We start from the raw sequence: 41,596 nt of genomic DNA, 5'->3' as shown, positions 1-41,596 counted from the left end.
ATATCAGATTTTAAAATATACAAGTCTTGAAATTTTAAACGAAAGCTTTTATTGATATTAACTTGTAAAATATTACTTTTAAAGAAATTGAATATTTCTCCTTGAGGTCCTCTTTTCCAAAAATAATTTACGTGTTCAAATTTATTATTATAATTATTAAATATATAATAATTATTTGTATAAAAGTTTTTAATTTCAGCTTCTACTTTGATTTTATCTAGTACCATTGGGAGTGAATGTGGCTGCTCCTTCTTAGAATTAAAAAATTTAGTAATTATTTGTGGTGACAATCCTGTCCTTTTAATAAAATCTTTTTTATCCGCCTCAGAAACTTCATTTTCAAAGCTATCTATTAATATATCTTCGAGATTTTTTTCAAAGAAATATGAAGTTACTGATGAATAAAATTCCGTTTGCCCAGTCTCAGCCTCTTTCTTTTCAGCCTCTTTCTTTAAATATTTTTCAACTTCTTCATAATCCTGCTTTAACTCATCATTGAATTGGTATTCATGCATATTTACAGGTTGTCCACAAACAGCAATCATCATCGGCGCATCCAGCTTGGGATAATCTAAATTATTCAGATTCAGGTTACTAAAAGTAAATCCTACTCCATAGTCTTGAAAAAGAACTGGTTTAATTAAACTTAATTGATTTAAAAACCTGTATTCGAATGGTGTCTCTTTTTTGAAAAGATTCAAACTAGAAATACTAATTTTAGGTAAGGTATAACTACTATCTTTGGGAGATTTTTTATTTTTAATATGCCTTAAATATATATCAATAGGAGCCATTCTCTTGATATATATATCCATCTTCTCTCTAGAAGCTCTATTACCTACTTTAAAATATAGGGGTATATTTAAGTCTTCAATACTTTGTATTATTTCACTTTCTTTATTTGAATCATCTACTAGTTCTATAACTTTAATAAACTCATTTACCTGACGTAAATTACTATCCATAATAATCTCTCTATTCTATTTTTTTTCAACCATATATTACTAACTTGAAATAACCAAGCAGCCTACATAGCTGCTTTTTTCTATTGTTATATCAAGGAGTTTTATATGTCAATTCAATGCCCGAATTGTAACTCACACAATGTCATTGAGCGTCAGATCGGTAAAACCGTTGGCGCACGTATTGGAGCTGTCAGTGGAGGAGTTTTGGGGGTTTCAGGAGCTTGGACTGGTGCAGAAAATGGTGCTGTGGTAGGCGCAGCATTCGGGCCAGTTGGCTTAATAACTGGCTCGATTGCTGGAGCTTTGTTTGGTGGTTTGGTAGGTTCAGTTTCAGGCAGTATTGCTGGTAGCAAGGTTGGGGAACAGTTAGATGGTTCTGTTTTAGACCTTTATCGCTGCTTAGACTGTGACACAGAATTCAATTAAGGGGGCATCATGGCTCATGATATTCAGACAATGGCCTATACAGGCAAAGCACCGTGGCACAACTTAGGCAATCATTTGCCTGAGAAACAACCTATCGAAGTATGGGCAAAGGCTGCAGGGATGGATTGGAGAATCCAGGAATCAACAGTCCGCTATGATGTTGAGATGCCTGAGTTGGGTCACCAGTCCCTAATTATGCCTTTTGAGGATCACAAGGTTCTGTTTCGTTCTGATAACAAGCAACCCTTGTCTGTGGTAAGCAAACGTTATCAGGTAGTGCAACCACAGGAGGTTTTAGAGTTCTATCGTGATTTAACCGAGCAGGCAGGCTATGAGTTGGAAACGGCAGGTGTCTTAAAATCAGGACGCAAGTTTTGGGCTCTAGCACGAACAGGTAAGGAAGCTGTTTTAAAAGGCAATGATGTGGTTAAAGGCTATCTTCTCTTGGCTACGTCATGTGATGGTACTTTGGCTACAACCGCCACACCGACAACTATCCGTGTAGTTTGTGCCAATACGCTTGCGGTTGCTTTAAATGGTACTTCTACCTCGATTAAAGTACCACATAGTACAAACTTTGATGCTGAAGATGTTAAACGCAGATTAGGCATGGCAATAACTGGCTGGGATTCGTTTATGTACCGCATGAAAATGCTGTCAGAACGTAAAATCAAAAACCATGAAGCCATGCATTTCTTTATGCGGGTACTCTGTAACTCTGACAATCTCAAAACAGGTGCAGGCTTAACTAATGAACGCGCTCTAGCTAAGGTTCAAGACCTGTACAACGGTCATGGTCGAGGGATGCAAGTCAGCGCTACCAAAGATACCGCGTGGGGTTTGTTATGTGCTATGACTGAGTATGTAGACCATGAACGACGTGCTCGCTCTAACGAATATCGTTTAGATAGTGCATGGTTTGGTCAAGGTGCCGCTCTTAAACAACGCGCTTTAGACCATGCTCTTGAACTGGTCGCATAAGTCGTCTGTTGTTCAGTTGGCCTCTCTTTTACCTTAAATCAAACTAATAAAGCCCTTGTATCCCAAAGGATACAGGGGCTTTATTTTTGTATAGAAAGGAATTTTTAAATGAATACTTTAGTAGCTCAAACCAAAGCTTCTCATCATGCTAAACCCCTCCGTCTGGTAGAAACCAAACAGATGGAACGTGATAAATGGCTTGCTGTTCGTCAATCGGGTATTGGCGGTTCTGATGCAGCAGCTGCAATTGGGTTGAATCCCTACAAATCCCCTTTGGCACTGTGGATGGAAAAAACAGGCCGAGGGGAAATGTTGCCACAGATTGATATTGAGGATGATACCCAGCCTGTTTATTGGGGGACTATCCTAGAACCGATTGTTGCTAAACATTACAGTAAACGTACTGGCAATAAGGTACGTCGGGTTAATGCCGTACTTCAGCATCCGACCATTCCCTTTATGCTGGCTAATCTTGACCGTGAAATTGTCGGAAACACTGACGTACAAATCTTGGAGTGTAAAACTGCAGGAATGAATGGAGCAAAACTATGGAAGGACGGTATACCTGACTATGTCCAAGTTCAGGTTATGCATCAATTGGCGGTAACCGGCAAACAGACTGCTGATGTGGCTGTTCTGATTTGTGGCCAAGATTTGCAGATTCATCGTATTGAACGTGATGAAACTATGATTGAAAACCTGATTAAGCTGGAGCGTCAATTTTGGTATTACGTTGAAAACGATATCGCTCCACCAGCTGATGGCTCTATGTCAGCAGAGCAGGCTCTCCGTTGTCTATTTCCAAATGATGACGGTGAGGTTGTTGATTTAACTGCTGATGCAGATTTGAATCATGTGTTTGATGACTTGCAAGAAACCCGGCAACTACTGAAGTCTATCCATGCAGACGAAGCCAAAATGCAGCAACGGTTGATTCAGGCAATGGGTACAGCTGCTCACGCAAAGTTTCGAAATGGCTCGATCAGCTATAAACGTAGCAAGGACAGCATGGTTTTAGATAGTAAACGTATGGCTGCTGAAAACCCTGATTTGGCTCTTCAATACCAAATCCTGAAAGCTGGCAATCGTCGCTTCTTACTCAGTAATAAAACCGCATAAACCAACAGACGGCCTGACGGTCGTCTGTTTTTATTCAAAAAGGAATCACTATGTTAAAAGGACTCGCATTAACACCGCCTGTCATTGGTCGTATCAGCATTGGTAAAGTCGAAGAGAAGAACGGTAAAAATGTACCCGTTAAAGATGATGAGTTTACCATTACTACCCAAGTACAAAAGCATGGCAAATGGATACCACATCCGATTAATGAACAACTGCGTAAAGCCAATGAAAAGCTCCGTTCCATCCCGGTAATGCTGCTTTTTGATGACCCCGATTTAAATTTACGTGCCCAATACAGTTTGTTTGACCGACAAACAGGTCGCCCGATCTGTGTTGGTAATGGCGAATCCTGTAAGCGTACCACTCCTGAAGGGGTTAAATCAGAATACTGCCCTAGTCCCAATTCCTGCCCGATAGGTGCAAATGGTCAATGCAAACCTTATGGTCGTCTGAATGTACGAATCGGTGAGGATGATGAAGTGGGTAGTTTTATCTTCAGAACCACAGGGTTTAACAGCATTCGTACATTGGCATCTCGACTGCATTATTTCTCTGCTTTATCAGGCAAGAAACTGTCCACTCTGCCTCTAGAGCTCAAGCTACGTAGCAAATCAACCACGATGTCTTTTCGTACACCAATTTACTATGTGGATTTGGTCATCCGGGAGGGAATGACTCTGAATCAAGCCATCAATGAAGCTCATAAAACCTACGAAGAGCGTATTCAAGCTGGTTTTAAGCAGGAAGCTTTAGATGAAGCCGCTCGAAACGGTTTTGCTGCGGGAGCATTTGAAGAAAATGAGGAAGACGGCGTAGCGATTGTTGAAGAGTTCTACCCTGAAAAAACCGCCATTTCGGTACGGGAAGGTTCTCAATCTGCCATTACTTTGGCTGAAAAGATTGCGGAGAAAGCAGCTAATACCTAATTTAAGAAAGCACTATGCACAATTGCATGGTGCTTTTTTAAAACAAATAGATTCAATTTTTTTTGTTTAGGTAAAGGATATGAATAGAAATAACTGTGTACCTCCACGATATTTCCGATTCAGCAACTATATCGACCTTTTCCGTTTTTTAAACCACGAAAAATCAATGAGTTTCCATCATCTGATTTTAGGTTTTTAAATGTTATTGAATTATTAATATTAATAACAGTAAAGCGATAGCTCAGGTTGATACCTACTTAACCTAAATCACGAAGGACAAACCAATATGCATAATACAAGACCCATTCTTCCTAAAATTCAGTCGGAACACCTCAAATTGAATCAACCACATCCTGATTTCTTCAGTAAGGATTATGTATTTAACAAAGACCATGAAATTGCAATCAACTCATTGATTAGTAATTTATTCTCTTCATACTCCAAGATTCTACCTATCAGAGTAGATTTCTATGTCAAAAAAGAGTTTACCGATAAGCATGGTTATTTTGACCTAAGATTTTGGCTAACTAAGTTTCGTAACAATATCCGTAAGAACAAGCTGTTTGAACATTACATTACCTATATCAGCAAAATAGAGTATGCACCTTTGACAGGTTGGCATTGTCATATGGTCTTATTCTTTAATGGACAGAGGGTACAAAATGACATCATTTATGCAAATAGTATCTGTCGTTATTGGGAAAATGTGATTACAAAAGGTATAGGACGAGCATACAGTTCTAATTTGGCTCGTATGAATGAAAACACATGGCAATCTGAAGATATAGAGAATGAACGGTATATCTTGGGTCTGGTCATTGGATATTCGGATCATGATAATATCAATAAACTCAGACAGATTTGCTATTACCTTGCTAAGGAAACACAGTCGGATTTGCAACAACAGAAATATTTACCTAAACACATGCGGGCCTTTAATACAGGTCATGTTCCTTTAGGTAATGCAGACCGAACTATCCCAAGAGGACGAAAGAGAACGCATCTTTATACCCAGAATCCAGAAAGAAGCCGTGCTTTGGAAGAAATGAGAAGAAAAGGGACTATCAGCTATAAAAATCGATATTAAATTCTAAATAAAACTCGGTTAGATGATAATAATATCAGTTGGTGTAGTTCAGAATTTAGTATCATCCTATCTTATAGTGATGAATGGACAAATAGAATGGAACAAATAAAGGGAAGAAGGTTATTTTTCACCCCTTTAATGAACCTACAGGAAAGCACCTTGGATACATTTCACTAATCGGATAAGCTCAATAAAATCTTACTTTACACCATGATCAAAACAAGCTATCTTGAAATCTGTAACTTTAATCAAGATAGCTTTTTTATGAGTAAAAATCTAGGAACACATGGTGGAGCCAGGAAAGGTGCAGGACGTAAGAAGACTGGAATAGAAACAATAGTCAAAAGAATCCCTGTCATTATTGAGGCACGCGTAAATGAGATGATTGAAGCATTGTCTGATGAGATACCTCGTAGCACATGCTTACCACTAGATGCAATGCCAATAGACGCTTCTCATTCTGATATTTCAATCCCGCTAGGTGTAGAAAGAATTCCAGCCGGCTTCCCTTCCCCTGCTCAAAGTTATATTGAGGATACACTCAATTTTAATGAATACCTGATTAGTAATCCCTCTGCAACGTTTGCAGTACGAAGCGGTGGACTATCCATGCTTGATGCCGGGATAAATAAAGATGATATTCTAGTTATAGACCGTTCTGTTCCATTCAAACATGGTGATATTGTCATGGCTGATTTGGGTAATGAATTCACGATTAAAAGGTTGGTTAAAACTAAAGCAGGTTTTGAGCTTCATTCTGAAAATGCTTCAGGAGAATATCCTAATTTCATTCCCAAAGAGGGAGACAACTGGAGCATTGTAGGTGTCGTAACGTTTGTTTTAAAAGATGTTAGGACAGGCAAGTAATGTATGCCCTTATTGATGGAAACAGCTTTTATTGTTCATGTGAAAGGGTTTTCCGGCCTGATTTAAAAAATGTGCCAATTGTGGTGTTATCCAATAATGATGGCTGTGTGGTGGCACGCTCACGTGAGGCAAAAGCACTAGGCATCAAAATGGGAGTACCTTATTTTCAGATAAAGCATTTGGTCCGACAAGGATATTTGAAAGCATATTCGTCAAATTACGAGCTATATGCTGATTTATCGCGAAGAATGATGAATACAATTGCCTCACTTGTACCAGAAATCGAAGTTTATTCGATAGATGAATGCTTTGCTGATATGCGAGGATTGAATCGGCTTGCACAGAGTGGATTAGAAATTAAAGAGCGTGTCTTGCAATGGGTCGGCATACCTACATGTGTTGGTATTGCCCCCACAAAGACATTAGCCAAATTTTCAAATCATCTCGCAAAACGCTATCCTAGACATTTCAATGGTGTAGTAGTCTGGGATGATTGGTCCGCAGAAATTCAAACCCGTGCCTTACGCAGTGAACCGGTATCTGAAATCTGGGGAATTGGGAGAAAATTATCAGCTCATTTAGCCCAACAGAATATTCAGACGGCCTATGATTTCGTTAAGGCTGATACACAGACACTGAGAGCAAGATACGGCGTTACTGTTGAACGAATACAGAGGGAAATGCAAGGTATTCCATGTGTGGAATTTGAACCCATCCCCCCTGTTAAAAAACAACTCATTCGTAGCCGTAGCTTTGGAAAGCCCGTTCAAGATATAGATACTCTCAGCTCAGCACTTACACATCATGTTTCATCAGCAGCAGAGGCATTACGCAAGGAACATACCGTAGCAAATACAATTGCCGTGTTCATCCACACAAACCGATTTAAAGAAGAGCCACAATATTCCAATTACCGTATCATGGCTCTCGTAAAAGGCAGCTCTGATACGATGGAATTAAACAGACTTGCTCAACATCTTTTAAAACACATATACCGTGCAGGCTATAACTACAAAAAGTGTGGTGTAGAATTGTCTGGTATAGAGAATGAGACCGTTGAGCAACTGGACTTTTGGCATTCAGAAAACACCACAAGAAGCAAAGCCATGATGATGTGTTGGGATGATTTAACCCAACGCTTTGGCAGAGGAAGCCTTAAGTTAGGTAGTGAGCTATATAGTGAAGACTGGAAAATGACACGAGATAATCTTAGCCCATGTTTTACGACTAGAATAGAGGATTTGATAGTCGTATAGAAAAAGCATTTTATTATCAACTATAATATTTGAAATTTTACCGTACGGGAAACCAATTATGTCAGCATTAAGCACCTTACTAGAGCAGTTTGAAAAAGCCACGCTGAGCCAACGTGATAAAGGCACTTCTTTTGAGAATCTCATTATTAAATTCTTTCAGTTTGAACCTTATTACAAAAGCCAATATTCAAACGTACAGACTTACGCTCAATGGATTGAGGAGCATGGTGCTTCACTTGGTTTAGAAAACAAAACAGATGCAGGTATTGATTTAGTCTTAACGAGCAATACAGGCGAATTTCACGCTGTACAATGCAAAAATTATTCTGCTGACTACAGCATTCAAAAGAATGATATCGACAGCTTCTTTACTGCTTCAGGTAAGCAATGGTTTACCCATCGCTATATTGTAACTACTACAAATAAATGGTCAAAAAATGCAAGAGAGGCTTTAACCAATCAACAAATCCCTGTTTCAGTTATCAATTTGGAAGATCTAGAAAACAGCCAAATTGATTGGTCGCAATTTCAAATCAAAGATAAACCTGTATTAAAAGCAAAAAAAGGCTTACGCCCACATCAACAAAGTGCCTTAAAAAGTGTTGAAACCCGATTTAATGGAGGAGAAACACGCGGTAAGCTGATTATGGCTTGTGGTACGGGTAAAACGTTTACTGCGCTGAAAATCGCTGAAAAAATGGCTGGTAAAGGCAAGCGGGTACTCTTCCTAGTACCAAGCTTATCATTATTGAGCCAAACCTTACGCGAATGGAATCAAGACACAGAAACACCATTGATTAACTTTGCTGTTTGTTCAGATAGCGATGTAGGCAAAAAACACAATGAAGATAGCGTCCTAGCCAATCTTAGCGATTTACAATTTCCAGCAACAACTAATGCCAAAAGCCTTGCAAACGCCGTACACGTAGTAGAGCAAAAAAATAAACAGCAAACCATGACTGTTGTTTATTCCACTTATCATTCCATTGATGTGATTCACCAAGCTCAATCACTGCATAATCTGCCTGAGTTTGATTTAATCATTTGCGATGAAGCACACCGCACTACCGGCGCAACATTTGATGGAGAAGACGAATCCGCTTTTGTCCGCATACACGATGCCGACTACATCAAAGGCGCAAAACGGTTGTATATGACTGCTACTCCGCGTATCTATGGAGAAGCCGCTAAAACAACCGAAGGCGTGGTTTTGTATTCTATGGATGACGAAACCCATTACGGCAAAGAGTTTTTCGTTCTAACATTCTCCCAAGCCGTTTCAGACGGCCTATTGGTCGATTATAAAGTTATTGTCTTAGCCATTGAAGAAAGTCATATCCAACGCCGCATCCAAAACCTACTCACTGACGGCAACAACGAACTCAAAGTCGATGATGCTGCCAAAATTGTGGGCTGCTGGAAAGCACTTTCCAAATACGGACTAAGCGGCGAAGAAGGTGCACTGTACAATCCAATGCGACGTGCCGTTGCCTTCTGCCAAGTCATTGAAAAAGAATACAAAGGCAGCAAACACAAAGTCAGTTCAAAACTAATTGCAGAAATGTTCCAAACCGTGATTGAGGAATACCAGCAGGCAGAACGTACTGCCTTGCTCAAACAAAATCCCGATTTGAAACTGCCACCGCAACTGGCCATGACCTGTCAAGCCGAACATGTGGACGGCGGTATGAACGCAGGTGAAAAAGAAAGCAAGCTGCAATGGCTAAAAGCACCCGAAGGGCTACCCGAAAATACCTGCCGCATCCTCTCCAATGTCCGCTGCCTGTCTGAAGGCGTGGACGTACCTGCACTAGATGCCGTGTTATTCCTTACTCCTCGCAACTCCCAAGTTGATGTCGTGCAGTCGGTCGGCCGCGTCATGCGCCGTGCCGAAGGCAAACAACAGGGCTACGTTATCCTTCCTGTCGTTATCCCTGCAGGTGTAGAAGCCGAAGACGCATTAGACAAAAATGAAAACTACCGAGTTGTCTGGCAGGTACTCAACGCTCTACGTGCACACGATGACCGCTTCGATGCCATGATTAACAAATTGGAGTTCAACGGTAAAGATACCCAGAAAATGGAAGTTATCGCCATTGCCGACAAAGTTTCTCCCAAAATCAAACGAAGCAGCAAAAAAGACCAAACCTTACGCGAAACCAAGGCTAGCTACGGCATAGGCAGCCCCACCACACCCGCGCCAGTACAAGAAAGCTTCCAATTCGAAATCGGCGAAATCGAACGCGCCCTCTACGCCAAAATTGTCAAAAAATGTGGCAACCGCCACCATTGGGAAGACTGGGCAGACGACATTGCCAAAATTGCTCGTACCCATATCGACAGCATCAACGCCATTCTGGAAAACCCTGCCAACGAAACAGAGCGCACAGCCTTCGAGGCCTTTGCTGCCGAACTGCGCGACGACCTCAACAACGCCGTCAGCGACGAAGAAATCGTCGAAATGCTGGCTCAACACATGATTACCAAACCTGTGTTCGACGCACTGTTTTCCGATTACAGCTTTGCCGAACACAATCCCATGAGCCGTGCCATGCAGAAAGTGCTGGATTTATTGCAGCAGAAAAACCTGCACAAAGAGCGCAATACCCTGCAATCCTTCTACGACTCCGTCCACCTGCGTGCCAGCGGCATCGAAACCGCCGAAGGCAAACAAAAAATCGTCGTGGAACTCTACGACAAATTCTTCCGTAACGCCTTCCCGCGTATGACCGAACGGCTCGGCATCGTTTACACGCCCGTCGAAGTCGTCGATTTCATCATCAAAAGCGTGGAAGACGTCTTACAGCACGAATTCAAAAGCAGCCTGCAAGACAAAGACGTGCATATCCTTGATCCCTTTACCGGCACAGGTACCTTCATCACCCGCCTGCTGCAAAGCGGCATCATCCCTCGCGACAGACTTCCTGAAAAATACAAAAGCGAAATCCACGCCAACGAAATCGTCCTGCTCGCCTACTACATCGCCGCCATCAACATCGAATCTGCCTACCACGGCATACTGGCAGGCAACATTGACGGCAATGTTTCAGACGACGTCCCCTACGTTCCCTTTGAAGGCATCTGCCTGACCGATACCTTCCAAATGTACGAGAAAGGCGACATGCTGGACGAAATGCTGGTGGATAACAGCGCACGCCGCAAACGGCAGAAAGCCTTGGACATCCGTGTCATTATCGGCAATCCGCCCTATTCCGCAGGGAGAAAAAAAGGCAACGATGATACAGCTCGCATCCCATATCCCCTTTTAGATGAGAGAATTCGAGAAACCTATGCGGCTAACACAGATGCTACCAACAAAAATGCTCTATATAACAGCTACATCCGCGCCTTACGCTGGGCTTCTGACCGTTTATCGGGTCAAGGTGTAATTGCTTTTATTTCTGGTAACGGGTTTATCGACAAACCTGTAATGAGCGGATTGCGAAAATGTTGGCAAGAAGAATTTAGTAATATTTACATTTTTAACCTGCGTGGAGATGTGAAGAAAAATATATTAAGCAAGGGAAGAACCAAAGAAGGAGAAAATATTTTTGATGACGCCAGTACATCAGGTATCGCCATCTCAATTCTTGTTAAAAAATCTAATCAAAAAGAAAAAGGTAAGATTTACTATTATGATATTGGAGATAATTTATCGGTAAAAGATAAAAAAGCCAAGCTGATTAAAATAGATAGCATGAAAAATGTTCCTTGGGAACAAATTGAACCAAATGAATTTTCTGACTGGGTAAATCAAAGAGATTCTAACTTTAATGACTATATTTTAATTGGAGATAAAAAAGATAAAACAGAAAATTTAATTTTTTCTACATACTCTATGGGCATTAAAACAAATCGCGACACTTGGGTTTATGGGTTTTCAAAAAATAAGATTGAACAAAATTTGACTGGATTGCTTAATTTTTATAATAGTGAAGTAAAAAGGTATGAAGATGCTAAAAATTTGCTGCCCGCCAAACAGGACTTGATTGTAGAAGATTTTATTAGCCTGGATGCAACAAAAATTAGCTGGTCTCGTGCTTTAAGAAGTGATATTAAGAAAGGAAAAATACATACATTGAAATCTTCTTCAATCATGGTTGGGTTGTATCGACCATTTACCAAACAATATTTATATTTTGATCGTAGTTTGGTAAATGATATGGCGTTAATGCCAAAATTATTCCCTAGTCAGTCAAGTAACAATAAAGTAATTATTACTAACGGCAAAGGTTCAAGAAATGGGTTATCAACATTAATAGCGGAAGCACCTCCTGATTTAAATATTCTTGAAGCGGGAGCACAATGTTTTCCATTGGATTATTTTGAAGAAACGGATAGCCCGAACGAACGAACGAACGAACGAACGAACGAACGAACGAACGAACGAACGAACGAACGAACGAACGAAATTATACTCGAACAAACAGCCAATCTAGTTATTTGTATAACAGGGATTGGGGCTCGGAGCGGATTTTCAGTGTTAATGACAGACAAGGTGCCAGACCTACATACATTGGACACGAGTCAATGCTTCCCCATGTTCCTCTACAAAACGGAGGAAGTGTAATGGAAAATCAAGACCTGTTCGCCGCAGAAACGTCGTCTGAAAAGCAGCCTGCGCAGAAAAAGCTCGTCCGTCGCTCTGCCATCACCGACGATGCGCTGGCACATTTCCGTGAGCCATATTCCGCCGCCGATGCAGCCCAAATCAGCAAAGAAGATATCTTCTATTACATTTACGGCCTGCTGCACAGCGAAGAATACCGCGAGCGCTACGCCGACAATTTAAGTAAACAGCTCCCGCGCATCCCGCGCATGAAAACTTACGCTGATTTTGCTGCATTCAGTCAGGCAGGGCGCGATTTGGCAGCTTTGCACCTGAACTACGAAACCGTACCGATGTATCAAGACGTAAAATTTTCAGGTAGCCTGAAAGGCCTGAAACTTACCCCGCAGCAAGTCATCGGCGGCACAGATGAAGATTTCCGCGTGATCAAAATGAAATTTCCTAAAATTAAAAAATTAACGGATAAAAGCAAAGTTATTTACAATGACAAAATCATAATTGAGAAAATTCCTGAAGCTGCCTACGACTATATCGTAAACGGCAAATCAGCATTAGAATGGGTTATAGAAACCCAAGCAGTGAAGACCGACAAAAAGTCAGGTATTACTAACGACGCTAATGATTGGGCATCTGATACCATGAATAACCCGCGCTACCCTCTCGAACTACTCCTGCGTGTCATTACAGTAAGCTTGGAGACACAGAAAATCGTTAACAACCTACCAGCTCTAGATATTGTTGGTACTTGATTGCTGATACAGGCATAACAAACCCTGCTATCCCATTGTGGGTAGCAGGGTTTTATGTTGTCCATACAGTCATTTGATTGGGCAAAAATAAGCCATCATACGTGAAAATTATTACAACTTTAAAGGATACGATCGTTGTTTAGGAGAGAAATCATGGGGTAAATTTCGTATTCTTCTAATGAATTGAATTTTTTGAATAGCCCATGAGCTAGTTATTAATGGATTTTTTATAATATATTAATCTTATTTATCTTTCTGCCATTTTTCACAAAACTCGAGATTCATTTGAACAAATTTTTCCCAAGAAATATCATGAATTAGATATTTTTTATAATAGTCTTCTACACGACATACTTCAGGTCGATTTTCGTATATCGTACACAAGTTGGTTTTCTCATCCAAATATTGGCAAATGCCATCACCTCGATCAAGGAATATGGTTTGTTCACTTAGCTTTACGCGACGACAACATTGGCCACAAGCAGAACAGGGAAAAGGTGAAAGTTGATGCGGCATAGTTAAAAACTCATACAAACTAGGCTGCCTCAATTGAAAGCAGCCTAGTTTTTGCTATTTATGCTTCTACTTGTTTTGGAAAAGCACTTTGAATCTGATTATGCAGCTCCAGTAAGTTACTATCTGCATCACCTAACAAATTACCTTGCTCGTCCAAGATCGGAGTATCCAAAACTACTTTTATTAACTGAATTAATTTTACATTCTTCATTACAATCAGTTTTGCATCATCTGAATATTGGGAGTAATCAACACCTTGCTCATCAATGATACTTTGCAAGCGTTTTAAGTTACGACGAGAATGAGTACGTAATGTAGATAAAATAGAAATAGCGCGTTTTGCAACTTCGTTAATACCATCAGTCAAAGCAATTGCCGCATCTGTATCCGCAAGGAATTTTCTTGCCTCTTCAAGATTGCTATAAGCATCATTTAAATTACTTTCCGCTTTTGAACCCATGTACCATCCTGCAATGAGTAGTGCTGGTCCGGTTGTTAATGCCCCCAATGCCATCATACCTCCAGCAATGCCCATACCACCTGAAGCAAGTGTTCCTCCGCCTAACCACGCCAAAGTTGCATTAGTGGCAGCAGCTCCACTCAGTGTACTAATCGTTGCTCCTGTTCCTGCGGTAGCAAATGCCATCGTACCACTGTACGCGCCAAATGCAGCTAATGCTCCGCCAGCTAAGCCTGTACCTGCTCCCACTCCAGCACTTGCAACGAAAGAGACCTGTTTTTGCATGTTTTTCAATACAACAGTACTGAAGTCATTTAAGTTTAAATTTCCTAAATTACCATCATGTTGAAAATCGACATTTTTGATTTGGCTAAATATAGCAAGAAAATTTTGAACACTTGTAGTCAAGGTATCAATTTTTTTCTGGCCCAATTCTTGTAAGGATTTTTCACAATTAATGCGTGAATTTTCCAAGGCTTTTTGTGCTTTATTAACAACCTCCTTAGCATTGTCATTTACACTATTAGCTTCATTGTTATCTACAATAGCTTTACCACCTTTATATAAACCTGTAGCAGCCAGACCGACACCAATAATTAAAGGAATTGCCATTATTTTCTCCTTATTCATTAATTAATTCAGCTAATTCTTTATTAACTTTGAAAAGAGTTGACATTACCGTGTCAAATTCTTCTATATATTCACTATCAAAAGAACAAACCTGGCAAATCGTATTAATCAGTTGTTTCTCTTCTGTCTCAAATGCACCGCTGCTATATGCGGCTCCAATTAATTCACATAGGATAATTTTCTTTTCTCGTTCGGATAAGGTCAATCCAATTGCTACTTTACGCGCAAACACTGTTTGAACTGCTTTTTGTAGGATCTCCTGTTTAATTTGCGGCAATGATGCCATGCTTGCTCTAATCTTTGTCGGTGTTAGAGTCAGAATATCTTCTCCTTTTGAAATAAGATATTGCATGACTTCTTGTTTAATATCAGCATCATTGGCATATTTGCCTAAAATATCATCAATTGCATTATCTAGAACCCACCAAAATGTGGGAAATTTTTTTTCAGAATCACGGGATATATTTAAATGATCCAACAATTGGCTAACGCTAGCATCTTTTCCCTCAGAATCATCACCAAATAAGGAAAAAACGGATGCGCGGGAGAAGGAAAAAGTGGGTTTGACTTTGACGGTCATTAAGCCAATAGCTTCATTTCTCTCAGAATCATCACCTGCATACGATTCATCAGGTTCCGGATTATAGAAAGATGATGTATTTAAACTGGAATCAAAAGCTCTATATTGCTGATTTAAAGAAAGTTCTATAAAGTCGCTATTAAAATCGATATCATTCTTATCTGATTTAAAGAGCTCATTTTGATACTCTTGCAACATTTCTGCTTCTTTTGAACTGATACTAGCTAGAAATTTTTTTAAAACTTCATCTGATGTAAATTCAGATATTTGTTCTGAGGCATCATTATCGTGTGAAGCCATCATCACAAGCATTGCCAATTCTAAAAACAATGCTTTATGTAACCGGGTCGGAAGTTGATTTAAAAACATATCTATCTCCTAAATGACTAAGACGTTTTGAGAAAGCATGACGGAATCCAGTTCTGTCATCGAGTTGATGCTAATTTTTTTCCCAAGTAAATCAGCAAATTTATTCATACCTTTACATAATTCATCGGCTGAAACATCATCTTTTTCTAATAGTTGAAATAGGTCATTACTCTCTTGATCTAATTGTGCAACCTTTGATGCAAATAATTCTTTTAAACCGATTTCATACTGTCGTGCTATTGCAGAAGCGGCAGCGCATTGAATTTCGATTAACCTTCGTCGTTCTGCTGATTCTTCTGCCTCTTTTAAGGCATTAAAAAATCCATAATACAAGGAATTAGTAATTGCATAACCTACCATGCTACCAATCAAGCCACCTAATACAGGAATAGGAATTGCTATTTGTCCAAGCATAGTGCATGCGCTCGTCGAGAGCATACCTGCGGCAGTTGCCCCCATTTCCTTTGCTAGTTCAGTACCAGTTATTTCATTTTTTGCAAAACGAGTCGCGGATTTACCGACTGCTAAACAGACGGAGACAATAGTTCCAGGTAATCCAGTTGCAGAAAGTTGGCGTAATACAGTACGTTCTGATTGCTGCATATAGCTTTTAATCGCAGATCCTGCAAATGCTGAACCATAACCAACTCCTGCTGAAATTAAAGTACTCTTTGCCGTATCAACTACTGCAGCACCTAATTTTTTATCTCCGGTCCATACGGCAATTACGTTACTTACAGCCGAAATAGAGCCTCCAAGCGCAGCACCCAATTTTGCCCCTTCTAGACCTGCTTGATGACTTACCTTAGCTATGTCTTTTATTGTCTCAAAGTTTGGATTAAGGCGATATCTTACAGCTTCTTCGGTTGTTAAACCTGAGTCTGCAATTTTATGTTCTAGCTGTCTGTAATTTTCAGCCTGTTTTTCAAATTTATCTGCTAATGGTAAGTTACCTTTCTCACGTAATGCTTGAGCTTGCTCTTTTAGATTATTCGCTTGTTCGCGGCAGGTAGCTTTCATCATTTCTACTTGCTCAGTAGGAACTTCTACCCGGTCTACAGCCAAATATCGTGAATAATCGTTTTTCCCTCCACCTTCTCCTCGAGCAATTTTTTTCAATAATTCATCAGGATGACTAACAAACTTCATTTGAGCAGTTGATAGTTCTTTGCCATCAAGTAGCTCTACAATATCCACTGTTGTATTGTTTTTGCCGTATTTTGCTAAATCTTCACTACGTACAAAGCGGTTTGCTTTGCCATCAATGATTGCTTGTGCATTTCTTTTTGAGACACTACTAATTTCTGCCGAAAAACCAGCTTGTTGTTTAATATTCCTTTCAACATCATTTGGATTTATTTTGTAATTGTTAATATCCAATAAACTTCGGTCAAATTTTTGACCAGTTTGCGCATCAATACCGCGTAAACCTTTTAGGAATTCTGCTCCTGCATCTCCATAACGACTTACAGTTTCAAATATGCCACCAGAAATGGCTGTATTGGTAATATCTAACGTACTTTTGGTCATTAATTTTCCCTCGACCAGGAATTGAATCAGCCTAAAAAAGCTGGGAATATTTTAAATTTTTCATTCTTTGTTTTTAAATTTGAGAAGCATGTTCTCTACATGACTAGTAAATATAACATACAATTACATGGATTGGGGATAGCTTCTTGTTTATTCTGAAAGGAATAATTAGGCAGAGCTAACTCGTTGTAAAATAAAGGCAGAGCATCTCTATTTTATCGTTAGTATAATTTCTGCATTAAGTCATTAATTGCTTTACCGCTTAAGATATGTACTGACGCAAACATAAAAAAACCTGCTACCCATATGAGTAGCAGGGCCTTATATATCATTATTCAAAAAGAATAAAAACTAACCGAGCTCACTAATCAAATTAGGATGCTTATCTAAAAGTTTCAGTAAAGCTCCTGCTGCCCCACTTGGTTTACGCGTACCTTGTTCCCAAGATTTAAGGGTACTAGAAGAAATGCCCAACGCTGCAGCAAATTTTTCTTGAGATAAACCAGTTTTTTGACGTGTCTGAACTGTAGAAAGAGCTTCTACTGATGTACACCGGGCAAACTTACCTTGCCTTAATTCATTTAAAGATTGCTTCAAGCTATCTTGAATTTGAACTGCATCTGGATCATCATCAATAACGGCCTGTACGATTTCAGAAATATTCCAATTTTCAGGAGTCATGTCTCTGTCCTTTCAAACTTTTCAATTCAGACGGCTTTAAATTCTCTTTGTCATTCTTTGCATAAATATCCAAACAGACAATCAACCCATCTACCAAGATGTTGAAGTAAATGACCCGATAGCCACCACTTTTCCCACTACCTTGTCGAGCTACACGAATTTTCCGTAAACCACCGCCATTAGGAATAACATCTCCTGCATACGGATTTTGAGAAAGCTGGGCAAAGAAAAATAGACGTTCGTCTTCTTTTAAAAGTTTAGCAGCTTTGTTTTTAAATGTTTCAGTTTCAGCGATGGTATACATCATTTTTCTCTATACTAGAAATGTAACACATAGTATTACCTTAAAACAACTGATTAGCTAGTTATTAAATATAAAAATACTTAATCCAACAATAATTTATCGTATTTCCTGCACTAATCACTAACCCTTTCTATCAAATTGTCTTATCCAGTTACTGTACCATTCCATCATTTCATGGCGTTGATCCAAGTATTCTGTACGATGATATGCCCGACGTATCTTATTGGCTTCAACGTGAGCCAATTGTCGTTCAACTATATCAGCATCAAATCCATTTTCATTTAATACATCTGTTGCAAGAGATCGAAATCCATGGGGAACTGCTTTTCCCTTATAGCCCATCCGAGCCATAATATAGCTGATAGTATTTTCGCTAATTGGCTTCATACTGTCCCATGCTCCGAAAAATAAATAAGGACTTCTTCCGGTAATCTCCTTCAATTCTAAAAGTAATTCGATTGCCCAATTAGACAGAGGCACAATATGAGGTCTACGCATTTTCATCTTTTCGGCTGGAATGTGCCATTCTCGCCTATCAAAATTGATTTCTTCCCATTTTGCAAAACGTAATTCATTAGGGCGCACAAACCAGATAATCTGTAATTTCATTGCAATACGTAGATATTCAGCTATCTGCATTTCTCCTAGCTTCTGAAAGAATCCAGGTAACTCACTTTGAGGTAACGCTAACCTGTGAACCTCTTTTTTTCTACGAATTACGCCTGTAAGAGGTAGAGCAGGATTAATCTTGATCAAACCTGTTTGTATAGCATAGTTGAAAACACATTTAATTCTCTGTAATACACGAATGGCCGTATCATTGACATCTCGTGCTTCAACGGCTTTAATAACTAACAACAATCTAGGCGTTTCAATCAAAGTAATGTCTTCATTGCCAATTTCAGGCAGTACATCAACCTCTAAAGAGTGCCAAACTGTTCTAGCATGTTTAGGTGTCCATCTCGTTGCTTCAGCTTCCCACCACTCCTTAGCCGCTTGAAAAAAGGTGGTGCGTTTTTCCATATCCTCCTCAGCTTGATTTTTAAGAGCAGGGTCTTGTCCCTCTCTCAAACTCTTGCGCAGTAATTCACGTTCTGCACGAGCTTCTTTCAGAGAAATATCAGGATATTTCCCAATAGCCAAAGTTTTCTGCTTTTTATTGAAGCGATAGTTAAATCGCCAGTATTTGCTGCCGTTTGGATGCAGCAAAAGTACTAGGCCTTGACCATCTGATAGTTTTTTAATGGTGGTTGGAGTTTCAGCGTGTCGAATTCTCGCTTCTGAAAGTGCGTTCATTTCTATACCTTTCTGATTTCGTGTTGGTACAAAAATGGTAGCAAAGGAAATGTACCAACAAATGTACCAACAGCAGTTTTGGACTCTAGCAGACACTGCTAGACAAAATTGAATGGTGGAAATAATCGCAAAAATACAACAGATTGAAATTAATGGGCTTTTTGGACTTTATTGGACAATATAGACATGAAAAAAGACCGCTATACAAGCGGTCTTTTTAGTATGTGGTTGCGGGAGCAGGATTCGAACCTACGACCTTCGGGTTATGAGCCCGACGAGCTACCATGCTGCTCCATCCCGCGTCAGAAGTTGTAACTATACGGAAAGACGGAATCGCTGTCAAGCGTTTTTGACAGAAAATGCGAAAAACGCCGCTTTACAAAAAACCGTCCGCATGGTTTAATTTTTCGTTAATAAAGAAACAGGGGTGCTGCTTTCAAACCGAGCGGCTGAGAAATACCCTTTACACCCGAACAGGATAATACCTGCGTGGGGAGTTTCGGCAAATGTGTTTTTAGACGGTTGATTGAAGATATCCACAAGGCCGTCTGAAAAAAAGCAATGCTCCTGTTTCCATTTCATAACCGAAAAACAGGAGCAATTTTTTATGACTACCGCTAAAAAAACCGGCGATGAGGCGCGCCGTCTTTCCGACTTGAGCGAAGACATCGGCATCCGCTTCCAATATCCCAATTCCAACCGCGTCTATATCCCGGGCAGCCGCGCCGACATCCGCGTGCCTTTACGCGAAATCCGTCAAGACGACACCTACACAGCACAAGGTACGGAAACCAATCCACCGATTCCGGTGTACGACACCAGCGGCGCATACGGCGATCCGGCGGCACACATCGACTTGAAACAAGGTTTGCCGCACGTCCGCACTGCATGGCTGGACGAACGCGGCGATACCGAAATCCTGCCCAAGCTTTCCAGCGAATACGGCACTGAACGCGCGCACGATCCGAAAACCGCCCATCTGCGTTTCAACCAAATTACCCACCCGCGCCGCGCCAAAGCAGGCCGCAACGTAACCCAGCTTCACTACGCCCGCCAAGGCATCATTACGCCGGAAATGGAGTTTGTCGCCATACGCGAACGCATGAAGCTGGACGAGCTTTTCAGACGGCCTGAATACGCCAAGCTCTTGAAACAACACGCAGGGCAAAGTTTCGGCGCGAATATCCCGACCCATCCCGACCAAATCACGCCCGAATTCGTGTGTCAAGAAATCGCCGCCGGACGCGCGATCATCCCTGCCAACATCAACCATCCCGAACTCGAACCGATGATTATCGGCCGCAACTTCCGCGTCAAAATCAACGGCAACTTGGGCAACTCCGCCGTAACCTCCAGCCTGACCGAAGAAGTCGAAAAAATGGTGTGGTCGCTGCGTTGGGGCGCGGACACGATTATGGATTTGTCTACCGGCGCACATATCCACGAAACACGCGAATGGATTATCCGCAACGCGCCCGTCCCCATCGGTACTGTGCCTATTTACCAAGCTTTGGAAAAAACCGGCGGCATCGCCGAAGACCTGACTTGGGATTTGGTGCGCGACACCTTAATCGAGCAGGCAGAACAAGGCGTGGACTATTTCACCCTGCACGCAGGCGTATTGCTACGCTATGTGCCAATGACGGCCGATCGCCTCACAGGCATCGTATCGCGCGGCGGCTCTATCATGGCGAAATGGTGCCTCGCCCATCATCAGGAAAACTTCCTCTACACACATTTCGACGAAATCTGCGAAATCATGAAAGCCTACGACGTATCATTCAGCCTCGGCGACGGTCTGCGCCCCGGCTGCATTGCCGATGCCAACGACGAATCCCAATTCGCCGAGCTGCACACTTTGGGCGAATTGACTGCCAAAGCGTGGAAACACGACGTACAAGTCATGATCGAAGGCCCGGGCCATGTACCGTTGCAACGCGTGAAAGAAAACATGACCGAAGAGTTGCAACACTGCTTTGAAGCGCCTTTCTACACACTCGGCCCACTCGTTACCGACATCGCCCCCGGCTACGACCACATCACCTCGGGCATAGGCGCGACCAATATCGGCTGGTACGGCACAGCCATGCTCTGCTACGTTACCCCGAAAGAGCATCTCGGCCTGCCCGACAAAGAAGACGTGCGCACCGGCATCATCACCTACAAGCTCGCCGCCCATGCCGCCGACCTCGCCAAAGGCTGGCCGGGCGCACAGTTGCGCGACAACGCCTTAAGCAAAGCGCGTTTCGAGTTCCGCTGGCGCGACCAATTCCGCCTCAGCCTCGACCCCGAACGCGCCGAGAGCTTCCACGACGAAACCCTGCCTGCCGAAGGCGCGAAAATCGCCCACTTCTGCTCAATGTGCGGTCCCAAATTCTGCTCGATGAAAATCACGCAGGAAGTGCGCGACTACGCCGACAAGCAAAAAGCCCAACGGCAGGGCATGGAAGAAAAAGCGATTGAGTTCGTCAAAAAAGGAGCGAAGCTTTACAGTTAAAACGTAAAGCAAGAAAAGGCCGTCTGAAAATGTTTCAGACGGCCTTTTTAGTGAATAGCCTTTAAGCCAAAGCAATACGCACTACGGCCGCTTATTTTTCCACCCTGCGGAAATGGTGCGGACGGAAGCCGAGCGCGACGAGGGAAACGAAGTAGAGGCCGCCGCCCAAGGCAATCAGGACGCAGAGTTGGCCTGCTTTTTTAAAGCCGCCGACGTGTACCCATTCAAACGGCAGATAATATTGCGCCAGCCACAAACCGCCGCCCATGACGACCAAAGAGATGACCATTTTAACCAAAAACGCTGCCCAACATTTACCGGGGCGGTAGATGCCGTGTTTGCGCAAAAGGAAAAACAGCAAACCTGCATTCAGACACGCGCCCAAACCGATAGCAAGGGACAGACCGACGTGTTTGAGCGGCGAAATGAAAGCGAGGTTCATCAACTGTGTGCAAATCAGCGTGAAAATAGCGACCTTAACGGGGGTTTTGATGTTTTGGCGCGCGTAGAAGCCGGGTGCCAATACTTTAATCATAATCAGCCCGATCAAGCCAAAGGAATAAGCAATGAGCGCGTGTTGGGTCATTTGCGCGTCGTGCAGCGTAAATTCACGGTACATGAACAAGGTCGTAACCAACGGGAAAGACAACACGGCAAGGCCGACGGCGGCAGGTAGGGTCAGCAGCATGCACAGGCGCAAACCCCAGTCGAGCAGACCGGAAAATTGCTCGGTATCCTGACTGGCAGCGTGTTTGGACAAGGTAGGCAATAAGATTGTACCGAGTGCCACGCCCAAAACACCGGTTGGCAATTCCATCAGTCGGTCGGCGTAATACATCCATGACACGCTGCCGGACTGCAAAAACGAGGCAAAAATGGTGTTGATAACCAAGGAAATCTGCGCCACGCTCACGCCCAAAATAGCCGGCGCCATCTGTTTCATTACGCGGTTGACCGCTGCGTCTTTAAAGCTGAGTTTGGGCATTTTCAAGAAACCCAGTTTCGCCAACCAAGGCAGTTGGAACACCAGCTGCAACACGCCGCCGACAAATACCGCCCACGCCAAAGCCATAACAGGCGGATCAAAATACGGCACGAAGAACAGGGAAAAGACGATAAAGGAGATGTTCAAAAAAGTCGGCGTAAAGGCGGGAATGCCGAATTTATGATAGGAATTGAGTATTGAGCCGACAAAAGACGACAAAGAAATCAAAAAAATATAAGGAAACGTCACCCGCAGCAAGTCGATGGAGAGCTGAAACTTATCGGCTTCTTTGGCAAAACCGGGCGCAGAAACATAAATCACCCACGGCGCGGCAAGTATGCCCAGCGCAGTAACGATGACCAGCACAAACGACAGCATGCCGGCCACATGACGCACAAACGCCTGCGTGGCTTCGGGCGAGCGGGTTTCTTTGTATTCCGCCAAAATCGGTACGAAGGCTTGGGCAAATGCGCCCTCTGCAAACACTCGCCGCAGCAGGTTGGGCAGTTTAAACGCGACAAAAAACGCATCCGTCGCCATGCCTGCACCAAACGCACGGGCGATAATCGTATCGCGCACAAAGCCTAAAATGCGCGACACCATCGTCAGGCTGCCAACCTTGGCCAATGCTCCCAATAAATTCATGTATTTTCCTTACTTGTCTTTCAGGCCGTCTGAAAATCCGGCTTCTTCCAATACTGCCGCCGCAGCCAATGCCGCCGTATCTTTTTTCAACAGCAGATGCAAGGCGTGAAAATCCTGTTCCAACGCGGCCACGGCTTCAGGGCGGTCATACCAGTCTGCCACGGCCTGTGCCAGTTTTTCAGGGACGGCATCGTGTTGCAGCAGCTCGGGAACGGCGGCTTTACCCAACAGAATATTGGGCAAACCGACATGCGGCACTTTGATTTTGTTTTTCACATACGCATAAGTTAGCGGCGAAATTTTGTAGCTGATAACCATAGGCCGCTTGCACAAGGCCACTTCCAAAGTCGCCGTACCACTGGTGACCAATACCACGTCGGCAGCGGCGCAAACCGTATCCGACTGCTTGTCGGTCAGCGTGATGGGAAGGGCTGCGAACTCAGGCTGCGCCAAAATTTCACTAATGCGTTTGCGCGTTGCGGCCGTCGCCACAGGCAGCAAAAACTGTGCCTTCGGATAACGTTTCAGCAGCAATAAGGCCGTCTGAAAAAACACCGCCGCCATGTAATCGATTTCGCTCACGCGGCTGCCGGGCAAGATGGCAAACACGGGCACGTCCGCAGGTACGCCCAGCTTCTGCCGTGCCGCCGCCCTATCCGCTTCCACCGGCATGGTTTGCGCCATCGGATGGCCGACAAACTCAGCCTTGCCGCCGGCATCGATATATAGCTGCGGTTCCATCGGAAATAGGCACAACACGCGGTTGACCTGATGTACGATTTTATTGACCCGTTCGCGCCGCCACGCCCAAACCGACGGGCTGACATAATGAATGGTATGAATGCCTGCCTGCTTGAGTTTTTCGGCCACGCCGAGATTAAAGTCCGGCGCATCGATGCCGATAAACACATCCGGCTTGAGGCGGAGCAAATCGTTCACCAGCCCTTTGCGGATTTTCAAAATCTGCGGCAGGCGTTTGATGACCTCAACAAAACCGCGCACCGCCAGCTTTTCCTGATCGTACAAACTCTCAAAACCCTCCGCCTTCATGCGCTCGCCGCCGATGCCGGTAAACCACGCATTCGGGCAACGCGCCTTAATGGCACGGATTAAATGTGCGCCGAGCAAGTCGCCGGAAGCTTCGCCGACGCTGATGGCGATAAGGGGGGAAGGATTGGAGTTCATATTGTTGAGGTTCGGAAGCTAAAAGATTTTGGGGCGGTCATTTGCCCAACCGTTTTCAGACGGCATCGACAGCAAACGGGCAGAAACCTGCCCTACTACGCGGATTTTTGCAATCCAAAGGCCGTCTGAAAAAGTTTCAGACGGCCTTCAATCCATCAATCAACGGATAATGCCGCGTGTGGATTGTGCAAAAAAGTCTTTAAATACCGCCAATTCGCTTTGGGTTTCGGCGCGTTTCAGAATCTCTGTCTTAGCTTCTTCAAACGGAATGCCGCGATGGTAAATGGTTTTATACGCATCTTTGACGGAGGCAATCTGTTCGGCAGTGAAACCGTTGCGGCGCATACCTTCGCTGTTGAGGCCGGCCGGTTCGGCGCGGTAGCCTGCAGCCATAAAGTACGGCGGTACGTCTTTGTGTACGCCGGCGGCAAACGCGGTCATGGCGTAGTCACCGATTTGGCAGAATTGGAACACCAGCGTGTAGCCGCCCAAGACGACGTAGTCGCCGATGGTAACGTGACCTGCAAGTGAGGCGTTGTTGGCGAAGATGGTATGGTTGCCGACCACGCAGTCATGGGCGAGGTGGCAGTAGGCCATAATCCAGTTGTCGTCGCCGATACGGGTTTCGCCGATGCCGGTAACCGTACCGAGGTTGAACGTCGTAAATTCGCGGATGGTGTTGCCGTTGCCGATAATCAGCTTGGTCGGCTCGTCGCGGTATTTTTTGTCCTGCGGAATTTCGCCGAGGCTGGCAAATTGGAAAATGCGGTTGTTTTCACCGATGGTCGTATGACCGTTGATGACGACGTGCGGGCCGATTTCGGTATTCGCGCCGATTTGCACATTGGGGCCGATGATGCTGTATGGGCCGACTTTGACGCTGGAGTCAAGTTCGGCTTTAGGGTCGATGACGGCGGTCGGATGGATAAGGGTCATGCTGTCTCCTTGCTGTCTGATACAGGTATTGCCTGCAAGATGCCGTCTGAACTTTCAGACGGCCTGTCCCATTCTTACACCACGCGTTTGGCGCACATAATCACGGCTTCAACGGCAACTTGGCCGTCGACTTTGGCAACGGCGTTAAATTTGCCGATACCGCGTTTGTTGGTCAGCAGCTCGACTTCAAAAACCAGTTGGTCGCCGGGGATGACTTGGCGTTTGAAACGGGCGTCGTCAATACCGGCGAAGAAGAAGAATTCGTTTTCTTTGCGGCCGCCTTCGCTGAGGATGGCGAGTGTGCCGCACGCTTGCGCCATGGCTTCGATAATCAGCACGCCGGGCATCACGGGCAGGTCGGGAAAGTGGCCTTGGAACTGCGGCTCGTTCATGGTGACGTTTTTAATCGCAGTCAGGGTTTTCATCGGTTCGAACGCAGTAATGCGGTCGAGTTGCAAAAACGGATAACGGTGTGGGATAAGTTTTTGAATGTCTTTGGCTTCAATCGGGAGTTGTACGTCCATGATGTTCGTCTTTCCTTGTTTGTATTGGGTTTAAACGTATTCGGATGCGGGGGCGCGGACTGTTTGCGCCGCCTTTAGGCTTCGTCGCTGTCGGCAAGCTGTTTCTCCAGCGTTTTGAGGCGTTTGTTCATTTCGCTCAAACGGTGGATATAAACGGCATTGCGCGCCCAGTCTTTGTAGCCCGACATCGGGAAAATACCGGCCAGATGCTGGCCGCTTTCGGTAATGCTGTGGGTAACGGATGTACCGCCGCCGATGGTGGTTTTATCGGCGATTTCGATGTGTCCGACCGTGCCGACGCCGCCGCCGATAATACAATAATTGCCGATGGTGACGCTGCCGGAAATACCGGTCTTGGCGGCGATAACGGTGTGCGAACCGATTTTGCAGTTGTGGCCGATTTGGACTTGGTTGTCGATTTTGGTGCCGTTGCCGACGGTCGTATCGCTCATTGCGCCGCGGTCGATATTGGTGTTCGAACCGATTTCCACATCATCGCCCAGCGTGACTGCGCCGGTTTGCGGGATTTTAAACCATGAATCTCCGGCGAAGGCCAAGCCGAAACCGTCCGCACCGATGACTGCGCCGCTGTGGATTTCGACACGGTTGCCCAAAGTACAGCCGTAATAGATGACGGAGTTGGGATGCAACACGACTTCATCGCCCAACGTGCAATCGTGTTGGACAACGGCATTGGCCAAAATACGGCAGCCCTCGCCCAATACGGCATTCGCTCCGATATAGGCATTCGCGCCGATTTCGCAGCTTGCCGGTACTTTGGCACTTGCCTCGACAACGGCGGTCGGATGTACGCCGCCCTGTGCTTTGACAATCGGCGAGAACAATCGTGCCACTTTGGCAAAATAAAGATAAGGGTCGGCAGCCACAATCAGGTTGCGGCCTGCAAATTCGTCTGCGGCTTTCGGCGACACAATCACTGCGCCTGCTTGGCTGTCGTGTACTTCGGCTTTGTATTTCGGATTGGCCAAAAAGCTGATGTGTTCCGTCTGCGCCTGATCCAACGGGCGGACGGCGGTAATGGCGATGTCTTCGCCTTTCCATTCGCCGCCGAGCTGGGAAACGATTTGGGACAGGGTGTATGCTTGTGAAGTCATGATAATCTGCCGTCAAGATGTCAGGCCGTCTGAAAGTTGCCGATTTGGGTTTCAGACGGCCTTAGGTTTGTCTGTATGGTCACATTCGCTGCCGAGCAGGGTCAGTGAGCGTTTAGGGCTTTGATAACGCTGTCGGTAATGTCGTAACGGCCGTTGACGTAAATCACGTCCTGCAAGATGAAGTCGTAACCTTCGCGCTTGGCCAAATCGACGATGACGCGGTTGGCATTTTGCTGGAGCGCGGCGAATTCTTCATTGCGGCGCAGGTTGTAGTCTTCTGCCAACTCAGCCTGCTGCTTGCGGAATTTCTGTACCAGATTACGCCACTTTTGGGTTTCCGCTTCCCTTTGGCTGTCGCTGAGCTTGTCGCCGCTCAGTTTTCGCTCCAAAGCCTCGCCTTCCTGTTGCAACTTTTGCAAGGCGGTTTGACGGCTTTTGAACTCTTTTTCCAAAGTCATCTGAATGCTTTGCGCCTGCTTGGATTCCTGATAAACGCGCTCGGTATTGATAAAACCGATTTTCTGCACTCCATCCGCCGCCGCTTGCGGCAACAGCACGAAACCCGGCAGGGCTACGGTGAGGACACGGAGGGTGTCGGCTATTTTACTCATGATAAAAATCCTTGCTTGAAAACAAACGGGCGGTTTGCAATAAGCTTGCCGCCAATCTGCCATGAGGCCGTCTGAAACGGACAAACCCGGTTTCAGACGGCCTAAACATCATCAGAATGTCGTACCGAGTTGGAATTGGAAGCGTTGGATTTCGTCGCCTTCTTTTTTCTTAATCGGATAAGCATAACTGAACTTCATCGGACCCAGCGGAGAGAGCCAAGTCACGGCAGCACCGGCAGAGTAACGCAATTCGTTTTTGAATGTCGATTTGTGCGTTGTGCCTACGCCATACACGTTTTGGAGCGCGCCGTTGGTGTAATAAGAATTGCTGCTGCTGTCGTTGTAAGTTTTGTCATCCCACACGCTGCCCGCATCGGCAAACAGGCTCAGACGGACGGTACGCGAATCTTTAATGCCCGGCATTGGGAAGAGCAACTCTGCGGAAACGTTGGCTTTTTTGTTACCGCCGTAGCTGATTTTCTCGCCGTATTCGTCATAGACTTTCGGGCCCAGCGTACCGCTTTCAAAACCGCGGACGGAGCCTAAGCCGCCGCCGTAGAAGTTTTCAAAGAACGGCATGGTTTTGGTTTTGCCGTAGCCGTTGCCATAACCGACTTCGCCACCCAGCATCAGCGTGAAATCTTTGCTCAATGGGAAGAACCAAGTTTGGTTGTGGGTCAAGGTGTAGTATTGCAGGTCGCTGCCCGGCAAGGCGATTTCGCCGTTTACGCCGGTCAGGTAACCGCGGGTCGGCCACAAGGCATTGTCGGTTTTGTTGCGGCCCCAGCCGATGGTACCTTTGTACAACCAGCCTTTGAAGTTACCCACGCCGCTGCCGTCGCCTTTACCGTATTGGTTGATAAAGTCAGCATAGCGTTTAGGCGCGCCTTTGTAGGTATTCACGGTCAGACGCTCTGCGGCCAAACCGAAGTTTACACGGTCATATTCGGTAACCGGAATACCGATACGCAAACCGCCGCCGAAAGTTGTAGTTTTATATTGTTTCGCGCTGGAAGAAGCTTTACGCGGGTCGTAAGACTTGCCGTAAAGGTCGTAGCCCAAGCTTACGCCGTCAGGTGTGAAGTATGGGTCGGTAAACGACAACGAGCCGTTTACTGTGGTTTTACTGCGGGAAGCGCGCAGGGCAACGGATTTACCCGTACCGAACAGGTTGTCTTGAGCCACGCCGGCAGACATCACCAAACCGGTATCCTGAACCCAACCTGCGCTCAAGTCGAGCGAGCCGGTAGAACGTTCGGTCAGGCTCATGTTCAGGTCAACTTGGTCAGGGGTATTGGCCACAGGAACCGCATCAAATTGAACGTTGTCGAAGTAGCCCAACAACTCAACGCGCTCTTTAGAACGTTGCAGTTTGGCAGAGTCGTAAGGCGCCGATTCCATTTGGCGCAACTCGCGGCGAATGACTTCGTCACGGGTTTTGTTGTTGCCGGTAATGTTGATTTCGTTCACATAGATTTTGCGGCCCGGCTGAACGGTCAGCACAAAATCAACGGTATGCGTTTCGGCATTGGGAATCGGTTGGACATTGATTTCGCTGAATGCGTAACCTGCCTGACCCATGCGGTTTTGGATGGCTTCGAGCGAATTGGACATTTGCGCGCGCTCGTACCATTTGCCCGGCTTCATGGTCAGCAGTTTTTCCAAATCTTCTTTCGGCACTTCCAGCGTATCGCCTTCGATGCGTACATTGCCCCAACGGAAGCGGTCGCCTTCGCTGACGGTTACTTTAATGGTTTGCTTAGTTTTGTCTTCGTTGGTTTGGATGTCGGTATCCAAAATGCGGAAGTTGAAGTAGCCGTTGTTTTGGTAGTAATTGGTGATTTTTTCCATGTCCTGAGCAAATTTTTGCTCATTGAACTGATTGCTCTTAGTGATCCAAGTCCACATACCACCTTCGCTCAGGGACATTTGTTTCAGCAGGCGGCGGTCGGAATAAACTTCGTTGCCTTCAAAGGAAATATCGGTAATCTTGGTAGATTTGCCCTCTTCGATGGCAATATCGATAGATACGCGGTTACGGGCGAGTTTGGTTACAGTCGGAGTGATTTGGACAGACTGTTTGCCACGGCTCAAATACTCTTCTTTCAAACCGGCAACGGCTTGGTTCAGCGTTGCTTGGTTGAAGTATTGGGATTGCGCCAAACCGAAGGCTTCAAGGTTTTTCTTGATGGCATCGTTTTGCAGCATTTTCGCGCCGGTAATATTGAGCGAGCTGATGGTTGGACGCTCAATCACGGTCAGCAGGACTTGATTGTCCATGGTTTCGACGCGTACGTCGTCAAAGAAACCGGTTGCGTAGAGTTTTTTGATGATTTCTTCACTGCGCGCATCATTGAAATTATCACCGACTTTAACGGGCAGGTAGTTGAAGACGGTACTCGGCTCGGTGCGCTGCAGGCCTTCGACGCGGATGTCCTGAATGGTAAAGTCAGCCAATGCCAGTGGAGACAGGCTCAATACCATTAAAGCGGAAGCAATCTGGTTCAGTTTCATAAATTATCCAAACAAACGGTTGATGTCATTAAAGAAAGCCACAGCCATCATCAAAAGCATGGCTGCCAGTCCGAAGCGCAGGCCGACTGCCTGTATGCGCTCGCTCAAAGGCTTTCCGCGTATCCATTCGGCGGTATAAAAAACCAAATGTCCGCCGTCTAAAACGGGGATGGGCAAAAGGTTCAACACGCCTAAGCTGATGCTGACCAAGGCCAGAAATTCGAGGTAGCTCTGCAATCCGAGTTTGGCGGATTGTCCGGCGACATCGGCAATGGTCAGGGGGCCGGAAATATGGTTCAAAGAGGCATTGCCCGTAACCAGTTTTCCGAAAAATTTGAGGGTCGTCCACGAATAGTTGACGGTTTTGTTCCAACCCAATTCAAAGGCTTGGGCAACGGAAGGTGTATAACGGTAGCGGATGGTCTTATCCCACTCTTTATCCGCCTGGGCAGCAAGCCCGGCTCTACCCACCAGCACGCCTGCTGACTGCTCGACGCTGTCCGGCCGGATAGCGGTCGCCAGTATTTTACCGTCACGCTCGTAAGTCAGCTCGATTCGTTTGCCGGGGCTGGCGCGGAAGAGTTCCGTCCATGCTTGCCAGCTTTCGATGGGCTTCCCATCAGCAGTCAGCAGTTTGTCGTTTTCCTTCAAACCTGCTTTTTCGGCGGGACTTTTGGCCAAGACTTTACCGATGCGGTTAGTAATTCTAAAAGGCAAAAGGCCGATGTTGCCTTGGTTTTTCGCAACTTTACCTGCTTCAGGCGTGCCGGCGGCATCAATTATGCGGATGGCTTGGGTATTTGAGGCCGTCTGAACAGCAACTTTTACAGGACCGGCTTCAAGGTTCAACACCATCTCGGTTTGTGCATCGCTCCAGTCTTTAACGGCGATTCCGTTGACCGATACAATCTTATCACCCGCCTGAAAACCTGCTTTGGCGGCAATACTGGCAGGTTCGACCATGCCGACATAGGGGCGCAACTCGGTCACGCCGAAGGAAAAGCTCAAACCGTAAAGCAAAACGGCCAAAATCAAATTAGTCAAAGGACCGGCAGCGACAATGGCGATGCGCCTGGCCGGATGCTGCTTGTCAAAGGCGTAGGGCAAATCTGCTTCTGCCACCTCGCCTTCGCGCGTATCGACCATTTTAACGTAACCGCCCAGCGGAATCGGGGCAAGACACCACTCGGTATCGCCGCGTTTTCGGGTGAAAAAGGGCTTACCGAAGCCGACGGAAAAGCGCACGACTTTAACGCCGCACCAGCGGGCAACAATATAGTGTCCGAACTCATGCAGGCTGACCAAAATCAGAATGGCGACGATAAAGGCTAAAAAGGTTTGCAAAAAAATCCCCTGTATGGAATGTGATGATCAACGGATAAGGCCGTCTGAAAACCGATTATAAAGGCAGTTGTTCCATTTTGTCTGCCTAAATGCCAAGCGGTTGACGTTTCAGACGGCCTGTCATTGAAACTTTATTGTTTGCCGATAAAGGCTTCTGCCTGTCTGCGTGTTTGCGCGTCTTGCGCCAGCAGGCCTTCGATATCGTAACGGCCGTCTGAAAAATCTTGTGCAAGGCAGTGGGCAACGACTTTGGCAATATCGGTAAACTTGATGCGTTTATCTAAAAAAGCGGCCACGGCAACTTCGTTGGCGGCGTTCAACACACAAGGCGCGGCGCCGCCTGCATTCATTGCCTGATAGGCAAGTTTCAGACATGGGAAACGGTCAAAGTCAGGCTTTTGGAAGGTCAATGCGGACAATGCGCCGAAATCCAGCTCGCCCACGCCGGAGTCGATACGTTCGGGCAGGCCCAAACAATAAGCAATCGGCGTACGCATATCGGGATTACCCAACTGCGCCAATACCGAACCATCGCGATAACGCACCATGCTGTGTATCACGGATTGCGGATGAATGACGACTTCCAGTTTTTCCGTCGGACAGTTAAACAGCCAATGCGCCTCAATCAACTCCAAGCCCTTATTCATCATTGACGCGGAATCGACGGAAATTTTGCGACCCATGCTCCAATTCGGATGTTTGACCGCCTGCTCGGGCGTAATGCTGTCAAATGTACTTAAATCGGTGTTAAGGAAGGGGCCGCCTGATGCGGTCAGAATAATCGAATTGATACCGTGCTCATTCAGACGGCCTGTGTAATCCCTTGGCAATACTTGGAAGATGGCGTTGTGTTCGCTGTCAATCGGCAAGACGGTGGCGCCGTTTTGACGGGCGGTTTCCATAAACAATGCGCCGGAAACCACCAGTGTTTCTTTGTTTGCCAGATAAATGGTTTTGCCTTTTTGAGCGGCAGCCAAAGCCGACGGCAAGCCAGCCGCGCCGACAATGGCACACATCACGCCGCTGACTTCATCGGCAGAGGCGACATCAATCAAGGCTTGAGAACCATATAAAACCTGCGTATTGATGCCTTCTTGTTTGAGTTTCTTTTCCAACTCGGCCGCATGGTCAGCATCGCCGACAACGGCATATTCCGGGCGGAACTGTTTGCATTGTGCCACCAGCTTGTCCACCTGCCTATGCCCTGCCAGCGCGAACACGCGGAATTTTTCGGGATGGCGGGAAACAACGTCTAAAGTGCTTTCGCCTATGCTGCCGGTGCTGCCTAATATGGTCAGAACTTGTTGTGTCATGGTGTGTTCTTTGTGTGCTGTGCAAACGGTATTCATTGTGTTTGAAATAAATTTCTTTGCCGTTTCCAATTTTCAGACGGCCTTTTGCCTCCCAGCTGAAAAGGCCGTCTGAAAGAATTACTCAATGCCGTATTCGATGGTAACAACCAGTCGGACTTGTTTGCCGACGGTGCTTTTATCGTAAGAACCGCCGTACTCGTCGTCCTCGCTGCTGCCGGTGTCGGCATAGATGTTGAACGAGCCTTGCGAAGCAGAACGCATGGCACCCACTTTGCCGCCGCCGGTTTTGGCAAATTCGGCCGCGCGTTTCTGCGCATCCTCAGTCGCCTGCGTAATCAAATCGCGTTTGATGGTTTCCAAATTGCCCAACAAATATTGCGGATTGTCGAAGCGGATAAATTCGTTTTGCGCACGGAAATTCAAAATGGCACGCTGGGCGGCTTGGATTTTGTCCAATTTTTTGGTGTTGACCACAATATTGAGGTCGCCATCGTAGCCGTTGGGCGTGCGGGTTACGTTGCCTAATTCGTCGCGGGTTTCATTGAAGACGCGCGACACTTCAGGCAGACCCACTTTCATTTCAGCCGCCGTAAAGCCTTGCTCACCCAAAAACTTAGACAGCTTCTTGCGTCTTGCCGTCAGTAAATCCAAAACTTCCTGATAGCTCTCGCCGTGCGCGTTCACGCCCGTATTCCACGTTGCGCTGTCGGATTGGAAGTTTTTCTCCGCCAAACCTTTTACGGTAATCGTCCCCGGCTGACGCAGATTCTTAAACTGCACGCCCAAAATAAACGCTGCAGCCATCAATCCGAGTGCCAACAATACGCCCAAGATCGATAAAGATGAAATCTGTTTTTGTTCGGACATAATCAGCTCCCCCAACCATATGAGACAGGCGGTTTAAAACAAATATACAAAGGTGGCATAAATGCTGATAACGGCAATCAGGCTGTCCACACGGTCGAACACGCCGCCGTGTCCCGGCAGCAGATTACTGCTGTCTTTGATACCGGTCGCACGTTTGAGCCAGCTTTCCAGCAAATCGCCGCACACGCTGACAACGGTCAGAATCAAGCCGATCAAAATCGTTTTGAACCAACCGGCTTCAAAAGCCAGCCAACCGGCTTTCCATACGATGGTCATGTACACGGCAACGCATAATGCGCCGCCGATCGCACCCTCCCAGCTTTTACCCGGACTGATGGTCGGCGCAATTTTGCGCTTGCCAAACGATTTGCCGCAGAAATATGCACCAATATCGGCCACCCACACCAAACCCATAATCGCCAATAAAGACAGCGCGTCTTCAGGCTGAGGGCGCAGGTAAACCAGTGCGAACCAAAACGGCATCACCAACAACCAACCGACTGTGTAAGCCTGCCAGCCGCCGTTTAACTTCCATTTTGCTTTCAGCCACCAAGGCATGACAATCAGCCAAAACGCCAATACGACATACCAAACCAAATCAGGCAACTGCCAACCGCCGGCATAGGCAATCACGCCGAACACCAGCGTTGAAGCCAAATAATGGTTGATTTTCAGCTTGTCCAAGCCACTCATGCGGGCATATTCCCACAAAGTCAGCATGGCAATCAGGCCGCAAAACGCAGCCCACAGCCACATAGGTGCATAAAACAGCATACCCAGCATCAGCGGCAAAAGCCACAGCGCCGTTAAAATTCGTTGTTTCAACATAGTTCTCAACCCCGTTGCTGCTCAACCGGCAGCTGTTCGGAAGTCCGCCCGAAGCGGCGCTCCCGTTTTTGGAACGAAACAATCGCCTCGTTCAACGATTTCTCATTAAAATCAGGCCACAGCGTATCCGTAAAATACAATTCCGCATACGCCATCTGCCACAGCAGGAAATTACTGATGCGCGTCTCGCCACCGGTTCGGATAAACAAATCCGGCTCGGGTGCATCGCCCAACATCAAATAACGCGACAACGCCTCTTCCGTAATCTCAGTTGCACCCTCGGCAATCAACTGATTTGCCGCATGCAAAATATCCCAGCGGCCGCCATAATCGGCGGCAATGCTCAAAGTCAAACCGGTATTGTTTGCCGTCAACGCTTCTGCCGCCTCAATCCCCTTCAGGATTTCAGCATTAAACCGCTCACGGCTGCCGATGACTCTCAAGCGCATATTGTTATCGTGCAAACGGCGCACCTGCTTTTGCAAAGCCTGCAAAAACAGCCCCATCAGAAAAGAAACCTCTTCCTCGGGGCGTCGCCAGTTTTCAGTCGAAAAAGCAAACACGGTCAAATACCGCACACCCAATTCAGCACAATGCTTCACCATGTTCTCCAGCGCATCCAAGCCGCGCTTATGCCCCATCACACGGGGAAGAAAACGCTTCTTTGCCCAACGTCCGTTGCCGTCCATAATCACAGCAATATGTCGGGGGATGGCAGAGTGTTCCAAAATCGTCTGCGTACTGCTTTTCATGTCTGCCTTTCAGGGAGCAAACCGTCCAAAGGCCGTCTGAACGGTTTGCACACAGGATTAAATCGCCATCAAATCTTCTTCTTTGGCAGCCAAGAGCTTGTCTGCCTCAGCAATGTATTTGTCGGTCAACTTCTGAACCGCTTCCTCGCCACGGCGTGCTTCATCTTCAGAAATCTCTTTGTCTTTCAACAGTTTTTTGATGTGGTCGTTTGCATCACGGCGCACATTGCGGATAGACACACGACCCTCTTCTGCCTCGCTGCGTACCACTTTGATCAGATCCTTACGGCGTTCCTCAGTCAACATAGGCATTGGAACACGGATCAAATCACCGACAGAAGCAGGGTTCAGGCCCAAGTTGGAATCACGGATCGCTTTCTCAACTTTTGAAGCCATATTGCTCTCGAAAGGTTTCACACCGATCGTACGCGCATCCAAAAGCGTCACGTTCGCCACTTGGCTCACAGGTACCATGCTGCCCCAGTATTCCACTTCCACTTGGTCGAGCAGGCCGGTATGCGCACGGCCGGTACGTACTTTAGCCAAATTGTCTTTCAATACTTCCAGAGAACGCTGCATTTTGCCTTCAGCTGTCTTTTGAATATCATTAATCATCTTAATACTTTCAATTTCATAGGAATAAAACAGAATTAACCGAGAATAGTACCGTTAAACCGCCCCCACGACAAGGCTTTACGCCCCAACAGCCTTGTTTTCTAACCGATATTTAACATCAAACAAAATAAAGGCCGTCTGAAAATCTTTCAGACGACCTTTATTGTTTCAAGCAACTACATCAACTCGGCCTTTTGGCTTAATTTATTTACCAACTGACCCAAACTGAAATCTCCCTATCATTTTCAATCGAAATCTAATCTTAATAACTCAAAAGCTCACAGTTGTACTCTTGGTAATTAAAGTTAACTTGCCCTCGACATCTACCATCACTATCGGAAACCTTCTCTCTAAAGTAATGAAGTTCGCAAGGTAGATCCAATATAACAACCTGCCTTCCCATGCAAATTTTCACATTTAGTTTGCAAAATTTGTATAAAAACTGTATTACGTTATAATTGGTTTTATTCGAATACGTTATTTAATTCACCTGAAAACAAACAGATAAATGCAAATTAACTGGAGAATATCTATGAACAAATTACTCATCCTATGCTCAGCATTAGCGCTTTCTGCCTGTGTTGTACCACATCCCTATACTTCAACCGAATATCAAAAATATAAACAAAGTGATTTGAAAGTACCAAATCAACCTTATCCTATACGTTTAGAGGGAGAGTTCGAGCGTAATGGTAAATCTTTCCCTAAAGTAAATCCGGCTCTAACAAAAGCTGCCAAAATTGCACTAAACGGAACAAAGATTGTAACAGTAGACCCGCAAGCCCAAAACAGCCTGAAAATCCATGCCAACAATATCGCCAATATTGGTGGTGCAGTAGGTAACGGTATAAAAACAGGTCTGACTTTCGGATTAGCAGGCAGTACAGTTCAGGATTACTATCAATTCTACTGTAGCTACTCAGATGGCAAAAAAGAATTAAACCGTTCCGAATTTAATCACGCTATTGTGACTACTATTGGTTTAACCTCCACACCCAAAGAGCTGACTCCCCATAGTAATCTGGATCAGGCATTTATCTCTGTAACTAAAGATATTGTTGTTAATTGCTTAGGTGACTTGCAAAACAAAGGTTTCTTGTTACCAGAAACAGCCAATACCCATACCGGCAGTAACTGAAATTTCTGAAGATGTTGCCAAAGCTGCCATTATGAAACTGAATATGGCAACTCCAGGTCAATGTTCCAAAGCTCATCCCTAAAACAATCCTTACTTGATATAAAAAGGCCGTCTGAAAATCTTTCAGACGGCCTTTTCCTAATTCAAATCCTACTCTCTATTTCTCTCATTCCAAAAGTAACGCCATACAAAGCATGGGAAAGCAAAAATCAGGTAGAGGCAGACAACGGTCGCGTAAAACTCCCAATCTTGGGCATGTACGGCACCAGCTCGCGATTCGAGGATATAGGCGAGGATCGCGGTAAGAAGGAAACCTGCCAGCAATTCGATCAAGTGATGGCCGATATGTTTGCGTTTCAGGGCGACGATGCCGAAGAATTTGGTGGTAATAAATGGTGCGTTGGCAAAGATAAGTGCCAACAACAAAAGAATGTACATGGATGCGGTCATGATGGTCTTTCTGTTTTCAGACGGCCTGTGTGTGATTTTAACATGTTAAATGGGCATTCTTGCCCATTATTATCCGTGGAATATTCAATATCTTGATGATGCCCGCTTGATGATTGCTCAAAGGCTTGAGGCCGTCTGAACTTTGGGTATATTTCATCCGAATGCGAATCCTAACAAAAACGGCGGCTTTGGAACAGCCGCCGTTGGTTTTGTTTGAAGCTTACAGGGTATTTATCAATGCTTTGGCACACCAGTCGATAACGGTTTGCGGCATGATACCCCACAGGAGCAGTAGGAAGGCATTGACCGTCAGGACAAATTTGGCGGCATAGTTGCTGCCGACCGGCTGGTCATGATCAGGTGCATCGAAGTAGATGACTTTGACCACGCGCAGGTAGTAGAACGCACCAATCAGCGACATGATGACGGCAAATACGGACAACCAAACATGGCCTTGTTTCAAGAGAGCCATAATCACGCCGAATTTGGCGTAGAAGCCCATCAGCGGCGGAATACCCGCCATGGAGAACATAGACAGCAACATCAGGAAGGCAAACCATGCATGGCGTTGGTTAAGGCCTGCGAGGTCTTTGATGTTTTCACATTCAATGTCTTTGGTGGACAATACCATCAAAACACCGAAGCTGACTGCCGCCATCAAAGCATAGGTAATGGCGTAATACAAACCTGCAGTAAAGCCGACTGCGCCTGCCATAAACGCCAACAGGATAAAGCCCATGTGCGATACGGTAGAATAGGCAAGCATACGTTTGATATTGGTTTGCATGATGGCGGCAAGGTTACCGACCACCAAAGAAGCAACGGCAAGAATGGCCAACATCGGCGCCCAGTCTGAATGTATGGTACCCATACCGGTAACAAGGATACGGAACGCAAAGACAACGGCGGCGATTTTCGGAGCCGTACCCACAAAGGCGGTAACAGAGGTCGGCGCACCATCGTACACATCGGGTACCCACATATGGAATGGAACCGCACCCAATTTAAATGCAATGGCGACTACGATAAATACCATACCCAATTTCAACAACCATTCATTGGCCTGCTCATTGAAAGCAGAAGCCAAGACGGAAGCAAAATCAAGGGAACCGGTGGCGCCGTAAACCATAGAAATACCATAGAGCAGCAAACCGGAGGCCAACGCGCCCAATACGAAGTATTTCAGCGCGGCCTCGGCAGAGCGGCCGGAGTCGCGGCGCAGGGCAATCATGGCGTACAGCGACAAAGACAACAATTCCAAACCGATATACGCAGTCAAGAAATGTGCCGAGCTGACCATGACGCTCATACCCAACAGGGCAAACAATGACAGGGTGTAAAACTCGCCTTTAAAGATTTGGCGGTCTTGGTTGTACGGTTTACTGTAAATAAACAGACCAAACGTCAGCGCATACAGCACCAGTTTTGCCAAACGGGACATGCCATCTGCAATATACATACCGTGAAAGGCATCGACACTACCCTGCTCCCATACCGCCAATTGGGTGACGGCCACGATGATGACCGTTCCCAAACTCATCAGATGGGTCAGATAGCGGCTTTTATCGCAAATCCACAAGTCTGCCAGCAATACGACACCCAATAGCGCAAGCAGCACGATTTCGGGCATGGCGGGCATTAAATTCAAATCAGACCAGTTCATTTACACACCTCAAATCTTGCTTTGTGCTACATGGGCAATCAAATCGTTTGCCGCTTGATGCACCACTTCGATAAACGCTTGCGGATACAGACCCATGCCCAAAACAGCAACCGCCAAAATCGCCAAAATCGCAAATTCGCGGCAATTGATGTCTTTCATTTCGGCAACGTGCGGATTGTAGATCGCACCAAAAATAACGCGTTTGTACATCCACAGGGTATAAGACGCACCGTAAATCAAGGTCATGGCGGCCAACGCGCCTACCCAGAAATTCACTTTAACCGCGCCCATAATCACCATAAACTCGCCCACGAAGCCGGAAGTCGCAGGCAGACCGGCATTGGCCATACCGAACAACATCATAAACGCCGCAAACTTAGGCATCACATTGACCACGCCGCCATAGTCGGCAATATTTCGGGTATGCAGGCGGTCGTACATCACGCCGATACACATAAACATCGCGGCAGACACAAAACCGTGGGAAATCATTTGAACGATTGCACCTTTCAATGCCCAGTCATTCAGTTGGCCGTTCACAAACAGGAACATACCCAAAGTGACAAAACCCATGTGGCTGATGGAAGAGTATGCCACCAGTTTTTTCATATCGGTTTGCACCAAAGCCACCATACCGATGTAAATCACGGCAATCAGGCTCAATACGATGATCACGGGGGCAAAATAGCGTGCCGCATCCGGCATAATCGGCAGGATAAAGCGCAAGAAACCATACGCACCCAGCTTCAGCGTAATGGCCGCCAACACCATCGAACCGCCGGTCGGCGCTTCAACGTGGGCATCCGGCAACCAAGTGTGCACAGGGAACATCGGCACTTTTACGGCAAATGACAGGAAGAACGCCGCAAACAAAAGCTGTTGCACGCCCAACGGAATCTGTTTGATGTTTTGGAAATCGACAATAGAGAAGCTACCTGTCTGATAGTACAGGTAAACCATGGCAACCAGCATCAAGAGCGAACCCATCAGCGTATAGAGGAACAGCTTGACCGACGCATAGACGCGGCGCGGGCCGCCCCATACACCGATAATCAGGTACAGCGGAATCAGCATACCCTCGAAGAACACATAAAACAGAATCGCATCCTGCGCGGCAAACGCGCCGTTAATCAAACCCGACATAATCAGGAAAGCGGCCATATACTGCGCCGGACGTTTCTGAATGACTTCCCAACCGGCCAATACCACCAACAGCGTAATAAACGCATTCAAGATGATAAAGAGCACTGAAATACCGTCCACGCCCAATGCGTAGTTGATTTTCAGCAACGGAATCCACTCGTGGAACTCGGTAAACTGATAGCCGCCGCTCAAACGGTCGAAACCGGTAAACAGGGGCAGCGTTACCAAGAAACCGGCAAGCGCACCCATGAAGGCAAGCACACGCGCCAGTGGCGCACGGCTGTCCTTACCGGTCGCCAAAACCAGCACACCTGCGGCGATGGGTATCCATATTGCCAAGCTGAGTAGGTAGTTGGAAAACATAGTGGTTAACCTGTGGTTAAAATAAAAAATATAGTTGTATGGGTTGGTTTCCAGACGACATTTCAGGAGGCCGTCTGAAAAAGATTGTGTATTTTGTGTACGGCAAAATCAAGAAAAATGTATATCTGCCGTCATTCTCTTATTCTGTTGCTGTCTCAAACCTTCTTTTCAGACGGCCTCAAACACTGTCCTCTTTCTCAATCACCAAAATCCGCGCTTCGCCGCACGGATGGGCGACGTGTTCCGTGCCGATTCCTGCATAGAAGATATCTCCGCTTTTCAAACGAACGATGTGTTCTTCGCCGTTTTCTCGGTAGTGCATATCAACTTCGCCATCCATCACGGCAAACACTTCCTCGCCGTCGTTGATGTGCCATGTGTAGGGCTGGTTCGTCCAGTGCAGGCGCACGGTGATGCCGTTCATATTGGCGATGTCGAGTGCGCCCCATGCGCGAGAAGCGGTAAATTCGGCGGAACAGATGGTTCGTGTGTCCGACATAGTTTTTTCTCGCCTCTATATTTCAGACGGCCTCTTCCCTATTTTTCTTGTCAAAACCGTTATCCGAAGATTTTGACTACGCTCCGTCGGTACGGTTGGTGTCCATCTCAAGTTTAATGAACGCATCAATCATGCTGCGCCAAACTGCTTCTGCTACTTCGGGCGACAAACCGGCCTTTTCGGCATAAACGCGGCGAGAGGCAATCACTTGAGCCACCCGTTCGGGCGCGGAAACCGCCTGGACATCATTTTTAGGTTTCAGACGACCAGCCTGCCGTACCAATTTCTGCCGGC

Annotated in this window: 37 protein-coding genes, 1 tRNA gene and 1 riboswitch (1 of these 39 running past the window's edge); of the genes, 11 read left to right on the top strand and 27 right to left on the bottom strand. The window is 45.8% G+C overall.

From position 1 onward, the window contains the following. The coding region (locus ACTHSA_RS08415) for a hypothetical protein (RefSeq protein ID WP_440378868.1) at positions 1 to 965 on the bottom strand (965 nt) is incomplete at its 3' end. A 105-nt stretch (positions 966 to 1,070) separates the two neighbouring features. On the opposite strand from ACTHSA_RS08415, the gene ACTHSA_RS08410 reads away from it, so the two are divergent. The 9 genes from ACTHSA_RS08410 to ACTHSA_RS08370 all read left to right on the top strand — a co-directional run bounded on the left by ACTHSA_RS08410 (position 1,071) and on the right by ACTHSA_RS08370 (position 12,949). Then, positions 1,071 to 1,391, top strand: a complete 321-nt coding sequence (locus ACTHSA_RS08410; protein WP_440367011.1) for a hypothetical protein — start codon at positions 1,071 to 1,073, stop codon at positions 1,389 to 1,391. A 9-nt stretch (positions 1,392 to 1,400) separates the two neighbouring features. Next, positions 1,401 to 2,372, top strand: coding sequence for a DUF932 domain-containing protein (locus ACTHSA_RS08405; RefSeq protein WP_440367012.1), 972 nt, complete (start codon positions 1,401 to 1,403; stop codon positions 2,370 to 2,372). A 108-nt stretch (positions 2,373 to 2,480) separates the two neighbouring features. Continuing rightward, positions 2,481 to 3,491: a YqaJ viral recombinase family nuclease gene (locus ACTHSA_RS08400; protein ID WP_070587917.1), complete on the top strand. Its 1,011-nt coding sequence runs from the start codon at positions 2,481 to 2,483 to the stop codon at positions 3,489 to 3,491. 50 nt (positions 3,492 to 3,541) lie between these two features. Then, positions 3,542 to 4,420 (top strand): recombination directionality factor, encoded by an 879-nt coding sequence (locus ACTHSA_RS08395; RefSeq protein ID WP_070587915.1) that lies wholly within the window; start codon positions 3,542 to 3,544, stop codon positions 4,418 to 4,420. 337 nt (positions 4,421 to 4,757) lie between these two features. Continuing rightward, the gene (locus ACTHSA_RS08390; protein ID WP_440367015.1) at positions 4,758 to 5,507 is read left to right on the top strand and encodes a hypothetical protein; all 750 of its coding nucleotides are present in this window, start codon (positions 4,758 to 4,760) and stop codon (positions 5,505 to 5,507) included. A gap of 264 nt (positions 5,508 to 5,771) precedes the next feature. Continuing rightward, positions 5,772 to 6,374 carry a LexA family protein gene (locus ACTHSA_RS08385; protein ID WP_070588052.1) on the top strand — a complete coding sequence of 201 codons (603 nt, stop codon included), beginning with the start codon at positions 5,772 to 5,774 and terminating at the stop codon, positions 6,372 to 6,374. Beyond that, on the top strand, positions 6,374 to 7,630 hold the full coding sequence (locus ACTHSA_RS08380) for a Y-family DNA polymerase (protein ID WP_070587911.1): 1,257 nt from the start codon (positions 6,374 to 6,376) through the stop codon (positions 7,628 to 7,630). Before ACTHSA_RS08385 ends, ACTHSA_RS08380 begins: the two co-directional genes overlap by 1 nt. Positions 7,631 to 7,688: 58 nt before the next feature. Further along, positions 7,689 to 12,200: a DEAD/DEAH box helicase gene (locus ACTHSA_RS08375; RefSeq protein WP_440378867.1), complete on the top strand. Its 4,512-nt coding sequence runs from the start codon at positions 7,689 to 7,691 to the stop codon at positions 12,198 to 12,200. Further along, entirely contained in the window at positions 12,200 to 12,949 is a 750-nt protein-coding gene (locus ACTHSA_RS08370) for a type ISP restriction/modification enzyme (protein ID WP_107737276.1), read from the top strand. Before ACTHSA_RS08375 ends, ACTHSA_RS08370 begins: the two co-directional genes overlap by 1 nt. Before the next feature lie 243 nt (positions 12,950 to 13,192). On the opposite strand, the gene ACTHSA_RS08365 is transcribed toward ACTHSA_RS08370, so the two are convergent. The 8 genes from ACTHSA_RS08365 to ACTHSA_RS08330 form a co-directional block, all read right to left on the bottom strand. Then, positions 13,193 to 13,465, bottom strand: a complete 273-nt coding sequence (locus tag ACTHSA_RS08365) for a YkgJ family cysteine cluster protein (RefSeq protein WP_083300555.1) — start codon at positions 13,463 to 13,465, stop codon at positions 13,193 to 13,195. A 58-nt stretch (positions 13,466 to 13,523) separates the two neighbouring features. Beyond that, complete coding sequence (locus ACTHSA_RS08360; RefSeq protein WP_070588050.1) at positions 13,524 to 14,537, bottom strand: hypothetical protein; 1,014 nt, start codon at positions 14,535 to 14,537, stop codon at positions 13,524 to 13,526. A gap of 10 nt (positions 14,538 to 14,547) precedes the next feature. Next, the gene (locus tag ACTHSA_RS08355) at positions 14,548 to 15,504 is read right to left on the bottom strand and encodes a hypothetical protein (RefSeq protein ID WP_070587910.1); all 957 of its coding nucleotides are present in this window, start codon (positions 15,502 to 15,504) and stop codon (positions 14,548 to 14,550) included. Positions 15,505 to 15,513: 9 nt separating this feature from the next. Then, positions 15,514 to 17,034, bottom strand: a complete 1,521-nt coding sequence (locus ACTHSA_RS08350) for a hypothetical protein (protein ID WP_070587907.1) — start codon at positions 17,032 to 17,034, stop codon at positions 15,514 to 15,516. A 351-nt stretch (positions 17,035 to 17,385) separates the two neighbouring features. Further along, a complete protein-coding gene (locus ACTHSA_RS08345) occupies positions 17,386 to 17,715 on the bottom strand; it encodes a helix-turn-helix domain-containing protein (RefSeq protein WP_070587904.1) in 330 nt (109 codons plus the stop codon). Next, a complete protein-coding gene (locus ACTHSA_RS08340) occupies positions 17,705 to 18,022 on the bottom strand; it encodes a type II toxin-antitoxin system RelE/ParE family toxin (protein WP_249967830.1) in 318 nt (105 codons plus the stop codon). Before ACTHSA_RS08340 ends, ACTHSA_RS08345 begins: the two co-directional genes overlap by 11 nt. Before the next feature lie 117 nt (positions 18,023 to 18,139). Then, positions 18,140 to 19,315, bottom strand: a complete 1,176-nt coding sequence (locus ACTHSA_RS08335) for a tyrosine-type recombinase/integrase (protein WP_070587902.1) — start codon at positions 19,313 to 19,315, stop codon at positions 18,140 to 18,142. Between the two features lie 225 nt (positions 19,316 to 19,540). After that, positions 19,541 to 19,617: transfer RNA gene (locus tag ACTHSA_RS08330), tRNA-Met, on the bottom strand. Positions 19,618 to 19,728: 111 nt separating this feature from the next. Next, positions 19,729 to 19,828: riboswitch (TPP riboswitch) on the top strand. Between the two features lie 94 nt (positions 19,829 to 19,922). On the opposite strand from ACTHSA_RS08330, the gene thiC reads away from it, so the two are divergent. After that, positions 19,923 to 21,812: a phosphomethylpyrimidine synthase ThiC gene (gene thiC / locus ACTHSA_RS08325; RefSeq protein ID WP_049344950.1), complete on the top strand. Its 1,890-nt coding sequence runs from the start codon at positions 19,923 to 19,925 to the stop codon at positions 21,810 to 21,812. Positions 21,813 to 21,903: 91 nt separating this feature from the next. Here the strand turns inward: thiC and murJ are convergent, their stop codons facing one another. The 13 genes from murJ to frr all read right to left on the bottom strand — a co-directional run bounded on the left by murJ (position 21,904) and on the right by frr (position 36,046). Beyond that, positions 21,904 to 23,442: a murein biosynthesis integral membrane protein MurJ gene (gene murJ, locus ACTHSA_RS08320; protein WP_004519114.1), complete on the bottom strand. Its 1,539-nt coding sequence runs from the start codon at positions 23,440 to 23,442 to the stop codon at positions 21,904 to 21,906. Positions 23,443 to 23,451: 9 nt separating this feature from the next. Next, positions 23,452 to 24,627 (bottom strand): lipid-A-disaccharide synthase, encoded by a 1,176-nt coding sequence (gene lpxB, locus ACTHSA_RS08315; RefSeq protein ID WP_070624929.1) that lies wholly within the window; start codon positions 24,625 to 24,627, stop codon positions 23,452 to 23,454. A gap of 159 nt (positions 24,628 to 24,786) precedes the next feature. After that, positions 24,787 to 25,563 (bottom strand): acyl-ACP--UDP-N-acetylglucosamine O-acyltransferase, encoded by a 777-nt coding sequence (lpxA, locus tag ACTHSA_RS08310; RefSeq protein ID WP_049332967.1) that lies wholly within the window; start codon positions 25,561 to 25,563, stop codon positions 24,787 to 24,789. 74 nt (positions 25,564 to 25,637) lie between these two features. Then, a complete protein-coding gene (gene fabZ, locus ACTHSA_RS08305; protein ID WP_003681704.1) occupies positions 25,638 to 26,087 on the bottom strand; it encodes a 3-hydroxyacyl-ACP dehydratase FabZ in 450 nt (149 codons plus the stop codon). A gap of 74 nt (positions 26,088 to 26,161) precedes the next feature. Further along, positions 26,162 to 27,202, bottom strand: a complete 1,041-nt coding sequence (lpxD, locus tag ACTHSA_RS08300; RefSeq protein WP_070624927.1) for a UDP-3-O-(3-hydroxymyristoyl)glucosamine N-acyltransferase — start codon at positions 27,200 to 27,202, stop codon at positions 26,162 to 26,164. Between the two features lie 101 nt (positions 27,203 to 27,303). Then, positions 27,304 to 27,813 carry an OmpH family outer membrane protein gene (locus ACTHSA_RS08295; RefSeq protein WP_070624925.1) on the bottom strand — a complete coding sequence of 170 codons (510 nt, stop codon included), beginning with the start codon at positions 27,811 to 27,813 and terminating at the stop codon, positions 27,304 to 27,306. Positions 27,814 to 27,924: 111 nt separating this feature from the next. Further along, complete coding sequence (gene bamA / locus ACTHSA_RS08290; RefSeq protein WP_070587898.1) at positions 27,925 to 30,327, bottom strand: outer membrane protein assembly factor BamA; 2,403 nt, start codon at positions 30,325 to 30,327, stop codon at positions 27,925 to 27,927. Positions 30,328 to 30,330: 3 nt separating this feature from the next. After that, positions 30,331 to 31,671 (bottom strand): RIP metalloprotease RseP, encoded by a 1,341-nt coding sequence (gene rseP, locus ACTHSA_RS08285; protein ID WP_004519122.1) that lies wholly within the window; start codon positions 31,669 to 31,671, stop codon positions 30,331 to 30,333. Between the two features lie 131 nt (positions 31,672 to 31,802). Next, the gene (ispC, locus tag ACTHSA_RS08280; protein WP_440367715.1) at positions 31,803 to 32,984 is read right to left on the bottom strand and encodes a 1-deoxy-D-xylulose-5-phosphate reductoisomerase; all 1,182 of its coding nucleotides are present in this window, start codon (positions 32,982 to 32,984) and stop codon (positions 31,803 to 31,805) included. A 117-nt stretch (positions 32,985 to 33,101) separates the two neighbouring features. Continuing rightward, positions 33,102 to 33,851: an SIMPL domain-containing protein gene (locus ACTHSA_RS08275; protein ID WP_003747899.1), complete on the bottom strand. Its 750-nt coding sequence runs from the start codon at positions 33,849 to 33,851 to the stop codon at positions 33,102 to 33,104. Positions 33,852 to 33,884: 33 nt separating this feature from the next. Further along, positions 33,885 to 34,679, bottom strand: a complete 795-nt coding sequence (locus ACTHSA_RS08270) for a phosphatidate cytidylyltransferase (RefSeq protein WP_049335758.1) — start codon at positions 34,677 to 34,679, stop codon at positions 33,885 to 33,887. Positions 34,680 to 34,684: 5 nt separating this feature from the next. Beyond that, positions 34,685 to 35,431: an isoprenyl transferase gene (locus tag ACTHSA_RS08265; protein ID WP_004519126.1), complete on the bottom strand. Its 747-nt coding sequence runs from the start codon at positions 35,429 to 35,431 to the stop codon at positions 34,685 to 34,687. A 57-nt stretch (positions 35,432 to 35,488) separates the two neighbouring features. Continuing rightward, complete coding sequence (frr, locus tag ACTHSA_RS08260) at positions 35,489 to 36,046, bottom strand: ribosome recycling factor (RefSeq protein ID WP_004519127.1); 558 nt, start codon at positions 36,044 to 36,046, stop codon at positions 35,489 to 35,491. Between the two features lie 532 nt (positions 36,047 to 36,578). Here frr and ACTHSA_RS08255 point away from each other — a divergent pair. After that, on the top strand, positions 36,579 to 37,184 hold the full coding sequence (locus ACTHSA_RS08255) for a hypothetical protein (RefSeq protein WP_224783379.1): 606 nt from the start codon (positions 36,579 to 36,581) through the stop codon (positions 37,182 to 37,184). Between the two features lie 150 nt (positions 37,185 to 37,334). Here the strand turns inward: ACTHSA_RS08255 and ACTHSA_RS08250 are convergent, their stop codons facing one another. From ACTHSA_RS08250 to ACTHSA_RS08230, 5 genes are all read right to left on the bottom strand, one after another. Further along, the gene (locus ACTHSA_RS08250) at positions 37,335 to 37,634 is read right to left on the bottom strand and encodes a DUF2818 family protein (RefSeq protein ID WP_039861891.1); all 300 of its coding nucleotides are present in this window, start codon (positions 37,632 to 37,634) and stop codon (positions 37,335 to 37,337) included. Between the two features lie 220 nt (positions 37,635 to 37,854). Next, the gene (gene nuoN / locus ACTHSA_RS08245) at positions 37,855 to 39,297 is read right to left on the bottom strand and encodes an NADH-quinone oxidoreductase subunit NuoN (RefSeq protein ID WP_004519130.1); all 1,443 of its coding nucleotides are present in this window, start codon (positions 39,295 to 39,297) and stop codon (positions 37,855 to 37,857) included. Between the two features lie 9 nt (positions 39,298 to 39,306). Further along, positions 39,307 to 40,803 (bottom strand): NADH-quinone oxidoreductase subunit M, encoded by a 1,497-nt coding sequence (locus ACTHSA_RS08240; RefSeq protein ID WP_440378866.1) that lies wholly within the window; start codon positions 40,801 to 40,803, stop codon positions 39,307 to 39,309. Positions 40,804 to 40,981: 178 nt separating this feature from the next. Next, positions 40,982 to 41,302 carry a cupin gene (locus tag ACTHSA_RS08235; protein WP_070624921.1) on the bottom strand — a complete coding sequence of 107 codons (321 nt, stop codon included), beginning with the start codon at positions 41,300 to 41,302 and terminating at the stop codon, positions 40,982 to 40,984. A gap of 76 nt (positions 41,303 to 41,378) precedes the next feature. Further along, a protein-coding gene (locus tag ACTHSA_RS08230) for a chorismate mutase (RefSeq protein WP_070624919.1) crosses the window boundary here: on the bottom strand, positions 41,379 to 41,596 show its 3' portion. 88 nt of this gene lie beyond the right edge of the window; 218 of the gene's 306 nt are visible here — the last part of the coding sequence; its start codon lies beyond the right edge, outside the window; its stop codon occupies positions 41,379 to 41,381.

The sequence above is a fragment of the Neisseria sp. P0008.S002 genome, assembly GCF_051962805.1.
Lineage (GTDB): Bacteria > Pseudomonadota > Gammaproteobacteria > Burkholderiales > Neisseriaceae > Neisseria > Neisseria perflava.
This window is presented reverse-complemented; position numbering and strand designations above follow the sequence as displayed.

Coding starts and splice junctions, on each gene's coding strand:
- ACTHSA_RS08410 (WP_440367011.1), top strand. CDS start 1,071: ATGTCAATTCAATGCCCGAATTGTAACTCACACAATGTCATTGAGCGT.
- ACTHSA_RS08405 (WP_440367012.1), top strand. CDS start 1,401: ATGGCTCATGATATTCAGACAATGGCCTATACAGGCAAAGCACCGTGG.
- ACTHSA_RS08400 (WP_070587917.1), top strand. CDS start 2,481: ATGAATACTTTAGTAGCTCAAACCAAAGCTTCTCATCATGCTAAACCC.
- ACTHSA_RS08395 (WP_070587915.1), top strand. CDS start 3,542: ATGTTAAAAGGACTCGCATTAACACCGCCTGTCATTGGTCGTATCAGC.
- ACTHSA_RS08385 (WP_070588052.1), top strand. CDS start 5,772: ATGAGTAAAAATCTAGGAACACATGGTGGAGCCAGGAAAGGTGCAGGA.
- ACTHSA_RS08380 (WP_070587911.1), top strand. CDS start 6,374: ATGTATGCCCTTATTGATGGAAACAGCTTTTATTGTTCATGTGAAAGG.
- ACTHSA_RS08375 (WP_440378867.1), top strand. CDS start 7,689: ATGTCAGCATTAAGCACCTTACTAGAGCAGTTTGAAAAAGCCACGCTG.
- ACTHSA_RS08370 (WP_107737276.1), top strand. CDS start 12,200: ATGGAAAATCAAGACCTGTTCGCCGCAGAAACGTCGTCTGAAAAGCAG.
- ACTHSA_RS08365 (WP_083300555.1), bottom strand. CDS start 13,465: ATGCCGCATCAACTTTCACCTTTTCCCTGTTCTGCTTGTGGCCAATGT.
- ACTHSA_RS08360 (WP_070588050.1), bottom strand. CDS start 14,537: ATGGCAATTCCTTTAATTATTGGTGTCGGTCTGGCTGCTACAGGTTTA.
- ACTHSA_RS08355 (WP_070587910.1), bottom strand. CDS start 15,504: ATGTTTTTAAATCAACTTCCGACCCGGTTACATAAAGCATTGTTTTTA.
- ACTHSA_RS08350 (WP_070587907.1), bottom strand. CDS start 17,034: ATGACCAAAAGTACGTTAGATATTACCAATACAGCCATTTCTGGTGGC.
- ACTHSA_RS08345 (WP_070587904.1), bottom strand. CDS start 17,715: ATGACTCCTGAAAATTGGAATATTTCTGAAATCGTACAGGCCGTTATT.
- ACTHSA_RS08340 (WP_249967830.1), bottom strand. CDS start 18,022: ATGATGTATACCATCGCTGAAACTGAAACATTTAAAAACAAAGCTGCT.
- ACTHSA_RS08335 (WP_070587902.1), bottom strand. CDS start 19,315: ATGAACGCACTTTCAGAAGCGAGAATTCGACACGCTGAAACTCCAACC.
- thiC (WP_049344950.1), top strand. CDS start 19,923: ATGACTACCGCTAAAAAAACCGGCGATGAGGCGCGCCGTCTTTCCGAC.
- murJ (WP_004519114.1), bottom strand. CDS start 23,442: ATGAATTTATTGGGAGCATTGGCCAAGGTTGGCAGCCTGACGATGGTG.
- lpxB (WP_070624929.1), bottom strand. CDS start 24,627: ATGAACTCCAATCCTTCCCCCCTTATCGCCATCAGCGTCGGCGAAGCT.
- lpxA (WP_049332967.1), bottom strand. CDS start 25,563: ATGACCCTTATCCATCCGACCGCCGTCATCGACCCTAAAGCCGAACTT.
- fabZ (WP_003681704.1), bottom strand. CDS start 26,087: ATGGACGTACAACTCCCGATTGAAGCCAAAGACATTCAAAAACTTATC.
- lpxD (WP_070624927.1), bottom strand. CDS start 27,202: ATGACTTCACAAGCATACACCCTGTCCCAAATCGTTTCCCAGCTCGGC.
- ACTHSA_RS08295 (WP_070624925.1), bottom strand. CDS start 27,813: ATGAGTAAAATAGCCGACACCCTCCGTGTCCTCACCGTAGCCCTGCCG.
- bamA (WP_070587898.1), bottom strand. CDS start 30,327: ATGAAACTGAACCAGATTGCTTCCGCTTTAATGGTATTGAGCCTGTCT.
- ispC (WP_440367715.1), bottom strand. CDS start 32,984: ATGACACAACAAGTTCTGACCATATTAGGCAGCACCGGCAGCATAGGC.
- ACTHSA_RS08275 (WP_003747899.1), bottom strand. CDS start 33,851: ATGTCCGAACAAAAACAGATTTCATCTTTATCGATCTTGGGCGTATTG.
- ACTHSA_RS08270 (WP_049335758.1), bottom strand. CDS start 34,679: ATGTTGAAACAACGAATTTTAACGGCGCTGTGGCTTTTGCCGCTGATG.
- ACTHSA_RS08265 (WP_004519126.1), bottom strand. CDS start 35,431: ATGAAAAGCAGTACGCAGACGATTTTGGAACACTCTGCCATCCCCCGA.
- frr (WP_004519127.1), bottom strand. CDS start 36,046: ATGATTAATGATATTCAAAAGACAGCTGAAGGCAAAATGCAGCGTTCT.
- ACTHSA_RS08255 (WP_224783379.1), top strand. CDS start 36,579: ATGAACAAATTACTCATCCTATGCTCAGCATTAGCGCTTTCTGCCTGT.
- ACTHSA_RS08250 (WP_039861891.1), bottom strand. CDS start 37,634: ATGACCGCATCCATGTACATTCTTTTGTTGTTGGCACTTATCTTTGCC.
- nuoN (WP_004519130.1), bottom strand. CDS start 39,297: ATGAACTGGTCTGATTTGAATTTAATGCCCGCCATGCCCGAAATCGTG.
- ACTHSA_RS08240 (WP_440378866.1), bottom strand. CDS start 40,803: ATGTTTTCCAACTACCTACTCAGCTTGGCAATATGGATACCCATCGCC.
- ACTHSA_RS08235 (WP_070624921.1), bottom strand. CDS start 41,302: ATGTCGGACACACGAACCATCTGTTCCGCCGAATTTACCGCTTCTCGC.